This is a genomic window from Endozoicomonas sp. NE40 (assembly GCF_040549045.1).
GTDB lineage: Bacteria > Pseudomonadota > Gammaproteobacteria > Pseudomonadales > Endozoicomonadaceae > Endozoicomonas_A > Endozoicomonas_A lisbonensis.
Genome location: NZ_JBEWTB010000002.1, coordinates 3,100,172 through 3,157,842 on the forward strand (window position 1 = coordinate 3,100,172; position 57,671 = coordinate 3,157,842).

At 49.2% G+C, this 57,671-nt stretch carries 50 protein-coding genes and 1 pseudogene (2 of these 51 running past the window's edge); 17 read left to right on the top strand and 34 right to left on the bottom strand.

Going from position 1 to position 57,671, the window contains the following annotated elements:
• On the top strand, positions 1-601 hold the 3' end of the coding sequence (locus tag V5J35_RS14895) for an SLC13 family permease (protein WP_354007895.1). 875 nt of this gene lie to the left of the window's left edge; the window shows 601 of its 1,476 coding nt (coding positions 876-1,476); the start codon falls outside the window, past its left edge; the stop codon is at positions 599-601.
• Here V5J35_RS14895 and V5J35_RS14900 read toward each other — a convergent pair.
• From V5J35_RS14900 to V5J35_RS14925, 6 genes are all read right to left on the bottom strand, one after another.
• Positions 598-945: a DUF2956 domain-containing protein gene (locus V5J35_RS14900; RefSeq protein WP_354007896.1), complete on the bottom strand. Its 348-nt coding sequence runs from the start codon at positions 943-945 to the stop codon at positions 598-600. The two genes, V5J35_RS14895 and V5J35_RS14900, sit on opposite strands and share 4 nt — an antisense overlap.
• A gap of 13 nt (positions 946-958) precedes the next feature.
• Positions 959-1,462: a GNAT family N-acetyltransferase gene (locus V5J35_RS14905; RefSeq protein ID WP_354007897.1), complete on the bottom strand. Its 504-nt coding sequence runs from the start codon at positions 1,460-1,462 to the stop codon at positions 959-961.
• An 88-nt stretch (positions 1,463-1,550) separates the two neighbouring features.
• A complete protein-coding gene (locus V5J35_RS14910; RefSeq protein ID WP_354007898.1) occupies positions 1,551-1,997 on the bottom strand; it encodes a hypothetical protein in 447 nt (148 codons plus the stop codon).
• A 119-nt stretch (positions 1,998-2,116) separates the two neighbouring features.
• The gene (locus V5J35_RS14915) at positions 2,117-2,533 is read right to left on the bottom strand and encodes a cupin domain-containing protein (RefSeq protein ID WP_354007899.1); all 417 of its coding nucleotides are present in this window, start codon (positions 2,531-2,533) and stop codon (positions 2,117-2,119) included.
• A gap of 4 nt (positions 2,534-2,537) precedes the next feature.
• A complete protein-coding gene (locus V5J35_RS14920; RefSeq protein ID WP_354007900.1) occupies positions 2,538-3,377 on the bottom strand; it encodes a putative RNA methyltransferase in 840 nt (279 codons plus the stop codon).
• Between the two features lie 89 nt (positions 3,378-3,466).
• The gene (locus V5J35_RS14925) at positions 3,467-3,727 is read right to left on the bottom strand and encodes a DUF5062 family protein (RefSeq protein WP_354007901.1); all 261 of its coding nucleotides are present in this window, start codon (positions 3,725-3,727) and stop codon (positions 3,467-3,469) included.
• A gap of 557 nt (positions 3,728-4,284) precedes the next feature.
• On the opposite strand from V5J35_RS14925, the gene V5J35_RS14930 reads away from it, so the two are divergent.
• Positions 4,285-6,012 (top strand): sulfatase family protein, encoded by a 1,728-nt coding sequence (locus V5J35_RS14930; protein WP_354007902.1) that lies wholly within the window; start codon positions 4,285-4,287, stop codon positions 6,010-6,012.
• Positions 6,013-6,118: 106 nt separating this feature from the next.
• On the opposite strand, the gene trpB is transcribed toward V5J35_RS14930, so the two are convergent.
• Positions 6,119-7,324, bottom strand: coding sequence for a tryptophan synthase subunit beta (gene trpB, locus V5J35_RS14935; RefSeq protein ID WP_354007903.1), 1,206 nt, complete (start codon positions 7,322-7,324; stop codon positions 6,119-6,121).
• 106 nt (positions 7,325-7,430) lie between these two features.
• On the opposite strand from trpB, the gene V5J35_RS14940 reads away from it, so the two are divergent.
• The 4 genes from V5J35_RS14940 (at position 7,431) to V5J35_RS14955 (ending at position 8,871) form a co-directional block, all read left to right on the top strand.
• A complete protein-coding gene (locus V5J35_RS14940; protein ID WP_354016424.1) occupies positions 7,431-7,616 on the top strand; it encodes a hypothetical protein in 186 nt (61 codons plus the stop codon).
• A gap of 157 nt (positions 7,617-7,773) precedes the next feature.
• Positions 7,774-8,121, top strand: coding sequence for a hypothetical protein (locus V5J35_RS14945; protein WP_354007905.1), 348 nt, complete (start codon positions 7,774-7,776; stop codon positions 8,119-8,121).
• 69 nt (positions 8,122-8,190) lie between these two features.
• Positions 8,191-8,331 (top strand): hypothetical protein, encoded by a 141-nt coding sequence (locus tag V5J35_RS14950; protein WP_262564558.1) that lies wholly within the window; start codon positions 8,191-8,193, stop codon positions 8,329-8,331.
• A 330-nt stretch (positions 8,332-8,661) separates the two neighbouring features.
• Positions 8,662-8,871 (top strand): hypothetical protein, encoded by a 210-nt coding sequence (locus V5J35_RS14955; protein ID WP_354007906.1) that lies wholly within the window; start codon positions 8,662-8,664, stop codon positions 8,869-8,871.
• A 77-nt stretch (positions 8,872-8,948) separates the two neighbouring features.
• Here V5J35_RS14955 and pdxR read toward each other — a convergent pair whose 3' ends face one another.
• Complete coding sequence (gene pdxR / locus V5J35_RS14960; protein ID WP_354007907.1) at positions 8,949-10,427, bottom strand: MocR-like pyridoxine biosynthesis transcription factor PdxR; 1,479 nt, start codon at positions 10,425-10,427, stop codon at positions 8,949-8,951.
• A gap of 86 nt (positions 10,428-10,513) precedes the next feature.
• Here pdxR and V5J35_RS14965 point away from each other — a divergent pair, with 86 nt between their 5' ends.
• Entirely contained in the window at positions 10,514-11,182 is a 669-nt protein-coding gene (locus tag V5J35_RS14965) for a pyridoxamine 5'-phosphate oxidase family protein (RefSeq protein ID WP_354007908.1), read from the top strand.
• A gap of 412 nt (positions 11,183-11,594) precedes the next feature.
• Entirely contained in the window at positions 11,595-12,902 is a 1,308-nt protein-coding gene (locus V5J35_RS14970) for an NCS2 family permease (RefSeq protein WP_354007909.1), read from the top strand.
• A 78-nt stretch (positions 12,903-12,980) separates the two neighbouring features.
• On the opposite strand, the gene V5J35_RS14975 is transcribed toward V5J35_RS14970, so the two are convergent.
• From V5J35_RS14975 to V5J35_RS15020, 10 genes are all read right to left on the bottom strand, one after another.
• Positions 12,981-13,865, bottom strand: a complete 885-nt coding sequence (locus tag V5J35_RS14975; RefSeq protein WP_354007910.1) for a LysR family transcriptional regulator — start codon at positions 13,863-13,865, stop codon at positions 12,981-12,983.
• A 9-nt stretch (positions 13,866-13,874) separates the two neighbouring features.
• Positions 13,875-17,144 (bottom strand): hypothetical protein, encoded by a 3,270-nt coding sequence (locus tag V5J35_RS14980; protein ID WP_354007911.1) that lies wholly within the window; start codon positions 17,142-17,144, stop codon positions 13,875-13,877.
• Positions 17,145-17,236: 92 nt separating this feature from the next.
• Positions 17,237-17,953: a pseudouridine synthase gene (locus tag V5J35_RS14985; protein WP_354007912.1), complete on the bottom strand. Its 717-nt coding sequence runs from the start codon at positions 17,951-17,953 to the stop codon at positions 17,237-17,239.
• A 64-nt stretch (positions 17,954-18,017) separates the two neighbouring features.
• Positions 18,018-19,340 (bottom strand): MFS transporter, encoded by a 1,323-nt coding sequence (locus V5J35_RS14990; protein WP_354007913.1) that lies wholly within the window; start codon positions 19,338-19,340, stop codon positions 18,018-18,020.
• A gap of 477 nt (positions 19,341-19,817) precedes the next feature.
• Positions 19,818-20,522 carry a Crp/Fnr family transcriptional regulator gene (locus tag V5J35_RS14995; RefSeq protein WP_354007914.1) on the bottom strand — a complete coding sequence of 235 codons (705 nt, stop codon included), beginning with the start codon at positions 20,520-20,522 and terminating at the stop codon, positions 19,818-19,820.
• 129 nt (positions 20,523-20,651) lie between these two features.
• A complete protein-coding gene (gene pdxY / locus V5J35_RS15000; RefSeq protein WP_354007915.1) occupies positions 20,652-21,512 on the bottom strand; it encodes a pyridoxal kinase PdxY in 861 nt (286 codons plus the stop codon).
• 57 nt (positions 21,513-21,569) lie between these two features.
• Positions 21,570-22,757 (bottom strand): acyl-CoA dehydrogenase family protein, encoded by a 1,188-nt coding sequence (locus V5J35_RS15005; RefSeq protein WP_354007916.1) that lies wholly within the window; start codon positions 22,755-22,757, stop codon positions 21,570-21,572.
• Between the two features lie 20 nt (positions 22,758-22,777).
• Positions 22,778-24,385, bottom strand: coding sequence for an acyl-CoA carboxylase subunit beta (locus V5J35_RS15010; protein ID WP_354007917.1), 1,608 nt, complete (start codon positions 24,383-24,385; stop codon positions 22,778-22,780).
• Positions 24,382-24,885, bottom strand: a complete 504-nt coding sequence (locus V5J35_RS15015; protein WP_354007918.1) for an acyl-CoA carboxylase biotin carboxyl carrier protein subunit — start codon at positions 24,883-24,885, stop codon at positions 24,382-24,384. Before V5J35_RS15015 ends, V5J35_RS15010 begins: the two co-directional genes overlap by 4 nt.
• Positions 24,885-26,393 (bottom strand): acetyl-CoA carboxylase biotin carboxylase subunit, encoded by a 1,509-nt coding sequence (locus V5J35_RS15020; protein WP_354007919.1) that lies wholly within the window; start codon positions 26,391-26,393, stop codon positions 24,885-24,887. The genes V5J35_RS15015 and V5J35_RS15020 overlap by 1 nt, the downstream gene beginning before the upstream one ends.
• A 237-nt stretch (positions 26,394-26,630) precedes the next feature.
• Here V5J35_RS15020 and V5J35_RS15025 point away from each other — a divergent pair.
• Together V5J35_RS15025 and V5J35_RS15030 are read left to right on the top strand one after the other, a co-directional pair.
• Positions 26,631-27,116: pseudogene (locus V5J35_RS15025) on the top strand (MaoC family dehydratase); the annotation flags it as partial.
• Between the two features lies 1 nt (position 27,117).
• A complete protein-coding gene (locus V5J35_RS15030; RefSeq protein ID WP_354007920.1) occupies positions 27,118-27,996 on the top strand; it encodes an HpcH/HpaI aldolase/citrate lyase family protein in 879 nt (292 codons plus the stop codon).
• Here V5J35_RS15030 and V5J35_RS15035 read toward each other — a convergent pair.
• Positions 27,989-28,540, bottom strand: a complete 552-nt coding sequence (locus V5J35_RS15035) for a hydrolase (RefSeq protein ID WP_354007921.1) — start codon at positions 28,538-28,540, stop codon at positions 27,989-27,991. The genes V5J35_RS15030 and V5J35_RS15035 overlap by 8 nt on opposite strands.
• Positions 28,541-28,630: 90 nt before the next feature.
• Here V5J35_RS15035 and V5J35_RS15040 point away from each other — a divergent pair, with 90 nt between their 5' ends.
• Together V5J35_RS15040 and V5J35_RS15045 are read left to right on the top strand one after the other, a co-directional pair.
• Positions 28,631-29,281, top strand: a complete 651-nt coding sequence (locus tag V5J35_RS15040; RefSeq protein WP_354007922.1) for a hypothetical protein — start codon at positions 28,631-28,633, stop codon at positions 29,279-29,281.
• Between the two features lie 103 nt (positions 29,282-29,384).
• Positions 29,385-29,723, top strand: a complete 339-nt coding sequence (locus tag V5J35_RS15045; RefSeq protein ID WP_354007923.1) for a hypothetical protein — start codon at positions 29,385-29,387, stop codon at positions 29,721-29,723.
• Between the two features lie 87 nt (positions 29,724-29,810).
• On the opposite strand, the gene V5J35_RS15050 is transcribed toward V5J35_RS15045, so the two are convergent.
• Positions 29,811-30,083 carry a DUF406 family protein gene (locus V5J35_RS15050; RefSeq protein ID WP_354007924.1) on the bottom strand — a complete coding sequence of 91 codons (273 nt, stop codon included), beginning with the start codon at positions 30,081-30,083 and terminating at the stop codon, positions 29,811-29,813.
• A gap of 397 nt (positions 30,084-30,480) precedes the next feature.
• Between V5J35_RS15050 and V5J35_RS15055 the strand changes: the two genes are divergently transcribed.
• Positions 30,481-32,040, top strand: a complete 1,560-nt coding sequence (locus V5J35_RS15055) for a SulP family inorganic anion transporter (protein WP_354007925.1) — start codon at positions 30,481-30,483, stop codon at positions 32,038-32,040.
• Positions 32,041-32,172: 132 nt separating this feature from the next.
• Here the strand turns inward: V5J35_RS15055 and V5J35_RS15060 are convergent, their stop codons facing one another.
• From V5J35_RS15060 to V5J35_RS15095, 8 genes are all read right to left on the bottom strand, one after another.
• Positions 32,173-32,355: a hypothetical protein gene (locus V5J35_RS15060; protein ID WP_354007926.1), complete on the bottom strand. Its 183-nt coding sequence runs from the start codon at positions 32,353-32,355 to the stop codon at positions 32,173-32,175.
• Positions 32,355-32,936, bottom strand: a complete 582-nt coding sequence (locus V5J35_RS15065; RefSeq protein WP_354007927.1) for an electron transport complex protein RnfA — start codon at positions 32,934-32,936, stop codon at positions 32,355-32,357. Before V5J35_RS15065 ends, V5J35_RS15060 begins: the two co-directional genes overlap by 1 nt.
• Positions 32,926-33,624, bottom strand: a complete 699-nt coding sequence (locus tag V5J35_RS15070; RefSeq protein ID WP_354007928.1) for an electron transport complex subunit E — start codon at positions 33,622-33,624, stop codon at positions 32,926-32,928. Before V5J35_RS15070 ends, V5J35_RS15065 begins: the two co-directional genes overlap by 11 nt.
• Positions 33,621-34,388, bottom strand: a complete 768-nt coding sequence (locus tag V5J35_RS15075) for an RnfABCDGE type electron transport complex subunit G (RefSeq protein ID WP_354007929.1) — start codon at positions 34,386-34,388, stop codon at positions 33,621-33,623. The genes V5J35_RS15070 and V5J35_RS15075 overlap by 4 nt, the downstream gene beginning before the upstream one ends.
• Positions 34,385-35,443, bottom strand: a complete 1,059-nt coding sequence (locus tag V5J35_RS15080) for an RnfABCDGE type electron transport complex subunit D (RefSeq protein ID WP_354007930.1) — start codon at positions 35,441-35,443, stop codon at positions 34,385-34,387. Before V5J35_RS15080 ends, V5J35_RS15075 begins: the two co-directional genes overlap by 4 nt.
• Before the next feature lie 12 nt (positions 35,444-35,455).
• Positions 35,456-36,835 carry an electron transport complex subunit RsxC gene (gene rsxC / locus V5J35_RS15085; RefSeq protein ID WP_354007931.1) on the bottom strand — a complete coding sequence of 460 codons (1,380 nt, stop codon included), beginning with the start codon at positions 36,833-36,835 and terminating at the stop codon, positions 35,456-35,458.
• A 120-nt stretch (positions 36,836-36,955) separates the two neighbouring features.
• Positions 36,956-41,854 (bottom strand): 2-oxoacid:acceptor oxidoreductase family protein, encoded by a 4,899-nt coding sequence (locus V5J35_RS15090; protein ID WP_354007932.1) that lies wholly within the window; start codon positions 41,852-41,854, stop codon positions 36,956-36,958.
• Positions 41,855-41,985: 131 nt separating this feature from the next.
• Positions 41,986-42,804 carry an RnfABCDGE type electron transport complex subunit B gene (locus V5J35_RS15095; protein ID WP_354016425.1) on the bottom strand — a complete coding sequence of 273 codons (819 nt, stop codon included), beginning with the start codon at positions 42,802-42,804 and terminating at the stop codon, positions 41,986-41,988.
• Positions 42,805-43,309: 505 nt separating this feature from the next.
• Here V5J35_RS15095 and V5J35_RS15100 point away from each other — a divergent pair.
• Both V5J35_RS15100 and V5J35_RS15105 read left to right on the top strand, forming a co-directional pair.
• The gene (locus V5J35_RS15100; RefSeq protein ID WP_354007934.1) at positions 43,310-44,170 is read left to right on the top strand and encodes a DUF6279 family lipoprotein; all 861 of its coding nucleotides are present in this window, start codon (positions 43,310-43,312) and stop codon (positions 44,168-44,170) included.
• Positions 44,171-44,283: 113 nt separating this feature from the next.
• The gene (locus V5J35_RS15105) at positions 44,284-46,998 is read left to right on the top strand and encodes a ubiquitin carboxyl-terminal hydrolase (RefSeq protein WP_354007935.1); all 2,715 of its coding nucleotides are present in this window, start codon (positions 44,284-44,286) and stop codon (positions 46,996-46,998) included.
• A 48-nt stretch (positions 46,999-47,046) separates the two neighbouring features.
• Here the strand turns inward: V5J35_RS15105 and V5J35_RS15110 are convergent, their stop codons facing one another.
• The 5 genes from V5J35_RS15110 to V5J35_RS15130 form a co-directional block, all read right to left on the bottom strand.
• Entirely contained in the window at positions 47,047-47,544 is a 498-nt protein-coding gene (locus V5J35_RS15110) for an ecotin family protein (RefSeq protein WP_354007936.1), read from the bottom strand.
• Between the two features lie 275 nt (positions 47,545-47,819).
• The gene (locus tag V5J35_RS15115) at positions 47,820-49,505 is read right to left on the bottom strand and encodes a sulfatase family protein (RefSeq protein ID WP_354007937.1); all 1,686 of its coding nucleotides are present in this window, start codon (positions 49,503-49,505) and stop codon (positions 47,820-47,822) included.
• Between the two features lie 564 nt (positions 49,506-50,069).
• Positions 50,070-51,056 (bottom strand): LacI family DNA-binding transcriptional regulator, encoded by a 987-nt coding sequence (locus tag V5J35_RS15120; RefSeq protein WP_354007938.1) that lies wholly within the window; start codon positions 51,054-51,056, stop codon positions 50,070-50,072.
• Positions 51,057-51,769: 713 nt separating this feature from the next.
• The gene (locus V5J35_RS15125; RefSeq protein ID WP_354007939.1) at positions 51,770-52,048 is read right to left on the bottom strand and encodes an addiction module antidote protein; all 279 of its coding nucleotides are present in this window, start codon (positions 52,046-52,048) and stop codon (positions 51,770-51,772) included.
• Positions 52,049-52,399: 351 nt separating this feature from the next.
• Positions 52,400-53,740: a hypothetical protein gene (locus V5J35_RS15130; RefSeq protein ID WP_354007940.1), complete on the bottom strand. Its 1,341-nt coding sequence runs from the start codon at positions 53,738-53,740 to the stop codon at positions 52,400-52,402.
• Between the two features lie 744 nt (positions 53,741-54,484).
• On the opposite strand from V5J35_RS15130, the gene V5J35_RS15135 reads away from it, so the two are divergent.
• Positions 54,485-55,510, top strand: coding sequence for a hypothetical protein (locus V5J35_RS15135; RefSeq protein ID WP_354007941.1), 1,026 nt, complete (start codon positions 54,485-54,487; stop codon positions 55,508-55,510).
• Positions 55,511-55,565: 55 nt separating this feature from the next.
• Here V5J35_RS15135 and V5J35_RS15140 read toward each other — a convergent pair whose 3' ends face one another.
• Entirely contained in the window at positions 55,566-55,721 is a 156-nt protein-coding gene (locus V5J35_RS15140; protein ID WP_354007942.1) for a hypothetical protein, read from the bottom strand.
• A gap of 13 nt (positions 55,722-55,734) precedes the next feature.
• Between V5J35_RS15140 and bglX the strand changes: the two genes are divergently transcribed.
• Positions 55,735-57,671 carry the 5' portion of a beta-glucosidase BglX gene (gene bglX, locus V5J35_RS15145; protein WP_354007943.1) on the top strand. Its footprint extends 373 nt past the window's final position, so 1,937 of the gene's 2,310 nt are visible here — the first part of the coding sequence; its start codon is at positions 55,735-55,737; the stop codon falls past the right edge of the window.

Sequence of the window (57,671 nt, forward strand, 5' to 3'; positions counted from 1 at the left end):
AGCTGGCTGGATATTCCGACCATTAATTCTTCGGCATTTTCCCGGTATTCCTCTGACAGACACAACAATTGCCCTGTGCGGTGCCATTGCCCTGTTTGTTATACCGGTACGCTGGAAAAATTTGGCGTTTCTGATGGGATGGAAAGATATTCAGCGACTGCCCTGGGACGTTTTATTGCTCTTTGGTGGAGGCTTGAGTCTGGCAGCGATGATCCGCAAAACCGGCCTGGCTGAATGGATCGCCGGAAATATGAATATCCTGGAAGGTATGCCTTTATTAATGGCGATCGGGCTGGTGGTGACGGTGATTATTTTCCTGACTGAAATTACCAGCAATACTGCTACCACGGCTGCCTTTCTGCCCCCGCTGGGCGCCCTTGCTGTTTCGCTGGGGATGGACCCGCAGATGCTGGCCATACCGGCTGCCATTGCAGCCAGCTGTGCCTTTATGCTTCCTGTTGCGACACCACCAAACGCGATCGTGTTTGGTTCCGGTCTGTTGTCGATCCGGCAGATGGTACGCAGTGGCCTGATTCTCAATCTTGCCGGAATAGCGATCATTACTGGTTTATGTTCGCTTCTGGTCGGTAAGATTTTTTAAAGGGTGAGATAGTACAGGTAGCCTGCCATGCCTGCCCAGCTCAGGCCAAGCAATACCCAGGGTAATTTGCTTTGTCGGTAAACGACAGCGGTTGTTGTCTCGGTGATTTTTTCAACGACAGGTTCGCTTTCCTTGTGGCGTTTAATCGTCTTCAGACGTCGATCCAGTTCCCGTGCTTTAGCTTTCTGCTGTTTTTTGTACTGGTCAATGCCTTTCTGGATGCCCATGGCAATCAGGCGGGTCTGTTCCTTGGTCTGTCCGGGTTTCTGGGTAGCCCTGGCAATCTTTAACGCTTCTTCTCTGGTTTCAGCAGAAACTGCCGGTTTTTTTGTGGTTTTAGCCATAAGTCTGTTGGAGTTACCTGGTAATGGTTTTGTAGAGGCTGAATCCCCGGGCCTGATAGTTCGCCAGAGCGTCAGGGTGATCCTTTGAACAGGTGTTGACCTGCACCCGCTGAGCGCCCCATTGCCAGGCCGCCTCAATGGCAAAGCTCAGAAAGCCTCCACCATACCCACGGCCAACAAAACGGCTGGCCAGACCAAAGTAGTCAAGCTCGACGACATTGTCTTCATTTTTGCTCAGTTCAAAATAACCGGCGGGACTGTCATCGACGTAAGCGATCCAGGTTCGACGATCTGGAGCTTCTGCATAAGCCTGCCATTGCTCATCATCCCAGCTCAATTTGTCGGTCCAGTCCCAGTGGCATCCTACAAACTGGTAGAAAAAACGGTTGATTTCAAACTGTTTCTCAAGGCATTCACGAATCTTGAAGCGAGCACCGGACAGAGGTTTTTTTACATGCTCATGCTCATGCTCCATAGCCAGATACCAGATGGTGAAAGGAACTTGGGTCGATGTCATAGAAGATTTCAGGGGCTACAGCTAAAGGTGGGAGAGTATCCTTGAAATCAGGGCAGGTTCCAAGTGGCGGGACGCACCCGCCCCTTTATTATCTCTTTACCTTCAGCTTTGCCATTGGACAGCTCTGAAAACCGGCATTAACGACAAAATGTCCGCAAATCAGGTAAAACAGACTCATTACCGCCAGCATGACTGAAAAGGAGTTCACCATCACAGTCAGACTCCAGAAACCTTTAAACAGGAACAGATAAATGCCGAACAGGTAAGGCACATAGCTGCAGCGGTGCATAATCCGGGTCAGTAATTGCTTTTTTGGGTTGATTGTTTCCCCTCTGGCGAGCTGAATGTTCAACAGCAGAACCAGGGCAGAGAGAGCCGCCAGTGTGGCGATATTGAAGTCCATCAGAGCCCAGCCCCGGGTCAGAAAGGAGGTAGCAGAAATAACCGTCAGCAGACAAAGCAGTGCAACCGCTTTGGGAGCATACTTCATAAAGGTGTCATTGCTGCTGGTCGTGTTGTTTAGTGATGTGTTCATGGCGACCTCTCCTTTACAGATGACAACAAAAGCTAATGTCTATATTGACATTTATACCCTTGTGTCAGGTGTAAGGAATTGACGCTGAACAATAAAATAGTGGAAAGCCGAAATAAATGTCAGTTGTCGTAGAAGATCTGATCTAGCGCCTTTACATGCACCTGACCTTCCTCGGGATAAACGACGGTGTCATTCTGGTCGCGCTGACCGATAATCAGGTAACGACAGATGCCTTTAGAATGGTTAAGCAAGGCGTGCCCCCGGTCATCACCGGGCATAAAGCAGACATAGTCGCCAGCAATCATGTGAATGCACTCCTCGCCGTGCAGGAGGGTACATTCGCCTTCAACGATGAACAGATGCTCTTCTTCTGCGGTGTGAAAGTGCAGTGGCGTTGACTGTTTGCCCGGTTCAAGCTCCTGCATGCGGGTGGCAATGGCCAGTCCGCCTGCGCTGTCGCTCAGGCATTTGCTACGAACACCATACTGTTCACCATGAGTCCATTCGTCCCATTCGATCTCGTCAATATTGATCAAAATCTTAACTCTCTGCAGGTTGGTAGGCGATGGCGTAGAGTTTCATATCAATGCCACACTCAAGCGATGTCAGCTCAGACAGTTGTTGTTTTTGTGACGGCTTTACATGCCAGTAGTGCGGTGTCATGGCCAACAGGTCAAGAATTAACTCTGACGAATCCAGTTTCATTGTACCTGTCACAGAACCTTTTTCCAGCAGGCTGAAATGCTCTGGCAACTGGCTGACCAGCTTGTCTACCGGATAGGGGCGAACTTCCTCATAGATAACCTGGCGCAGTGCATACAGGTGTTGTTCCCCTGGTGCCAGAACCAGGACTTTGCCACCAGGCTTGAGAACCCGGCTGAACTCTTTCCAGTCACAGCGGGAAAATACACTGATAATGACATCAACCTGATTGTCCGTAACAGGAATGTCATTAACACTGGCAACCAGCCATTGAATGTCTTTGCTGCGACGGCAGCAGGCATGAATGGCAGGCTTGGATATATCAAAACCGCAGACCGATGCCTGTGGAAAAGCGTCGTGTAACAGGGCGGTGTAATAACCTTCGCCACAACCGGCGTCCAGAATTACGGGATGTTCAACGCCGTTCACTGCTGTCCGGGTGGCTTTTGACAGGGCGTCTACAACCGGCTGATAACAACCGCTGTCCAGAAAACGATGACGCGCCTGCACCATCTGCTTGTCATCTCCCGGGTGTTTACTGCGCATTTTATGGCTGGGCAGCAGGTTCAGATAACCCTGACGGGCGCGGTCGAAACGGTGATTGTTGGTACATGCAGCCCCGTTGTCTAACTGTTGTAAAAGCTGCGAGCAGACGGGGCATTTCAGGTTGGCAGGCATGTCGGTAGTCAAGTGCAGATTGTGAAAGGGCAGCCAGTGTACTGGTTTTTAAGGTCAGTTTCCTGCTTTTGCTTATTTCAACTATTCGCTTATTTCAACAAGGGATGCCCTTCGGGCAGCTGCCGTGAAATCCACAAAGCCAGTTTGTGTTTCATGTTCGGTTCGGATTCCTGTCCCTTGACCAGAGGTTGAATCAACTTGTCGTGTACCAGCAGGCGGTAAAGGTACTCGATTTTCTGGCGGGAAGAATCCGTTTCTTCAAACTTACCGGCTTTGCGCTTTTCAACATAGATGGCACCAATTCGCAGTGCTTCACGGACCAACTCGGTTTCGTTCTTAATTTTTTTCAACGCTCGTGCCTCGCAGTTATAAATGCTGATTTTTTTCAGAATAAGAGTACTCCTGCAGCGGGTCAAAGAAAAAAACGATATGAACATATCTGTCTATGCACATTACGCATTGCTGAATAGCCTGAAGATCGCCTCAGGAGATGATGTTAGCCGCTTGTGGCATCTCGGCAGCATCTGACAAAAGCTGAACTCGTTGTGCTGATAGGTTCAGGTATTAAAGTTGTTTTTGGCAGGGCTGTATAAAACATGGGTATTGCTATTTCGTAGAAATGTTTAAGCAGCTGCCTTGCTGTTTGAATATTATATACATCTCTTGATTTGATGAATAAGTTCAAAGAATTTGATGCTTTCTGCAGAGGTTTTTAGTGCTCTTCTCGCTGATTTTATTGAATTTTATAGGGTTGATTAGAAAATGTCTTAACGTTGACTTGAGTCACAAAAGTCATCATTTTGGAAGAAAAGCCCACATGGGTGTTGCAGGTTGACTTTGAAGTTGTACATAACTCGAAAAGTTTCAATGAATTGGCAAGTCATTTCTTCACACAGAAAGGAATACAATGGACTTCACTCGATCTGCGTTTTTAACAGGGGCAGGGGCCTTATTGACGGCAGCCGCCCTGTCTGTACAAGCTGCTACAGCGGTTCAGGCACAGCCAAATATTGTGTTTATCTTCTCAGATGATCACTCTACACGAGCAATCAGCTCCTACGGCTCTGACCTGGTACCGACTCCAAATATCGACCGGATCGCGAAAGACGGCGCCCTGTTCCAGAACTCCTTTGTTGCTAACTCTATCTGTCAGCCAAGCCGTGCTACCGTAATGACCGGTAAGCACTCTCATATGAATGGTGTGATAGACAACACTTCTCGCTGGAATACAAATCAGACTATTTTTCCCAAGCTGATGGAAGAGGCAGGCTATCAGACAGCTCTGATCGGTAAGTGGCACATGCAGCCAACGCCAGTGAATGAGTTTGGTTACTCTACCGTACTGAAGGGTGCGGGTGGTCAGGGAACGTTCTATCAGCCTGAGTTTATTAACAACAAAGGTGAAAGCTACACAGTAGAAGGTTATTCCGCAGACATTATCAGCGACAAGTCTATTGAGTGGCTGGAAAATACCCGAAACGACGACCAGCCTTTCCTGCTGAAAGTTCAGTACAAAGCTCCCCATACACCTCGCCGCCCATCACTTGAACATCTGGAAACCTTTAAGGATCATGTGTTTCCGGAGCCAGAAACATTGCATGACGATTACTCCACCCGTGGTGATCATGCAGAAGAAGCCTGGATGGAACTGTATGGTATGACCCATGAGGGTATTAACGCCTTCCCTCCAGTTGCTACGACCCCGGAACGTGCAAAAATCCGCGAAGACTGGTTTGCCAGCATGAACAAGCACCAGCGCTGGGCGCATGACGACTGGATGAACCGCATGACTGAAGAGCAGCGTCAGGCATGGCACGATGCTTATGACGATATGAATGCGGAATACTGGGAAAAGATTCAGACCGAGCCTTATAAGCGTTTATACAGAAAGCTGACCCCTGAAGAAAAAATGCCCCGTACGAGCATGATGTATCAGCGCTTTATGAAAGAGTATGCTGCAACGGTTGTCAGTATGGATGACAGCATTGGTCGTATTCTTGACTGGCTGGAAGAAAACGACGTGGTCGATAACACCATTGTTGTTTATAGCTCTGACCAGAGCTTCTTTATCGGTGAACACGGCTGGGCTGAAAAGCGTTATATGTATGAAGAAGGTCTGAAAATGCCATTCATCATTAGCTGGCCTGGTAATATCGAGCCGGGGTTAAGACCGGATGCAATGATCCAGAATATCGACTATGGTCCGACATTTATGGACGCTGCGGGACTGAAGGCTCCTGAGGAAATGCAGGGGCTTTCTTTCCTGGATGTTCTGAAAGGTGATATGACCGATGAGCAGTGGCAGGAAGGTCGCTCCCGTATTTACTACCACTACTATATGCAGGGCGCTCATAACGTTCCTCGTCATGATGGTGTTCGTACGGAAGATTACAAGCTGATTCACTTCTATTCAGAAAACGACGGCAAAGGCCTGTTCGAAATGTACGACCTGAATACTGATCCGTATGAGATGAATAATATCTTTGAAAACCCTGAGTACAAAGAAGTTCGCGAAGCTATGATGAAAGAGCTGGAAGCTGCTCGCGATGAGTACGAAGTACCTGAAGATGTTTACGTTGCTCCATACCCTTACATGAACGCGAAAGAACGTAAGCGTTTAGGTTACAACCGCTAAAACAGCTTTATCTGTTGCTTCCTGAACCGGGGGGGGGCTTCCTCCCGGTTTTTTGTTTTTATAAATGCAGAGGCAAGGTGCATGTTATGCACCTTGCCGTTGTTGGTTACAGGTTGAGTTGCTGTACAACATAGTCGATATCTTTATCGCCCCGTCCACTCAGGTTGACCAGAATACTCTTGTCTTTTGACAGTTCAGGTGCCAGCCTGATGGCTCCCGCAACGGCATGAGCACTTTCCAGCGCCGGGATAATGCCTTCTTTTCTGGATAGAGTCATAAAAGCATCCAGACACTCCTGGTCTGTGGCGCTTTGGTAGCTAATACGGCCAATGTCTTTTAAATAGCTATGCTGTGGTCCAACACCGGGGTAATCGAGACCAGAGGCGATGGAGTGTACGGGTAAAGGCTCGCCAGCATCATCTTGCAATACATAGCATTTGAAGCCGTGTACGGCACCGGGTTTGCCCAGTGTTAATGTGGCTGCATGATCCGGAGTGTCCAGCCCCCTGCCAGCAGGCTCTATACCAATAATATTAACGGACTCATCTTTCAGAAAGGCTGTAAACAGCCCGATAGCGTTACTGCCACCACCAACGCAGGCCATCAGGTAGTCTGGCAGGGTGCCGGTCATTTCCTGAAACTGATCACGAGCTTCCTCGCCAATAATCTGCTGAAAATCACGAACCATCATTGGGAATGGGTGTGGGCCGACAACAGAGCCAATAGCATACAACTGACTTTCAGGATCCCGGAGGTAAGCTTCGAAGGCGCTGTCTACAGCATCTTTCAATGTTCTGGTGCCTCGGGTAACGGCGACAACCTTGCAGCCCAGTATTTTCATGCGGGTAACATTCGGGGCTTCTTTTTCAATATCGATCTGCCCCATATGAATTTCACAGTTAATGCCAACCAGAGCGCAGGCTGTCGCCATAGCTACGCCGTGTTGGCCTGCACCGGTTTCGGCAACGACTTTCTTCTTGCCCATATATTTGGCAAGCAGCGCCTCGCCAATAGCGTGGTTTATTTTGTGAGCGCCAGTGTGGTTCAGGTCTTCACGCTTCAGGTAGATTTTTGCACCACCTAAATGATCTGACAGCCGCTTGGCATAAAAGACAGGACTTGGACGACCGACGTAGTGTTTGTAGAGATCAAGCAGCTCTTTGCGAAATTCAGGATCGTTACGAATTTCTCTGTATGCGCTTTCAACATCGGCAATGGCTTTTTCCAGGGCAGGAGGAACCATTGCACCGCCATAGTCGCCAAAATAACCATGGTCGTCTGGCATGGGGGCAAATTCTGTTATTTTGCTCACGTCGCTTACCTTGCTTGCTTGTTTATTATTGAACGAGTAGTGATTTTTATTCGAATAGTGCCAGTATTGCTGCGCTTTTGTAAGTATGCAGGACAGGCTGGTGCGTATGTTCTCTCCAGTGACTATTGCCCGGATGATCGCAATGGCTGAGCAGTTAATGAGCCGGGAAGGTTTTGCGTTTGCTGATTTCTGTAAGCTGATTTCCAGAAGGATAATGACTATAAGCCGCCCACGTTTGTACTGCACTATGGTTCCTATTACGCTATCCGGGCTGTTGTCTGGTTACCGATAAGGGAGCTGGCTGCTGATGAGCTGTTGTCGTATTACGACGGGCATGACCATAACTTCGATTTCCTGACCTGCAGTTATTTCGGATCAGGGTACCGAACGGTTATTTATGACTACGACCACGACAAGGTGGTGGGGTATCCCAGTATTCGCTGGATGATTTGTCCATTTCAGTGAACCTGATTCTGCCTCGCCCGAGAGAAACAAAACTTCAGTACTATTTTGATGTTGAGAAGCAGGCGGTTATCGGTCAGGTCAATGAGTTGAGTCTGCGTAACACTATTTTCAGAGCCTTACAGGCTCTGGGTGATGAGAGCAGTATTGAACTGTTGTTGCATATTGCCCGAAATCATCTTTGCTTCCGAACACGGGGGCTGGCCTGGGAGACTGTGCTGGCTATGGAGACAGGAGGAGCAGGCTTTTACTCTCAGGCTATGAACGACCGGCATCCTTATGTGCAGGAAGTCGTTCGGGAATCAATTCATCGCCAGCAGGCGGTGTCGATTTAAGGTGTAGCGATTTAAGGTGTAGCATCGTCTGAATACTGCATTACATGTAGGCAAACAGGAGTACATGTGATGAAAACTCAAGCAGTAAAGCAGCGTAAAGCGTTTGTTAAACTGGATGAACAAGTCAGCTTGGCCAGCTCTTATAAGAGAGTGGTTAAAACCGCTGTCCAGGGTCGTGAATTAGGCTTTGGTTGTCATCTTCGTCAGTGAAAAGCAGGGGTTTTTTAATTAACATTCCTCCATATGCACCCCGGTTTCCGGATCGGGACTTTTTTTATCGTGAAAATTTTTCATCACCAAGGGTGACGAAAAAAATTTCTTGCGCTCATGGCTGTTTATAAAGTATTGAATTAATTCCCCCTGGTATGAACAGGAACCCTGTTTAAAGCTAATTCTGATTGCCAGAATGGTTTTTTAGCTTAGTATTGTCTTAAGGATTGAACTTAGCGGGTAAGGAGTAGTCTAACGCCCAAGAATCACACTTTTTTCAGCGTTTTCTGGAATGGTGTGGGTTCCTTGAGCCAATTGGGAAGTTAAATAATGTCTAAAAGATCAATCTCTCTCATTGACGACCGTAATCAGAATAAAAACACTGAAGATTCTGCATCCATTGAAGAGCAAGTTGCTGAATTTCTGAAGTCCGGAGGCAAAATTGAGCAAATCGCTTCCGGGGTGAGTGGTATGGAAAGTATGGCTACCCGTCAGCCAAAATCCCTGCAGAAAAGCAGTCGTAAAAGCAAGAAAAGTTAAGATCAGGGTTTAAAATGGTTAAGAGAGCCAGCTTCAGGCTCTCTTGGTTTTTTACCGTGAAAAAATGTTTCTTGCGCTCATGGCTGTTTATATTCCTGAATGATTAAAGCGATCTGTTCCACTTTATGCTTTATTTCTGACTCACTGCTATTAGCGAACCCTAGTGCCAATCCATACTTTTCCGGTTTTCCAAGGTAGTACTGGCTTAGTCTGGAGCAGTAGATTCGCTTTTTTAGTAGTTGGCTGACGATTGATTCTTCACAAATATCAGCTATGAACTCAAGTACCAGATGCATACCTGCACCCTGTGCATGGACTTTGCACCAGGGTTTTAACAATTCACAGGCGTTCAGCATGGTGTCCAGTTTTCTGGCGTAAAGTACTCGCATGCGTTTCAGATGGTTGCTGAAATAACCCTGCTGGATAAAGGCGGCTGTCGTTGCCTGAATATGTACAGGCGTTTCACCGCTATGTTCCATTTTGGCCTTGGTAAACACATCGGTCAGGCTGGGGGGCAGGATCGTATACCCCAGGCGCAGGGCCGGGAACAGTACCTTGCTGAACGAGCCGATATAAATCACCCTGCTGTTTTCGCAGAGCCCCTGCAATGAGGCAAGTGGCCGGTTCTGATAGTGGTATTCGCTGTCGTAGTCATCTTCCAGTATCCAGCTGTTATGAGTGGTAGCCCAGTTGAGTAGCTGGGTTCGCCGCTGTAACGACATGACATTACCCAGAGGATAATGGTGGGCGGGGGTTACATAAACGAGCTTTGGAGGAGGATGCAGCTGTTCAAGTGCGCTGACAACAACGCCCTGTTCATCGACTGGTAAAGGTATTATGTGGGCGCCTGTTGCATTGATGGCCCGCTGGGCGCCAATGTAGCCGGGATTTTCCATGGCGACGGGATCGCCGGGGTTTAAAAACAGACGGGCGCATAAATCCAGAGCCTGCTGTGCGCCCTGGGTAATAACGACATGGTCAGGTTCGCAACGAACTGCCCTGGAGCTTCGGACATAATCGGTTATTGCCTCTTGCAGTTCGGGTAGCCCCTGAGGGTATTGAAACCCCATGAGTTCTGTCAGTCCTGCCTGGGGAATAGAGTTTGAAACTTTATTCCATAATTTTGCAGGAAACGCTTTCAGATCAGGGATGCCTACAGTGAAGCCCTGGTTCGAACCCATTTCGCGTATGTTCTCGCCTTTTATAACGTCTGCGTAATTCGACAATTCAATGGTCTGTAATGGCTGTCGTGCAGAAGAGGGCTGTGTATCTGCCTGAAACCAGGCTTCCGGTAATTCTTCGGTGACAAAGGTGCCTGAGCCGGATTTTGATTCCAGATAACCTTCTGCGATCAACTGCTCATAGGCTGCAATCACGGTATTTCTGGCAATACCCAGTTGTCTGGCCAGATTGCGACTGGATGGCAGGCGAGTTCCGGGGCTGAGAAGCCGGTTAAGAACCCGTTGCCTGATGGTCTGGTAAAGCTGGTCGAACAGCGGTGTCCCGCAATCACTGTCCAGCTTCAGCTCGGGCATTTCTACCAAAGGCATTCTCATTAAGTGGTTCTGTCTGTTTTTTGAAAATGGTTCTACGGGAGGAGCCATTATGCGCTTAGTCTGTAAGGGATTCCAGAGGAGGCGTTATGAAGGCACTGGCAGAAACAGATAAAACAAAATTAAAAAGGGGGTCGAAAAGGGCATGCTTCGACCGGGAACAGCTGTACGCGATTTTTGATGAGGCGCATGTTGTCCACGTAGGCTTTGTCGTGGATGAGCAGCCTTATGTGATACCCACGCTGGGCTGGCGGATGGGCAATCAGCTTTATATTCACGGCAGCAATGGTAGCCGGATGATCAGGGCCTTGTGCAGTGGCGTTGAGTGTTGTGTGTCAGCAACGCTTCTGGACGGGATGGTGTTGTCTAAATCCGCTTTTCATCACAGTGCTAACTATCGATCCGCTGTCGTATTTGGGCGATTTCGTGAGGTGAAAGAGGTTGATTACATTGAGAGCAGCCTTTACTGCCTTCTTGAGCATATTGCTCCGGGGCGATGGGAAGAGGTTCGTCCTCCATCTGAACAGGAACTGAAGGCAACGACAATATTGGCGATTGAGCTGGAAGAGGCATCGGTGAAGATAAGAACCGGACCTGCTGAAGAAGCTCCGGGCGACGAAGCGCTGCCTGTCTGGTCTGGTGAAATGAGAATCAGGCAGCAGGTCAGTGAGATGGTGGCAGACAGGAACGCTGAAGCATTCCGGACGCCGGATTACAGTGATGCGTGGGGAACGCGCTGGGAGGTGAAGAGCAGTTAGTTTGATCGGATGATATTGGAGTGGGAAGGGCGATTGGGAAGTCGCCCTTCCGTGGGGAGTTTTGTGAAATATGGTTGAGTACTTACAGCCTGCTGGAAAAGTAATTGACCAGAAGGTGTACAACCACCGTTTGAGCAGGTTTCCAAAAAACTGTACTGGTGCCTCCGGAAACAGGTTGTAAGTAAAGCTGGCGATACCGGAAACGACAGAAGGGGCAGGCGGGGAAAGAAAACCCTTCAGTATTTCATTTGTTTTTTTGTACGTCAGTACGCATATGTTCGTCTGTTCCTTTGTATCAGGGGCTTTAGAATACCGGTGCTTCATGGACGAGTGTATGCCTTCCGATTGAGAGAGAAAAAAATTCAATCCGCATTCGTCTTGTTTGATAGCGATTCCCACCTGAGTGAGTCACATGCTGGACAGCATTCAACGTTATTTTGAATTTGACCGATTCGAAACCAACTTCCGAACAGAAATCATGGCAGGCCTGACGGCCTTTCTGGCCATGTCCTACATTCTGAGCGTAAACCCTGCCATTCTGGGCAATACTGGTATGGACAAGGGTGCAGTGTTTACGGCAACCGCTCTGTCAGCGGCATTCGCCTCTTTGATTATGGGTGTCTTTGCTAAATACCCCATTGTTCTTGCTCCGGCCATGGGCATGAATGCCCTGTTTACTTACGGTACGGTTATCGCTCTGGATATTCCGTGGGAAACGGCTCTGGCGGGTATTTTTGTTGCAGGTAATATCTTCTTCCTGCTGTCGGTTACAGGTGTCCGTGAAAAAGTGATTCAGTCGGTGCCAGCCGATATGAAATATGCGGTGACGGCTGCGCTGGGCTTCTTTATCTGTTTCATCGGTTTAAGAAATGCAGGCATTATTGCGGCAAACCCGGCCACTCTGGTTCAGCTGGGGGATGTCACCTCGCCTTCTGTTCTGCTTGCGCTGTTTGGCCTGGCTCTGACCATTTTCCTGATCGCCAGAGGGGTCAAGCTGGCGGTATTCTTCGGGGTTATGGTAACAACCCTGGCCGGTGTTGCTGTTGGCCTGAACCCGATGCCGGAAGCGATTATCTCTGCACCACCCAGCCTGGCACCAACCTTTGGTGCAGCCATCACCAATCTGCCCAATATCCTCACTCTGGAAATGATCGTTGTGGTCATCACTTTTCTGTTCATCGACTTTTTTGATGCGGTGGGTACCATCATTGCGGTTTGTAATGGTATTGGCGTGACCGACAAAGAAGGTAACATTCCCAATGTAAAACCTGCTCTGTTTGCTGATGCGGCGGGTACGGTTGTTGGCTCTGTCCTGGGTACCAGCAGTGTCACCTGTTACTCTGAGTCTGCTGTTGCCGTTGGTACGGGCGGTCGCACCGGCTTTACTTCTGTTACCACTGCAGCCTGTATGCTGCTGGCTCTGTTCTTCTTTCCGCTGATTGCCATGTTTACTACCGTCAGCACCTCTCCGGCACTGATTGCTGTGGGCGTGTTTATGGCCAGTAGTCTGCATCATATTGACTGGTCGAAGATGGAAATCAAGATTCCTGCATTCTTCACCATTATTATGACTATTTTGTCGTATAGCCTGGTAGACGGTATCGCCTTTGGTTTTACTCTGTACCCCATTTCCATGATTGCCCAGGGGCGTGGTCGAGAAGTGACTCCTACTATGTATGTTCTGTCGGCTATCTTCGTTACTTACTACTTCTTCCTCTGACTGTTTTCCCCTCTGGCCGGTTCCTCCTCAGGCTATGAACAGGCTGGTGCATACAGTACCAGCCTCTCCTTTCCGGCCTCACTCTGTCTGCAATAGTTCTTTGATTTTCTGACGGATAAAGCCGTATCGGGCAGGCAGTGGCCTGTATTCTTTTTCAACCAGATAGATGGTTTCAAATACCGGGTTCGGGAGCGTCAGAGTCTGTATTTTGTCTCTGTCAGGGAAAGCCTGAACCACAGACTCTGGTAAAACGGTGAAGCCCAGCCCGGCTGCTACAGGGTAAAGAATCATATTAATCTGATTGATATAGCCATTCACCTTAATATCAGACAGTTGTTGAATATATCCGGGAAAATTATCCTGCATAACCAATGTCGTGTGATGACTGGCGTCTGGATGACTGATCATACCCAGATCTGCCAGGTCAGAGAATGTTTTAACAGGCGTTGCACAGGCCGGTATGACAAGGCACAGGAGTTCACGACTTACCGGGGCCACCGACAGCAGGCTGGACTGTGGCTTGCAGGTCATTAACCCAAGGTCAATGTGGTGATTAAGCAACTCAGCCTCAATGCGGTGGTTTGGGGCTATTTCATAGTGTATTTTCAGGTTCTGGTATTGCTGTTGCAATGAAACCAGTTCCGAATAACAACGGATACCAAGAGCCCCCGGGCTTGATAAACGACATGTGCCTTCATAGGGGTTATCACTGCGCAACTGTTCTTTAAGGTCCTGCTCGTTACGCAGTAAGTTCAGTGCAAACTGGTAGACCTGTTCGCCTGCTGGTGTCAATTCAAACTGTTTACCATAACGGTTAAGCAGCGCCGTCTGGTAATACTGCTCAAGTTTCTGAATGTGCTGACTGACTCCAGGCTGAGTCATTGCCAGTACATGAGCCGTTTTCGTGAAGTGTCCCTGCTGAACCAGGGTTATGAACGTTCTTAGCCAGATTGGATTGATCATTATGACAATTTATTCAGACATACCAGACTTGTTGACCAGTTCTTCATATTTTTCCTTCAGATAGTTCAACATTGCGAATACGAGAGTTTCATTGCTGGCATTGTTATTCTTATCTTCTGAAGATAATTCTATTTTCAGGTTGTCAGTTGAATTTTCCGCAATAACAGGTTTTATTTCAGACAGCTTATTGTTCTGTTTTTGGGAATCTGGTACATCGGGTCTGTTAATGATCCACCAGTCAGGTTTAGAGCCGTATGCTGACAGAAAATGGCCTGTTGAAGAAGTCATAACGTTGGTAAAGAAAATCAGTCGTCCGGGTTTATTGGTCTTAATGGATTCCAGTTTCACATTATGCCTCAGCTCTCGGGTAATGACCCTGGGTTTATGTTTAGTAAACTTGAACGTCCACATCGAAAACAGAGGGGTTCCTATCCTATAGCCTAACCCTGGCTGAATAAGAAGAACCGTGTCGGGTAGTTCATCATCAGCAAAACTCTCCAAAGCATCCAGCCAATGCAACAATGCCATAAACAGATGCCCTACCCGGACACCCAGCTCCATCCGTGCCTGTTTGTTTTCAGATGGCAGATGGTATTCCAATTGTTTAGACAGACGTGACAGAAGGGATGGGAATAATGTTTTCTGATAGGCACTGATAAGCGCAGTCAGCTTCAGATAGTACGATGAACTATTTTGTAAGTCACTTTCATCCTTTAAGGCTTCAGACGTTTCAAATTTGTTCATTGATTTGAAACGCCATGATGCAACAAGCTCGAAAGGGTAACGCTGGATAATATCAGCTTTTTCAGCTGACATTTCTGAAACCAGTGACCAGCGGCTTTTCGCAGAACCCGCAGGTGCATCACTCGTCTGGTGCAGCAGTAACGATATGACATGGCTCTGTCCGGTCAGCTGCCTGATTCGTCGAAGATCGTGAATGTCTTCGGTGATGACTTTGCGCTGGTTGTGATCAAACCAGTAACTGGTTGAGCGGGGTTTAAACTGCTCGTCAGGTTGTATGACCTGAACCTCAAAGTAATAGCCAATATCATCCAGGGCTTCCAGAAGGGCAGGAATATTGTCAACTGCCTCCAGATCGATTTTTCTGCCATCAAGGTGTTTTGACAGGGTAATCTGCACCATCCGGCGCAACTCAGATGCAGACAGACTGCCTTTATACAAATGGTTGGCAGGTCGCTTCCGGTCCAGCCAGTTGCTGAAGCATAACCATAGACTGCTGGATGTAAGGTTGGTTCTATGGTATTTCAGTCCCAGGATAAAATTTGTATAACTTTCAGCTTCGATGTCGTCCATAAAGTATGGAGTGACATGAATGCTGTGCCTTTCGTGCTGTTCGTCGTAAAACGGCTGTGCGGTCTTATGCCATTTTTGTCGCCGCTGCTGACGCCAGTGGTCGACTTTAGAAGCCATCATCGAAGCCTCCAGCCTCAATATCTTCATAAATAGCAAAGTGGAGTCCATTCTGGCTCTGTTTGGAGGATGACGTGACCGGTTAAGAGCTGCTGCATCTGAATGATAAGCCGCTGAAACTTCCTGACCTTCTGCGAACAGGTCGCTGGAGTGTCTTTTATTGTGTTGAACTTCTGAAGCCGGGGGAAGGCCCGTCGACAGACGTCGCTCCTCGACCCGGCGTAACATTTCATTGTATAAAGGAGGCAGGGAGGCGACCTTTTCCAGTGCATGGTCAAACAGGAGTTTCCAGACTTCATCTTTTTGCTTCTCCGCCTGGCAAATCATGCCGCTGATAAGGCATCTCTGATAGGCTTTCGTTCTTGCCTGGCTGGTTCTGAATAACATGCCCAGAAAGAAAAGATACCGATGCAGAGGGTTCAGGGACAGGCTGTGGAAGTGTCTGTCTATGCCATCCAGATCCATATCAATGAACTGACTGTTAATCTCCGGAAGCATGCCTTCAAAAGCCATGAAAAAGGGTGTCAGGTCGACAACTTTTGCATGATCGCCGTCAACAAAATAGTTGGTGTAATTGGGATCAACTGCTATGGAAAAACCGTTTGCCATGGAAGCCAGCGTCTGGAACTGGCGGGCATTGGCAATATCACAGTCAACGAGAAGGCCAACAATATCATCCAGATGCTTTTTCAGGGCAGACAGAGGCTGGTGCGGGTCTTCAAAAAGGTGATCAAGAAACTGAATGGCGTTGTGTTTTTTTTGTACGCCATAGATGGCACGCATGCCTTTCTTTCGGGCTGGTACAGAAAAATACATTAATGGCAGATACTCAATTTCCGCCATGGTCAACAGGCGCATATTGATTTGCGCGGTCAAAATGAAATCGTCAGCCGATTGTTTGTCTGGCAATTCATGAATAATCCGTTTAACAGCTGCTGAGCGTAAGAAGCTGACCGGTTTCATAACCTGCGCTGATATACCGCTACCGAGCAGGCTTTCAATATGGCGGTTTGCCAGAGGGTTCTGTGGGTTGTATAGCTTTTCCACCTGGCTGAGAAACAGCCTGACCTTTTTTTCTGTGTATTCAGGAACGGGCCTGAATTCATCATTTGTGTCGATAAGGTCGCTGACAGCAAACTGCCTGGCAGGCCCCATGGGGAAACACAGCTCGTAGTGATTGTTTGAGGCGTCGCTGACGCAAACTGAAATAAGCAGAAACTGGTCACGCACCCCCCCTCTTCTGATGGTGGGATGGTTCTCACAGTTGGCATCTGGTTTGAAATAGGCGTGCTCGTAGTTTCTGTCCAGGGCTTGCAAAACTCTGACATACTGGTTGTTGGAAAACAGTGAGGCTTTGCTGTTATCTGGCTCATCGCGGCTGCATTGAAGCTTCAGTGGAAAATTTTTGCTGAAGGTGAACCCTGAAACAGTTTCTGAGTAAGGAATGTCGTGTGTGTGATAGCTATATTTGATGCTTTGATGGTTAGGCGAATTCTTGTCCAGAAAAGGATCTGGAAACGGAATAAATATGGACTCAGTGGATTTGTTAGCACTACCGCCTTCAGAAGGAATAAAAAACAGGTCAAAGTACTCCTGGTAAGGGCTGACAGGATTTTTTTTCAAAAACTGACCAAAGACGGAGAGTGATCTTCTGAACCATTCAGTGTTGTCTGCAATGAAGTGCTCAAGGGTACTTTTGTACAACCATGTAAACTGTTCAAGTTCGGTGTCAGCGACAGCTGATGGACTACTGAACTGAAGGCAGAACAATAATGAGATTAACCCCGGTCCTTTAAGTCGTTTTATTAACCGGATTTTCTTTTTACAGGTGACCTTATGCAGAATCAAACTGACAACCTGAGCTTGTCTTGCTTATTGGTTGTCAGTGATTTTAGTTCAGATTTTGGAATTAGAAGTGGGCGACACGATACTGCTTCCCTTTAAAATGGGGCAGGTACCTCAAATGTCATCAATTCCTTCAAAGCCGGGTGTGTAAATGTCAGCCGGGTAGCGTGGAGATTCAGTCTTGCGCTGGCTTCATACGCCTCGGGATGGGCATAGAACTCACAGCCAAGAATCGGATGGCCCAGTTCTGCCATGTGTACCCTTAACTGGTGTGAGCGTCCTGTAACAGGCTCAAGCCATACACGACTGTTTTGTGATGAAGCTTCCTGATGCTGATTGGAGCAGGTATTGATACAGGTATTGATGCAGGTGTAGTGAGTCAGGGCTGGTTTGCCTTGTTCGTGATCAACCATCTGCTTTGGGCGGTTCGGCCAGTCGCAACGCATGGGCAGGTTCACGGAACCGGACTGTTCCGCAGGGGTTCCCCACACTTCTGCGGTGTATCCCTTACTGACCAGACGATCCTGAAACTGGCGACTTAACGCCCTGTGACTGTCTGCCTGAAGGGCAAACACCATCACTCCGGAAGTGGACATGTCCAGTCGGTGTACAACCCGGCTTTCAGGGTTTATTGCCTGCAGGCGAGACAGAGCGCTGTCAAAGTTGGCGGGATGACGTCCGGGTACGCTAAGCAGGCCAGCGGGTTTGTCGACCACTACCAGATGGTCGTCCCGGTAGAGTTCCCGGAGTTCCTCATGGCAGGGAGGTACTATATGTACAGGGCGTTCAGAAGTTTGGGCAGATTCAGTCATGGTGGAGAATTATGGCGGTAAAAGCCACCGATGTCAGTGGTGGCTTTTGCGAAGATGACAGGTATCAGGATACCTGTCGTGAAAAGCGAACCCTGAAACGTTGCCAGAATTCTGGCGATGTTCTGAAAATCAGCAGGCTGACAATCACATGCAGAACCGCCAGGGTCAGGAAAAACTCTTCAATGGTTCGATTGGCTACCCCCAGGAACAGCATTCCGAACACAGCGCTGCCAACCATGTAGGAGGAGTTCATAACATTCAGTGCAGCAATCATTCGCGCGCGGCGGCTTTCATCGGTTCTTTTCTGAACCATGGCGTACAGTGGCACAATAAACAGTCCGCCAAAAAAGCCAATCATGGCAAGGTCAAACAATACCCGGACATTGGCTGGAATCCTTATAAACTCACTGACACTGAGCAACGTTCCCTGAGTATTGGGTGAAATTGCAAAGAACAGATCCAGGGCAAAAAGGCTCAGGCCAAAAGCCCCCAGAGGCACGATGCCCGGTTCAACCTTTCCGTGGGAAATCCTTCCGCAGAACAGCGAGCCTGCTGCAACTCCAATGGTAAACATGGCGAGCATGATACTGACCACCTGAGGACTGCCCGCCAAAATCTGACTGGCAAGGTTTGGCAGTTGTGTCAGGTAGGCCGCACCGATAGCCCAGAACCAGGAGATGGCCACCAGGCTCATGTAAACCGTTTTATCGCCATGGGCATCCCTCATGATTTTCCGGGTCTGGCTGAACAGGTTGTAGCTGACTTCCAGCTCCGGCGCTGAAGCTTTGGCTTCCGGTACCTGTCTGGCGCAGAGCCAGCCAATAATAGCGAGCACAACAACCGATACAGCTATCCATTCATGGGCCTGAGGCAACTCAACCAATAGCCCTGCCCCAAGGGTTCCGAGGAGGATAGCGACAAAGGTACCCATTTCAACCAGAGCATTACCACCTACCAGTTCATCGTCGTGCAGATGCTGGGGAATGATGGCGTATTTCACCGGACCGAAGAAGGCACTCTGGGTTCCCATAAGGAACAGGAGAATCAGCAGTACCAGAAAGTTCTGGCTGATAATAAACCCGGCAGCCACAGCCATAATCGCAATTTCCAGCAGTTTCACCCTGCGGATAATCAGCGATTTTTCGTACTTGTCTGCCATTTGACCGGCAATACCGGAAAAGATGAAAAAAGGCAGGATAAATAAACCCGCTCCCAGATTGATAAACAGGTCAGAATCGAACGGCAACTGCTCTGCGGCAGCAAACGCAGCCATCAGGAGCAGTGTGTTTTTGTATATATTGTCGTTAAAAGCTCCCAGAAACTGGGTCGTAAAAAAAGGTAAAAACCGTCGTTTACCCAGCAGGGAAAGTTGGTGACTGTGACTCATTAGGTCTCCGCGTCCTGAAGTCTGAAACGGGTAGTTACTAAGAACATTCGCAGGTAATGAAGACTAATGCAACAATCGTTAATAACTTTTCACGGCTGACAGATAAAAGTCTGTGGTTTTATCAGGTAAGTGAATAGTCAGTCAAAGAATCTAATTGTTTTTCCTGACCAGAAATGATGATGAGCGGGGCGGAATAATTGTATTAAGAACCCCACTGTTAGATTAAGCGGGGAACAATAAATAGCATCAATTACATATTAGTTTTGTTTTGATTGGTTGTTTTTTTAAACACTTAATATGAATGTAGTTTATCTTTTCGTTGCTGCTTGTAAGTAAGCAGCCTTTATTTTTAGTGGTTAAGAACAAATGTTGCATATTATGTACACAAATAAAAAAGTAGGGTTCCTCCTTACCGGACGATAAGCTATAACTTATTTTTAATGCGATAGTTGTCCTGTATAGACACTATTTCGGCAATTATTTAACTAACTTTTCATGGCTCATTAAATGATCTTGATCAATAATTTCAAACCACCCATAGCCACTTTTGATTTTGCCATTCTTAACCAGCTGTTTGATTTCTGCATGTACCTTCTGACGGCTGACACCCAGCATTTCAGCCAGCTCGTTCTGTGTCGCATAAACTCTCCGGCTGACGGGCTCTGCGACGGTTGTCAGTTTGTGCATGACCCGTTCAGGCAGTGGCCTGATCAACAGTGACTCAATAATATCTTCCAGATCGCAGGCATTACCTGATAATGATTTTAATAACTCATTCATTAATGCAGGGTAATTATTCAGTTCTTCCGGCTTGACCTTAATTAAAAGTGATAAACAGTCTGTTTGCGCCTGAACTGACGTTGTATGTTTTTTGATACCATAGAAAAAACCAAAGTTAATCAGATGTTTGGAATGCTTGAAATGTATCGCAATCGAATGACTCTCCTGATTTGATTTAGAGGTTTTGGTAGAGCCGGAAAGAAGAATTAAAATGCCTTCTATTAATTCACCTTGTCTGCATATATATCCATCTGTTTGTGTTTTGATCAATCGACATTTTGGAGTCAGCTTTCTAAGTTCTTGTTCAGATATCTGGTCACCTAATAAATCTAACAGGTATGGTTCAACGGAAGGTGTTTTGTAAATTGATGATAGAAGTTTTATGGGTGGAGAATAATACACGAGAGTCATCGCGCCCTTAATAATATATTGTCGCTTATAATTAGTACCACATTAAAAAAATTAATAAAGACTGTTTTATTAAATTTTTACTATTGCTCCGAATATTCTTCGGAGCATGTAAGGAAATAGTCAAACATTAACAGGTATGGCCTGAAAAGTAACAGATGGTTTCACCAGTTCATCCTGAGAACCAATCAGTTGTAACTCCTTGCTACCGGCCAGACTGGTGTTTTTGAACAACCCATGCATAGCCCCGGCAATATGCTCAAGTGAATGTTTAAGGTCACAGTTTTCCAGAAGTTTCGCCATAAATAACGCCGCTGTTGCGTCGCCAGAGCCACTGACAACCCCGTTGATCGGGTACGCCGGTGTTTTAACCAGCCAGGCTTCTGAATCATTGACTGCCATCATCGCAATATGCTTTCCCTTGCAGTCGTCCGTTATAAGGCTTGTGACCAGCACCATGTCGGGACCTTCTGCCAGCAGGCTTCTGGCACCCTTTAATGCCTGCTCTGTAGAGGCTATTTTTCTGCCGGTAAGCAGCTCCAGTTCAAAATGGTTAGGCGTAATAATATTGGCCTGCTGGATCACCTTGTTCCGAAAAAAGTCTGGAATGTCTTTCTGCACATAAATGCCGGTGTCAGTGTCACCAATCACCGGGTCGCAGCAGTACAGCACCTCAGGGTTTGCAGAACGAACGCGTTCAACCGCATCCAGTATCACTTCCGCCATGCCCGGGTCACCCATATATCCGGACAGGATGGCGTCGCATTCGGCAAAAGCACCATGTTCCTCCATCCCCAGCAGTACATCCCGCACGGTTTCGGGGGTAAACACAGGGCCTCGCCAGCCAGTATGACCGGTGTGATTGGAAAACATGACAGTATTGATGGGCCAGACATTAAAGCCCAGCCGCTGCAGCGGGAAAACAGCTGATGAATTGCCCGCGTGACCTACAGCAACATGGGACTGGATTGAAAGAATATTCATGCATCAGACTGTACTCACTAATGATTTCAGCCTCAAGCGTTTGCGTTGGGAGAGCCGCTATTCTCTTAACAACTCACCGGCAATGATCATTTTGCGAACCTCGGTGGTGCCTGCGCCGATTTCCAGCAATTTGGTAGAACGGAACAGGCGGTTTATTTCCGATTCCCAGATATAGCCCGTCCCGCCATGTATCTGTACACCGTTGTCTAAAACCCGGTTGCACATATCGGCACAATACATAATGGAAGCCGCAGTGCGGGCATGGATTTCACCACGGCCTGCGGTGGTTTCATCAATATTGGAGACTTCTGCCAGTACCTGCCAGCAGAAGGTTTTCATGGTTTCGACCCAGACGTACATATCGGCCAGCCGTGACTGAATCATCTGAAAGCTGGCAATGGTTTTGCCAAACTGCTCACGGGTCTGAGCATAATCCACCGACAGTTCCAGCGTGCGCTCAGCAATACCCACATTAATCGGGGCAATCATGGCACGCTCAATGTCCAGGCCGCTCATCACGACCTTGTGACCCTCATGTTCTTTTCCGACAATGTTTTCCACCGGAACCCGCAGGTCTTCAAAGACCAGTTCACCGGTCTGGCTGCCCCGGAATCCCATCTTTTGCAGCTTTTGAGCTACTTTAAATCCGGGTGAACCGGTTTCAACGACAAATGCCGTAATACCTTTGGAACCCCGGTCAGGTTGAGTTCTGGCGTACACCAGACAGACGTCGGCAACAGGGCCATTGGTAATATAAATCTTGGAGCCGTTAAGAATGTATTCATCCCCCTCCCGAACGGCTTTTGTCCGCATGGAGCCCAGCGCGTCGGAACCGGCACCGGGTTCGGTTAAGCCCAGACAGCCTGTCCATTCACCAGAGCAAAGTTTTGGCAGATACTTCTGCCGGATCATTTCGCTGCCGTTGTTATACAGGCTGTTCACACAAAGGTTGTCGTGGGCAACCCAGCTCAGTGCAAAGGCATGGTTCCAGCGGGATATTGCCTGCAGAATCAAACCGGCTTCCAGTATCGACAAGCCTGCGCCGCCATACTGTTCCGGCACGGTTACACCCAGCAGACCCAGTTTGCCCATTTCCTTAAAGGTATCCTGCGGCCACCACTCTTCATTATCCATCTTTTCACACAGGGGATAGAGTTGTTCCCGGGCAAAACGATCGGCATGATCCATCAGGCTTTGCTGGTCAGGGGTAAGGGCAAAAGCATGGCTGTTAGCTGAGCTGTTCATAATTATTCATCCTCGGACTGTTAAAACCGCATCACACCATAGCGGGGATCACCAAAAGGTACGTTCAGTGAAGCACTGATCGACAGCGCCAGGGCGTTTCGGGTATCCACCGGATCGATAATGCCGTCGTCCCAAAGCTCGGACGACGTGTAGTAGGCACTGGTCTGGTTTTCGTAACTGGCCAGTACCGAGGCCCGAATGGCTTCCAGCTCTTCCGGGTCAGGCTCTATACTTTCCCGCTGCAACTGTTTCAGTTTGATGGTGACCAGGGTATTGGCCGCCTGATCAGCCCCCATCACCGAAGTTTCGCTATTTGGCCAGCTGAACAGGGTGCGGGCATCAAACGCCCTGCCGCACATGCCATAATTGCCTGCGCCAAAGGAACCATTGGTCATTATGGTGAACTTGGGAACATCGGAGCATGCCTGCGCCATAATCATTTTCGCACCGTCCTTGGCAATGCCCCGGCGTTCGTAATCCTTACCCACCATATAGCCGGTAATATTTTGCAGGAACACCAGTGGCACATGGTTCTGGTTACACAGCTGTATAAAGTGCGCCGCTTTCAGTGAACTGTCGTTAAACAGTACACCGTTATTGCCCAGAATCCCGACCTTGTAACCCCAGACGTTGGCATAGCCACACACCAGTGTATTGCCATAATCCGGCTGATATTCAGAAAAACGGCTGCCGTCCACTATTCGGGCGATGACTTCACGCATATCAAACTGTTTCTTAATGTCATCAGGAATGATGCCGTACAGTTCGGACGGGTCGTAATAGGGCTCTTCAGGGGATTCCTGCTGCAAATTGAATTTGGGCTTCTGTTCCCACTGGGCAACGATTTCCCGTCCGATGGCAATCGCTTCTTTCTCATTGCTGGCGAAATAATCACAGGTGCCGGACACCGAGGTGTGCATACGGGCGCCGCCCAGTTCATCCACTGTCACGTCTTCACCGGTTGCCGCTTTCACCAGGGGCGGGCCACCCAGAAAAACAGCGCCGGTACCGTCAACAATCACGGAGTAGTCCGACAGGCTGGGAATATAAGCGCCGCCTGCCGTGCAATGACCAAAGACCAGCGCCAGCTGTTTACAACCCAGTCTGGACAGTTGTGTCTGGTTGCGGAAAATCCTTCCCGCCATATATTTATCGGCAAAAAATTCCGACTGCATGGGCAGGTAGCCACCGGCGCTGTCGCACAGATGAATGACGGGCAACTGATTTTCAATGGCAATATCCAGCGCCCGTACCGTTTTTTTAACGGTTAGCGGAAACCAGGCACCGCCTTTGACGGAGCTGTCACTGGCATTGATTAAGACTTCCCGTCCACCCACAACCCCGATACCGGTAATGCACCCGGCTGACGGGGCAATGCCGTCATAAGCCATGTTGGCAGCCAGTGAAGACAGTTCCAGAAACGGAGTACCCGGATCGAGCAGAAGTTCTAACCGCTCTCTGGGCAGCATTTTGTTCTGGTTTTTCAGCCGCTGGATATCTTTTTCCGGACGGACAAAGCGGGCGGCTTCCTGTTTCTGGTGAAACTCTGCGAGTATTTTTTTATTGTGAGCCCGGTACTGTCTGAACTCGGATGACTGGGTGTTTATACGGGTTTGCAGTCTTCTCATGGTGATGCCTCCCCGACGATATCCACCAGAACCGAGCCTTTTTCAAAGCTGTCACCAGCACCACTGATATGAATGCTTTCAACCGTACCAGATGTTGTGGCGCGAATAGCCATTTGCAGCTTCATACTTTCAATGAGTAAAAGACAATCGCCTTCTTTTACATGCTGCCCCACCGCAGTATTCAGCTCAATAACGACTCCGGGCATGGGGGCGATGACCCTGCCGCTGGCAGAGCCCCCCTCTGAAGCGGCTTCACTGAACTCATCAATGCATTCGAGATACCAGGTTTTACCACCAATATGAATGAAGAGCTGTTGCTCATCCTGAGCGATGTAAACCTGCTGACAGTCTTCATCCAGGGTTAACAGCGCGTCATTGGGACTGAACCATTGCAGTCCGGCGGTGACCTGATGGTTGTCTATTTCCAGCAGGGCTGAATGGTGTTTTCGGACTGGAGTCACTGAATAGACCGAGCCATTAAATAAAAATTTTGGTTGCATCAGTTTCTCCAGCGTCCAATGGCTGCATGCAGGTCAGGCGTTGATTCTGCTAACAGCCGGTTGCTACGTTCGCCCAGAAGGGCAGTGGCAAGAATGGCATGAAGTTCCTGTAAGTTTTCCGGCTGAGTAGCGGAAAGATCACTGGCATATTGTTTGATAAAACCTGTGTCAAAATGGCCATCTGAAAACTGTTGATGACGCAATATAGCGTCCAGATAATCAATATTATGTTTCACTCCAAGGATCACCAACTCTTCCAAGGCGCGTCGCATCTTTTCAATGGCTTCCTGACGAGTAGGGGCATGGACAATCAGCTTTGCCAGCATAGGGTCAAAGGCGCTGGTAATCGCCTGGTTGAGATACAGGCCACTGTCGAACCGAACGCCCTGTCCGCAGGGTTCTTTCAGAAACAGCACCTTGCCGGTGGCGGGCATAAAATCGTTAAAGGCATCTTCGGCACAGATTCGGCATTCGATGGCATGGCCTGAGGAGGCAAGTGCTTCCTGTTTCAGTGACAGAGACTGGCCTGCTGCGATATGAATCTGTTCCGCCACCAGATCCACGTTAAACGTCATTTCTGTGACCGGGTGTTCAACCTGAATGCGGGTATTCATCTCGAGAAAGAAATAATCGCCTTCTGACGTATACAGAAATTCAACCGTACCCGCACTGTTGTAACCTGCGCTTTGGGCAATACCTTTTGCGGTGTCGCAGATTTCCTGACGTTTATCAGTGGTCAGCGCCGGGGAGGGAGCTTCTTCAATGACTTTCTGGAAACGTCGCTGAATAGAGCACTCTCTTTCGCCCAGATGAACAACATTTTGACCGTCGCCCAGAACCTGCACTTCGATATGCCGGGCGCTGGTAAAATATTTCTCAACGTAAACCCGCTTGTCGCCAAAGTATTTTTCCGCTTCTGAAGCCGCGATGCGCAGTGCGTCTTCCAGCTCATTCTGACTGTGAACAATGCTCATGCCCTTGCCGCCACCACCGGCAGAAGCCTTGACCACTACTGGAAAGCCCATGGTAACAATATTCCTGATGAAGTCGGGATGGTCCGGTTCAAGGTTCACGGAAGGAGGGACGGGAAAACCGTGTCTGGCAACAAAATCCCTTGAAGTGATTTTGTCACCCATCAGCTCAATAATGTTGGCTTCAGGGCCAATAAAGGTAATGCCTGCCTGCTCCAGTGTTCGGGCAAACTCTGCGTTTTCAGATAAGAAACCGTAACAGGGGTGTACGGCCTCTACATCCAGTTGCTGGCAGATTTCAATAATCTGTTGTCCGTCAAGGTGTGCAGCTGAGGGAGAGTCGCCAACGATTTCTATTGCTTCGTCAGCTTGTTGTACGACAGGGGAGTGCTGGTCACTGTGGTGATAAATGGCGACCGAGGCAATATTGAGCTGCTGCAGAGCCCTGAGCACTCTCAGGGCGATCTCCCCACGGTTGGCGATCAGCACTTTTTTAAAAGGCTGTTGGCCTGACTGAACAGGCGGGACGTTGTTCATCGCTAAACCCGTTGCTTGTTTTTTTTCTTGTCAGTTATTTAATTTAAAGGCTCTGACTGCATATTGGAATGCCCGGAACCTGCATTGGCTGGGTGAATAACACAGGAGTATAGTAGCAGATGTGTCCAGAACGCTCTGCGCACTTATGCGCTAAAGTACTCCCAGCTTGTGTTCCCTTCAGTGATACCTTGCGGGTAATCTTATGTAAGGGGTTACGTTGACAATGATAAGAAGGAAACGGTTATGCCAGGGCTTTATTACGAGCAGTGTGACATAGGGCGGGTTATTAAACATCGCTTGTCCCGTACGGTGACCGAGTCGGACAATGTACTGTTCTGTGCCATTACCCACAACCCTCAGCCTCTGCATCTGGATGCCGAATACGCCAGCAAAACAGAGTTTGGACAGCGGGTGTTTAACAGTATGTACACCGTGTCTTTTGCCTGTGGTGTCTCGGTAGAAGATACGACGCTGGGAACGCTGGTCGTTAATCTTGGCTTTGGTGAAATGAAGTTCCCCAAACCGGTGTTTATCAACGATACCCTGAGTGTTGAAACTGAAATCATGGAAAAACGTCCCAGCAAGTCCCGCCCCAATGCCGGTATTGTGACGTTCGAACACCGGGTCTATAACCAGCACAGTGAAGTCGTGTGTACGATGCTTCGTACTGCGCTGTTGCAGCGACTGCCTTCCGGTCTGGATGAAAAGGATTCAGGAGAATAACATGCTGGCTAAATCCTACCTGTTTACGCCTGGTGATAACGACAAGAAAATGTTGAAGGCAAAAAATTCCGGTGCCGATGCCGTTATTCTCTGCCTTGAGGATGCCGTCGCAGAGAGCAATAAGAAAACTGCAAGAGAAAAAGTGCGACAGTTTCTGCAGGCTCATCAGCAGAGGTGCGGAGTGCAACTCTGGGTCAGGGTTAACAGTCTGTCTTCACCCCATACACTGAACGATCTGGTTGCTGTAATGCCCGGCAGGCCGTTTGGTGTTTTTCTGCCGAAACCTTCTGATGCGGATGATTTTAAAACGGTTGACCATTATCTGACAGCGCTGGAAGTTCAAAATAATCTGGCGGTTGGCTCGACTCAGATTATGAGTGTGGCTGAATCATCGGTTGGCACCATTAACCAGAACACTTTTACCAGTGCCAGTTCAAGGCTGTCAGGGTTTACCTGGGGAGCTGAGGATCTGCCTGCCGATATTGGCGCGACCACCAACCGTGATCAGGATGACGTACACTTTCTGATTCACCGGATGAACCGGGCAAACTGTCTGCTGGTGGCTTCGGCGGGCAATATGCAGGCCATCGATGGCATTTGCTCTGACTACAAAAGCCAGAAAAAACTGCGGGCAGAGTGCGAGCGTGCGCGTATGGAAGGGTTTACTGGCAAGCTGGCGATTCATCCTGATCAGGTCGAAATTATCAACCAATGCTTCACGCCATCGACCGATGAAGTGACTTATGCACGGCGGGTGGTTGATGCTTTTGCCAATGCTAATGGCGCAGGTACGGTGGGCTTGGATGGACGAATGCTGGACCTGCCTCATCTGAAGCAGGCGCAGCGTGTACTCAGGCAGTCCGGGTCTGCGACTACTTAATCAGTTTGGCAATCGTTCGAAACTGCGGGGCATCCGCCGTTTTCATCAGCTCAAACAGTGCCATTTCAGTACTGGTGATACCGATACCCGCTTTGCCCAGTTTATCCAGGGCTATCATTTTGTTCTGCTTGGTACGGGATGATACGGCATCTGCCACGACTTCCACCTCAAAACCGGCCTGATGTAAGTCCATTGCCGTCTGATAAACGCAGATATGGGCTTCAATGCCAACCACCAGAACCTGTTTGCGCTCCGTCTGTTCCAGAGCCTTTATAAATTTTGGCTCACCACAGCCACTGAAAGCACTTTTACTGATGGGAGTGCTGATGGAGGGTTGTCCGGATAGCTGTTCAGACACTTCGGTAATGGTTGGACCCAGCTTATGAGGAATCTGTTCCAGCCAGAGTACAGGCAGATCCAGCTCTTTTGCTCCTGCTGTGATGGCTGCAAGGTTTTTATACAGAGTGTCTTTTTTGTGCATCAGGGTTGCCAGTTTGCCCTGTACATCCACAATTACCAGAACCGTATTATCAAGACTGAGCATCAATTAACTCCTGACAGTGGTAACAGACCACTATCATACCATTTTGGTACTCATATCCAACGCAGGCAGTGCAATACATGAGGGTAGTGTATGCAGGAAATGATCAACTCAAAGCACCTGTTAATATATTCACGAAATTTTTTTAAAGGGTCTTTAAAGGCAGGTAACAAAACCTTTTCCACCTCTTATGGAGATGCCTGTCAGGAAAGAAAAAAAAAGCGCAACGAAAATGCGATCAGAGCCAATACAAGGATATTGTTTCTTAGAGAGCACAGTAACGAGAAAATACTGGAAATGCTTTATCGTCTTATCCGGGAGGACAGAGTGGGCAATTGCCAGGAATATGCTTTTATCGCCATAGATTACGGTGTTCGGATATCTATGCCTGATGTATGGTTGGTAGTCCATGATAGTCATGTGTTTGTCCTGTTGGCTGATACAGAAATTTTCTACCAGCAACCTATGCCATTGAGTGACTTTTCCAAGTATAAAAATGACCGCTATTGGATTTGTGATCCCTGGTTCAACATACATTGTAAAATGTGTGAATACGAACCTATGGTTAGTTTAAAAGCTGCAAAGTGGGAACAGGAAGGAAAAAGAATAGGAACCTATGAGTCGACTAGCATAGCTGCAAAAGAGTGGTCTTTAAAACTGTCTTCTGGCGAAATACAGTTCTTCAAAATGACCACTCACAACGGAACAAGGACACGCATCGGGGGGGTACTTTATTCGAGATGACAACTTCCTTTCGCCGTGAAAGCGAGAAGTGTCAGCTATACTGTCAGGCCGCAACTCCCAAACAGCCCTCTTAAACAACACTCTTGACAACAAAAGGCACTGTATGTCTCTTGAAGCCCGGGTCGAACAGCTCGAATCTGAACTGTTTCAGGTTCGTAAGATCCTGCATCACAAGGATGAAAACCAGCACGAAGTCTGGAACGATATACAGGACAAAATCAGGGAAAAGCTCGACAAAACCTATCTTCTGGTCGAAGAACTGTCCGTCAGCAATGCTGAGATCAAAGCGAAGCTGGAAAAGCAGCGATCATACCTGGTCGCACTGGAAACCCGAATACTGATGCTCGAAAATGATGTATCCACTATAAAGACAGAGATGTCCACCATGAAGACTGATATATCCGACCTTAAAGGCATGGTTCAACAACTGCTGGATCGTTAGTAGCGAATCTCTGTCATGCGCTCTTATTCCCTTCAGGGAACATTCTTCAGGAAATAAGAGAGCCTTCAAAAGCAGGTGGCTATTCGCTCAGGCATCATCAGCCAGCTGTTTATATTTACTGTTAAATTCGGTGTTTAACTGGAAAATCAGTTTTTCAGCGGCACAGCAGAAATCGAAATGGGCGTGGATAATCGTGTCTTTTTCAAAAATTTCGGTTTCGTACTCAATCAGGCAGGGATCGGTTTCGATCTTATGGATAAGAGCAGTAAGCTGGTACAGTCGTTCCCTCGCCTCCGGCAGGTCACCGGCGTGGATGTCCATATCAAGGTGTGTATCTTTTGGATCAGTAAGGCTGGTCATATAGCCCCCTCCTGTATTTATTATGAAACAGCATGTTTTCGCCACGGCTGTTTGTAATGAGTAACGTTTGATCAGGGTTACTGCGCAGTTCCTTCTTCTGGTTACAATCCCTGTAACTTCGGGTGGATGATGATTCGACTATAACGCCAGTGAACTGTTGTTTTATGGATATGTGTCAAGTTTTGACAGAAAAGGACATATCTTTACGGCGACTTCTGGTTGAAAGTTGTTCTAGATGAGGCGATCTCACTGCGCAGTGAACGGATTTGTTATTAATTAACCTTTCGTCTAGAATCCGTGCGCAAAACAATAACCGTAAGATTCTCTGTTCCTTTCTTGCACGACACTTCTTCCCGCCGATAGCAGAGAATGACTTGATTTTTCTGGTGAATATACAGTGATTGAATTAACTGCCAATAAAGCAGCGAGTCTGAAAAGTGACCTGCTTTCCGGCTTAACCGTTGCTCTGGCCCTGGTTCCCGAAGCCGTTGCTTTTGCCTTTGTTGCAGGTGTTGAACCTCTGGTGGGTTTATACGCCGCTTTCATGGTGGGACTGATTACTGCCGCTATCGGGGGGCGACCCGGCATGATTTCCGGAGCCACCGGGGCTCTGGCTGTCGTTATGGTCTCGCTGGTGGCGGACCATGGAGTGCAGTACCTGTTTGTCGCTGTCGTATTGATGGGCATTATTCAGGTGCTGGCAGGGGCTTTAAAGCTGGGTAAATTTATACGAATGGTGCCACACCCGGTTATGCTGGGCTTTGTGAATGGTTTGGCCATCGTTATCTTCCTTGCCCAGCTGGGGCAGTTCGGGGTAGCCGGTGAAGCCGGATGGCTTAATGGCACTTTCCTTGAAGGCAGCGTTCTGGATGTCGCATGGATTGAGGGAGCCGGGCTTTATATGCTGGTCGGTCTGGTTGTTCTTACCATGGCTATTATTCATTTCCTGCCAAAACTGACCACTGCGGTTCCTTCCTCGCTGGCAGCCATTGTTGTTGTGAGCCTTCTGGTGTTTGCTTTGGGGCTCGACACCAGAACGGTAGGCGATGTCGCTGATATTGCGGGTGGACTGCCAACGTTCAGCATTCCGGTAGTGCCTTTCAACCTTGAGACATTGTGGATTATTCTGCCGTATTCTCTGGTGCTGGCTGCTATCGGCCTGATTGAATCATTGCTCACCCTGAGAATGGTGGATGAAATTACCGAAACCCACGGTAGCTCCAACCGTGAATGTATTGGTCAGGGTGTGGCTAATATTGCAACGGGCTTCTTTGGTGGTATGGGTGGCTGCGCCATGATCGGACAGAGCATGATCAATGTGAACTCTGGTGGTCGTGGTCGTTTTTCCGGCATTTCTGCAGCGCTGTTTCTGCTGGTGTTTATTCTTTTTGCTTCCTCACTGATTGAGCAGATTCCTATCGCTGCCCTGATTGGTGTGATGTTTATTGTTGTGATTGGCACCTTTGAATGGAGTAGTCTGCGTATCATGAACAAAATTCCGAAAGGTGACGCTTTTGTTCTGGTACTGGTGTCGGTTGTGACGGTACTGACGGATCTGGCAGTAGCGGTTATCACCGGCGTCATTGTTTCAGCACTGGTCTTTGCCTGGGAACATGCAAAACATATTCGGGTTGAAAAGAAGGAAGACCACAAGGGGTCAACCGTCTACAAAGTTCATGGTCCACTGTTCTTTGGTTCGACGACCACATTCCTTGAACAGTTTAAGCCACAGCAGGCTAACAAAGACGTCATCATTGATTTTGCTGACTCCAGAGTGTGTGATCACTCCGGCCTGGAGGCTATTGATACACTGGCAGAGCGTTACCTTAACTCGGGTAAAACTCTGCACCTGTTACACCTGAGTCCAGACTGCCGCCAGTTGCTCAGGCGTGCAGGTAATCTGGTAGAAGTGAATGTTATAGAAGATCCAAAGTACTTTGTAGCAACCAATGCCTGATTCGGTGTAAACCATCAGGTTTGCAGGTCTTATACCAATCGCAATAATTAGCTATTATTCTGCCAGCGTTTATGTGAGACGGAACAATGAACCAGCCCGGTTCATTGTTCATCCTTAATTGTTCAATAGGTCTTATTGCGCCTGGCATATATGGCGAGAGGCACAGCATTTACACGCTGAGTTCCCGCCATCTTCCCGGAATGGGCCACATTCCGGGTTGTTTTTTTCAAAATTACGATACAGCTGTTGTACACCCAGCCAGCCTGCCATGGTCAGCATCAGTACAACCACTGCCGTTAACATCTGTAACAGCATCAGGCCCCCAGTCCGGCAAAACCCATAAACGCCAGTGACAGAATGCCACCAATCATCAGGGTCATGGCAGCGCCCTGGGCGACAGAAGGCGTCTTTGCCAGTTCCAGCTTTTCACGAATACCCGCCATCAGCAGCAGTGCGATGCTGAAGCCTGCACCTGCCCCAAGGGCAAACGCAACACTCTGCGGGAAGTTATAGCCACGGTTGGTCTGGAACAGTGCCAGACCCAGAATCGCACAGTTGGTGGTAATCAATGGCAGGAAGATACCCAGCGCCCGGAACAGTGCCGGACTGAACTTCTTCACAAACATTTCTACCAGTTGCACCGACGAGGCAATGACCGCGATATAACAGATCAGTCGGAGGAACTCGATGTTAAGTGCAATCAGCAGCAGGTTGATGACATAGGCACTGGCAGAACTCACCAACATAACAAACGTGGTAGCAAGACCCATATTCAGAGCCGTATCACGTTTGTTGGACACACCCAGAAACGGACAGATGCCCAGAAACATTGCCAGCACAAAGTTACTGACAATGGCAGCATTCAGAAAAATACTGAACAGGCTTTCACTTTCCATGGGCTAAAGCCTCCCCTTGAAATTGCTCTTTATCCAGCGAGTTATCCAGCGAGTCCTGTTGCTCTTTACGCATGCGGACAAAGGCAAACAGCAGCAGCCACGCCCCCAGCACAAAGAATCCTCCGGCAGGCAGCAGCATGACCACCCAGGGCTCAAAACCGGCGGGCATGATATTGATACCAAACAGCGCGCCAGCCCCCAGAATTTCCCGCACAGACCCAAGGCTGAACAGTGCCAGCGTAAAGCCTGCACCGGTACCCAGACTGTTCACCATGGAAGCCACTGGTTTCTGCTTGGACGCATAGGATTCGGCACGACCGAGAATTACACAGTTCGCCACAATCAACTGAATGAAGGCACCCAGTGCGTTATACAAATCCAGACTGATCGCCTGAATGATGTAATCAACGATGGTCACAAACGACGCAATAATCACGATATAGGTGACAATGCGCACCTGTTTGGGAATCAGGTTACGAACCAGTGAGATCAGTCCTGTGGACATCAGCAGTACAAAACTGGTCGCAAGACCCATACTGATGGCATTGATCGCCGAGTTAGTGACCGCCAGTACCGGACACATGCCCAGCAACATGACAAAAACAGGGTTTTCCCGCCACAGTCCGCGCAGGAACGTATCCGGCGTGACCGCTTCATACTCTTGTTTCTTTTTGGGCATGCTACTCATTCGCTTGCCTCACTGTTCATTAGTGAATCCAGAGTTAATGAATCCAGATGCTGGTGAATAACCGGCAGCCACTGTTGTGCGCTCAGGTTGATTGCCTGACCAATGGCATTGGAGGTAATAGTGGCACCGCTGATAGCGTCGATCTCCCAGGCGTTCTGTTTGGTACCGCTTTTTACCGTAACAATGTCGTTAGCGAGGGCGGAACCACTGGTGGCAAGGCGAGCGTCCAGCCGGTCAAAGTTGGCAAGGAAGTCCTCGTCGGTCAGCACCTTGTCACCCAGTCCCGGAGTTTCCGTCATGGTCAGCACCTGATAAGCGGTAATCGCTTCCAGCTCAGGCTGATAGCCAAACATGATATGCACCGGACCGGCATAACCGGAGGCAACGCCGGGAACGGCAAGCCCTTTCAGGTCACCACTGGCGTCATAGCCGCCGTAGATGACAAAACCGTCGTCATCGGTCTGTTCAACCGGAATGATTCCGGATTCAGAGATCACGAAAGAACGGCTGGTCGTGGCACCATGCACAACATTAAATACGGCCGCTTCAGTCGCTGCTTTCTGGTTGGCTTCGATATACGGCATGGCCCATTGAACGACCATGACCACCAGAAAACCTGACAGCAGGGCGGTTAATGTCAGGGTGCGGAACATCGCCAGAACGGGTGTCTGTGGCACGGCCTGTTCTTCCGCCGGTGTGTTGGCGGCGACCTCTGTCAGAGGAATATCGCTACTGCTATCGCTGCTACTATAGCTACTACTCATGCTTCCTCCCCGGGTTGTTGTTTCAGACGAGTACCAAAGGCACGGGGCTGAGTCACACTGTCAATTAACGGTGCCAGGGCGTTCGCCACCAGAACCGCATACATGGCACCTTCCGGAAGACCACCGAACAGTCGGATGATCACGGTCAGGAAACCAATGAACAGTCCGTAAATCCAGATGCCCGTTGGAGTCAGTGGCGTACCCACCATATCCGTTGCCATAAACATCGCCGCCAGCATCAGACCGCCGGAGAAGATAACGAACAGAGGCGTTGGATAGACGTCGGCGTTCATCAGCCAGAATGGAGTGGCAGTCAGCAGTGCGCCAAGAATGACCGCACAGGGAATCTTCCAGCTCATAATGCCACGAGCAATCAGGAAACCACCGCAAAGGAGAACCAGCAGCGCCGATGTTTCACCGGATGAACCACTGACCATACCCAGCAACAGATCCGAAGTACTCGTACTGACTTGTTCAAACTTAAACAGCGACAGCGGTGTAGCACTGGAGTAGGCATCTACCTGCCCGGCAATCCAAGCACTACTGTCTGCCGGGGACATAAACGGCAACGCCAGACTGGATGGAATAAACGACGTAAATCGTTCAGGTAGAAAGCCGGGTGTCCATGTAGTGATGGAAACCGGGAAGGCTGCCTGTACAAAGGCTCGTCCGACCAGTGCAGGGTTAAACGGGTTCTGTCCCAGGCCGCCAAACAGCATTTTGCCGAGGGCAACTGCGATAAAACCGGCGACAGCAGCCATCCACAGAGGAAAGCCCGGAGGCAGAGTCAGTGCCAGAAGAATGCCGGTAATGACCACGCTGTAATCCGACAGCGTGCTTTTTTTCCCGGAAATGGCTGTGAACAGCTGTTCCGTCGCCATGCACGACAGAGTTGTGACAATAATCAGCGCCAGCGCACTGATACCGAACTGCCAGACTGCCCATGCGCAGACAGGTAGCAGGGCGTAGACCACGTTTCGCATGATCTGCGGTACCGTCAGCACCTTCTTCAGGTGCGGTGAGGTACGAATGGTTAAGGGAGTTTGTTTTATCATCCTGTGCCACCCTTATCCTGCACTGCGTGCTTTTTGACGAATGGACTGCTTGGCGACCCGAATCTTCTGGGTCAGGGGAATGTTGGCAGGGCAGGAGTTACTGCAGCAACCGCATTCAAAACAGTTCATCAGGTGAAATTCGTCCATCATTTCCTGGTGACGACTAGCGTCAGCCAGCTTACCCAGCATGGATGGGTTCAGATACATCGGGCAGGCTTCTACACAGGCACGACAACCTATACACGGCATTTCCGGTTCGTGGCTGCTGGGCAGCTGCTCAGGAGGAAACACCAGAATACCGGTGATACCTTTGGTGGTAGCAATATCACGGGTAGCGATACTGGTTCCCATCATCGGGCCACCCAGAATGATCATGCCGGGATTGTCGATAGCGCCCACCTGTTCCAGAACAAACGGCAGTGGTGTACCCAGTGGAATGATGTAGTTGCCGGGCTTACTGACACCGGGACCACTGACTGTAACAATCCGTTCAATCAGGCCACGGCCTTCCGGTACCAGTTCACCGATCTGTGCCAGAGTGCCGACGTTAAACACGGCGCAGCCAATATCTGCAGGAATGCCGCCAGCGGGAACTTCCAGCCCAAGCAGGCTTTTCAGCAGCATTTTTTCCGCGCCCTGTGGGTAGCACGTAGGCACCGCTTCACAGGTTATATTCGTCAACTGATGTGCGACGATGGCTTTACGGATTTTTTCAACCGCATCCATCTTGTTGTCTTCAATACCGATAATGGCTTTTTCAGCGCCCGAAGTGACCATTGCCAGCTGCAAACCTTTCAACAGGTTATCGGTGTATTCCAGCATGGTTCGGTGGTCACAGGTCAGGTACGGTTCGCATTCGCACCCATTCGCTACCAGAGTTTTGATGGTTTTGCCTTTGGGGGCTTTCATTTTTACATGGGTAGGAAACGCTGCCCCACCCAGACCCACAACACCGGCATCCTGCACCGCTTTAACCAGATCGTCTGCGGACATGACTTTGGTATCACGAGGCTGGAGATAACGAATGGTCTGGTCGGAAGAAGGCCAGGTATCAATTAAAATTGCGGGGGTTTTACTGCCATTGGGCATGGACACCAGCTCATCAACGGCTGCAACCGTACCCGTAACGGGCGCATGAATCGGGGCTGAGACAAAACCACCGGCTTCAGCAATGGGTTCGCCCCGAACAACGTCCTGTCCTTTGCTCACGACCGGTTTGGCAGGAGCGCCAATACTCTGCGACAACGGCACAATAATTTTGTTAGAAAACGGCATTCGCCGTATGGGCTTGTGTTCGGTCAGTTCTTTATGGTCTTCCGGGTGTATGCCGTTGGCAAAGCTGTTGCCCTGCCAGGGCAGCCTCAGAAAGCCCTGTTGGTTAAAAAGAGACATTAATGGAAATCCTTTTGGCTGAAAGCATCTCGACTGAAAACATCAGTCAGAAATAACAGGGGTGGGCAGTGCCCACCCCTTTGCTTTTTATGAGAAAGCTATTTCACATCGAAGTTCGTTTTACTGGAACTTCTCAGCCCGCTTGATCAGCTTATCCAGATCCTTTTCATTCTGATCCCATGGGATACCGGGGTGGATGCTGCCCGCAGTGCACTTCTCAGCCGCTTTCACAATATCCTTAAAAGCAGCCCCCTGTGGGTTGGTGATCTGTATCTTGCCGTCGCTGTCGTAGGCAAAGACACCGGGCGCTATGTTGATACACTCGTCACAGGCTGTACATTCAGCGCTTTCCACCCAGACCCCTTCGCCAACCTGTACCGCAGGAATCAGGTTGTCACCCTGTGCGGCTGGTGCGGCGATGGCTGGAGACACGGTGATGGTTCCCACCAGCTCTTCAATCTTGCCGGTCAGCTGGCTGGCCAGTTCTGCTTTCGCTTCCGTGGCTGCGGCCTTGACTTTCGCCTGATTCTCAACGCCGGTCAGGCTGCGCAGTTGACGCCAGAAGTGACGACGCTCGTCGCAGGAGTTGACCATCTCCTGAGCCACCAGAACCCGAACCAGATGGTTCTTGTTGTCGGTGGCCATCACGTAAGGGAACAGACCTTCACGATCACTGTTGTCCATTTCCAGGAACTCGTGCAGCGGCACCATTTCATCGTTCCAGGCATCCTGAGGCACTTTGCGGAAGTGCTTGCTGAAGCGACCTTCAGTCATGGCAAAGTCTGCAAAGGTAAAGGGCAGTTCCATGGTCTTCTGTTCGCCTTCCTCATCCAGATACTTGATTGGATAAGTCAGCCAGTCTTCGGTCAGCTTGGCATTGCCTTCCAGAGAAGCGCAGTCCTCATAGCTGGTGCCAGCGTCCGGATCGTAGCGGAACAGTGGGTACGCACGGGAATCTACCGCCAGTTTGGACTGATGACGTGCCATGTCGTCGGCAATGCCATGCTCTACCGGACAGGCGGCGTAGATATTAAACAGCGCCGGGTGACGGCTGTTGAAGCCATCAATAAAGCCTTCCAGCAGATGCGTGGTGTGTGCGGCAGAGCTTTGCAGGATAAAGCTGGTACGATGCGCCATACCGATCAGGCTGATCTCCTTACGCATCTCGGTCTTACCGTGTTTCGCCTTGCCATAAGGGCTCATATCCGCCACCTGACTGACAAAGCTGGACGTACAGGCCTGACCACCGGTGTTGGAGTAAACCTGGGTATCCAGCACCATCACCTTGATCGGTACACCGGATGCCATGGTGCGGGACAGGTTCTGGAAACCAATGTCGTACATCGCGCCGTCACCGCCAATGGCGACAACCGGCGGACACAGGCGGTATTCTTCATCGCTGAACTGGTTCCACTTGAAGTGAGTGAAAAAACTGTCGTGTACTTCCGGATCGTACTGGCCTTCCAGTTCCAGCTTCGCCTGACGTATGGCCTTGAAGCCTTCCGCCATTTTCACCATATGGCCTTCGAAGAGTCCCATCGCCAGCGAGGTGCTGTCCTGGAACAGGTGGTTAGCCCATGGGAACGGGTATGGGTTGTAGGGATAGGTTGCACCCCAGACAGAAGTACAACCAGTGGAGTTGGTGATACCCATGGCGGCACGGCCACGGCCGGTGGTGCCTTCGCTGTAGCGATATTTCAGATGCTTCAGCTTCTCAACCAGCTGAGTCACCCAGCGCAGCCACTTCGGATCAATCGGAGTGCTGGCACCTTCAGCGTTCAGGCTGTCGGTCAGGTTTGCCAGAGTCAGGTCGTGGTCGCTGTGCTTTTCAATGGCATTCTCAATAGCGTCCACATTGCTGATATCAACACCACCCGCCAGTTTCATGCGGATATGGGTTTCCAGCCTGGCCACCAGGTCATCGATCTCTTTCAGGTGTGCTTTCACCCGTGGTTGCATCATGGCGGTGACGGTAGACGTCATCAGATGGATGATGCTCTTTTCTCCACAACCCAGACATGCACCGTCACCGCAGACGGTGGACATGTAGTTGGCCTTGTCCATCAGCAGAGTTTCGAGCGCGCCGACTTTTTCATCAAGATCGTCAATGCGGCTGAACTGTTCGCTGGTGGTGGGCAGATCCATCCAGAAATCCCAGTTCTTGCGCATTCTGTCCACAGAGTCATCGGTCTGTGGCTTCACCACCAGGGCGTTGTCAGTACATACCTGAACACACTCCATACAGCCTTTACAGGTGTTAGGATTCAGGGTGATAGACAGCAGACCACCGGAGCCTTTTGCCTTCTTCTCACGACTGGTGTAGTACGGCTTGGTAATGGAGAAGTCAAACTTACTGACCTGATCCAGCAACAGGCTGAATTCCTGTTCCTGAGCTTCTTTCTGGGAACCTTCCAGAGTAGAGTTGCTCAGGTGTTCCAGAACCGCCTGATCAATCAGCTGGTTTGGATTGGAACCTTCGCCACCGGTTTCAATCAGCTCCCGTACACGCTTTTCAATGGCACGGGTATCGCGACGCAGATAGCGGGTTGGCATGCCTTTGGTTTCGATACGGTTAATAGCGGTTTCAAACACTTCACCAAAGGTGTTCACCAGAGCAGGCAGGGCGCTGTCCGGGCAGATGGTGAAACAGTCGCCACAGGCTGTACAGTTTTCCGGTACCCACTCCGGGTATTCGAAGCGTATGCCGGTCATATCACGGTAAGCGCCGGTTCCCGCTGGCATCAGGCTCATGGCCAGGCTTGGGTCGGCAGGGTTGCCTTCGCCGTCGCCTTTGGCGTAGAAGGAAGCGGTATCGTCCCAGAACTTGTGCAGGTCGGAAACACCGTTTTTGCTGACCGGCACCTGCTTCAGCATTACGGGCAGTTTTTCTTCTTTGCGAACTTCCGGCAGGGAAGCACCCACCACCTTGCCGGTGATCTCAACCATTTCGTCAAAGCCACGGCGTACTACACGAATGTTGTCGTCGACAACGTGAGCGCCCTTGTGACCAAACTTGCTTTGCAGCTGACTGCGAATCGCTTCAAACAGACTTTCCTCAGTGAGGGTGCCGCGCTTGAGCAATGGAGACGCCCGGAAGAAGGCCCCCTGGAAGGCGTTACCCTGCATACGATACTGGAGCTCAGGGTTGGAGGCCTCTTCACGAGCGATCTTGAAACCATCCAGATAATAAATGTTGATATCGTTATCAACGATATACTGCTGATACTTACGGGGGATGGTTGCCCAGACTTCCTCTGCGGATTCGAGAGAACTCTGGATAATGAACACACCGCCGGGCTTCAAACCAAACAGCGGGTTGGAATGACCGAACACATTAGCATCCGGGGACATCACCACGTCAACATAATGGTATTCGCAGTTGATGCGGATTGGCTCAGGCGCAGCGGACAGGTAGTAAGTCGTTGGCTGACCTTTTTTCTCGGAGCCGTATTTAGGATTCGCGCGAATGTCGTAACCCAGCAGGTCAAACAGGGTCACCGCCAGGTTCTTACCGGTGGTGATCATGCCCCAGCCGCCGATGGAGTGCAGGCGGGCGGTAATGGCGCCTTCCGGCAGCAAGTCCGGGTTTTCAGAACCTTTCAGGCTCATCTTGTGAATTTCAGGGTAGGCGTCCAGCAGTTCCTGACGACGAATGTCTTCTTTTGGACTCAGTCCTTCTTCCCGGGTGAAGTCGATGCCCAGATAGAAGAACTTCTGGTGTCTGCCTTCCGGCAACATGTTTTCAATGGCTGCAATAATACCTTCTGGCTGCAGGTCTCGGGAACCCAGCCCGAAGCAACCGGAGTACAGACGAGGCGTGTCGAATTTAGCAAAAGTCGCATAGTTCTCGTAAGGCTTGTCGCCCTGAGCCATGCCGTTTTCCTGACACTTTGTGATCGCCGCGCGAATCTCACGAATCATTGGCAGGTCTTCTGCCAGAGGTTGGTCGGTACGCTCCAGAACCACAACGCCTTTACGACCCTTCAAGGCTTTGCCGATCAGGTCGCCGGGGAATGGGCGGTACATGGTCAGGTTCACAACGCCCATCTTCACGCCACGCTTTTCACGCATGTAGTCAGCGACAGCGCACGCCTGTTCGGCCATCGAACCCTGTCCGACCACCACGTATTCGGCGTCGTCCATCTTGTAGTTCATGACACGTTCATAGCGACGGCCGGTGAGCTGGTAGTACTCTTCCATGCACTCGTCAGTGATCTTTGAAATGTGTTCAAAGAAGTAAGGGCGCTGAGCTGCCACGGACTGCATGTAAGCGTCCTGATTCTGAACCGTACCGGCAACAACTGGATTATCAACGTCCCACAGTTCAGGTACACGACGACGCTTTTCACCGTAGATCAGCTTCTGGGCGGGTGTCGGGCATTCAATAATATCGTCCGGACGACCACAGAACTCTTCCACCAGTTCTCTTTCAGGCACCATAACCGGTTCGATCAGGTGTGTGGTCAGGAAACCGTCCTGTGCTACGGCGGCAGGTGTCAGGGACAGTTCCGCAATTTTGCGGCCAATCAGGTTCAGGTCGGCAGCCTGCTGAGCGTTGGTGGCGAACACCTGGAAGAAACCGGTGTCGTCGATACAGTGATAGTCATCGTGGCCACAGTGTACGTTCAGAGACGCTTTGGTCATTGCACGAGCGCCGACGTTCAGAACATAGGGCAAACGTTTGCCCACAGCCGCGTACAGGGATTCGTGCATAAAGGCGATACCCTGGGCAGAGCTGAAGTTGGTGGCACGCAGGCCACTCATGGACATACCGGCTGTTACGGCCGCTGCTGCATGCTCTGACTCAGGCTCAACAAAGATCAATGGCTTGCCGGATACGTTGACATGACCGGCGGATGCCTGTTCTGCCCAGTACTCACCCATCTGGGTGGATGGGGTGATAGGGTAGGCACCGGCAGCATCAGAGGCTTCACGTTCACACATGATCACCGCGGTGTTACCGTCGATGGCCATACGCTTGCCGGGATACTTAAACTGCTTTTCGACTGACTTGACCAAGAGGGATCTCCTTCCAAACGACCACTTCTATTGTTTTAACCGCAGAGAGGCCCATAAAGCTCCAGCTATGGAACTGCTCATGAATGGTTAAAACGTTCGGGGCTCAATTCTTTAATTACGCGATCTTTAAATTACGCAACGGGTAAGGCATCTTTGCGGATGACTTTCTTTGCTTTTTTGCCTTTGCGGATAATGTCGTCTTTCTCGAGCCAGACGATGGCACCCGTTGGGCAGCGTTCTATGGCAGCTTTTTCTGCCTTGTTATTCAGGGTGTAATTCACAGTAGCAAGGTTGTTACTGATCGCGATCAGACCTTCTGCCGCATCCATTTCACAACGACCGCACGCGGTACAGGCAACGCCACAGTCGGACTCTGCCTTGTCACCAAATTCTTTGTTATTGCAGGCGACCCAGAGTTTATGGCTGATAGGCTGCATGGATAACAATGCCCTTGGGCAGGCATCGATGCAGTCACCGCAGGCGGTGCATTTCTCTGCGTCGACATGGGGCAAACCGTTGCGATCAAGGTAGATGGCATCGAACTGGCAACTGACGACACAGTCTCCCTGTCCCAGGCAGCTCCAGTTACAGCCTTTGCCACCACCGGCCACGAGGTCGGCTGCACGACAGCCTTCCATGCCTTCATAATGGGCGCGCTGCCAGGCTACATGTGAACCACCGGCACAGGCGACACGGGGCAGCTGTTTCTCGGCAACGCTCATGGCAACGCCGAGCATGCTGGCGATGTCTTTGTTCTTGTCGCTGGTATTGGCGGTACACTGACCGGGCTGGAAAGTCCCTGCTACCAGCCCTTCAGCAAAGGCGCGGCAACCGGGAGAACCACAGGCACCGCAATTGGCCCGTGGCAAAAGGTCTTCAACTTCATCGATGCGGGGATCTTCGAAAACATAAAAGCGTTTATTGGCAACGATAAGCAATACAGCCAGCAATCCACCCAGTACAGGAGTACGGCCATAAAGCCTGTGGCGCTGGTGATGATCAGACTGGTATCCAATAGCACTCCCCCATCTGTTGTTCAGGTCAGGTATTCCGTCGTTTTATATTTCAGGCTGTTGGCAGAAGCTTTTTGCAAAAAAAAGCGATCAGGCTTCGAAACAGGGCAAAACTATTCAGAGAAATACGCTGTGCCGGAATTTTATTCAGAACCCGGCTGTGTTCTTGTTTAATAATGTGGTGAGAATTGTTAATGAGTTTGTTAATTAATGATTTGATGTGGGTCAGTTTTTGTTTCTATTTGCAGATATTGATAAATCTGCAATTTAAAAGCATGTTTAATAGATCGATTAAATGCGAATGATTCTTTTTTGTGAGTGTGAACAGTGTTTAGATCACCTTGCCTGATAAATAATTCAGGTTGGGTACAGGCGAAATGGAAATTGTTAAACAGCTGCTTTATGGTAGAGACAGGCTCAAATAAAAAATATCGATTGACGCATGAATAACTTAAAAAAAAGAGTCTACAGTCTGCTTCTTCTTATTTTGCTGCCTTTCCTGCACAGCTGCTCGACTTCCTATGTTTATGACAACCTTGGCTGGCTGGTTCACTGGTATGTGGACGATTATGTAGAGCTGACATCCCAACAGAAAAAGGAATTTGACCGACGTTTCAGCCAGTTACAGCAGTGGCATAAAGAGAGCGAGCTACAGGAATATCAGCAGTGGCTGGAGGGTATCAGAGAACAGTTATTGCAGCGGCAGCTATCCTCGGAAGAAATTCTGGTTTATGTACGCTCACACCGGCAGAAAACACTGGTGTTCTGGGATCGTTTGATGACACAAGCGGAACCGCATTTACTGCAACTGCTGGAGCAGTTGTCTGAAAAACAAAGACAGAACCTTATAGAAAACATCAGACAGCAGATGTTGAAGCGCTATGAAACCCGTCTGACAGCCAGCAGAACCCTGTGGGAAAAAGACAAGGTAGCCCGCATGGAAAAGGGCTTAAAGCCCTGGATTGGTTCCCTGAGCAAGGACCAGAAGAACAGGCTGAACCGCTGGGCCAGTTCATTGCACAACGTTGATAAGCTGAATCGTGAATTTCGCCTTGACTGGCTGGCCCGGTTAATCGATTTACAGCCATTGCCGCTGTCTGAAAGGCGGGGGAAGCTGGCGGAACTGGTGGCAAACCCCGACCACTTCAGAACCCCTGAACATTTGCAGTTGCTGAAGGAAAATCGTGAACTGACAGATGTAGCCATTGCAGAGGTCATCGCCCTGCGTAGTAACAGGCAGAATAAGACAGCACTGGCCGAGATTGACCAGTGGCTACGGCGTATAAAAAGCAGTAGGGGCTGAACTTGTAGCTGCCTTGATACTCCCTGCCTGTCATACGGCATTCCTTCCATAAGTTAAGAGCCTGTCAACCGATAACCTGATTAATGATTAACCGTCAGGCAGGCTCGAGAGAGATGATACAGCCCTTTAATCCCGATGCTTTCACCCGTTCCGGTATTGCCAAGAGTCAGTTAGCCGGCAATATTCTGCGCTTTTCAGAAAATAATCAGATTGGTACTGAGGACAGGGGGGTATTCTGGCAGAGCAAAGGGGCAAAAAAGTTTGGCCGGGCTGTCAAACTCTTTATTGATCGTCGACAGCAATTAAATGCCAAGTTAAAACTTCAGACAAATCAGGGACAGCAGGTGGTGGTTGATACCGGCCTGAAGCAACGCTCAATAAAAGTCATTAGCCCTGAAGAGTGCAAAAATCTGGTTAATCTCAATAAGAGTGATCCGGTCAGTGCGATTCATCAGGCAGAAATTGGCCTGTTGGAAATGGTTGTCAGAAATAACCATGCTGGTGTCAATGAGGCAATGGATAATCTGAAAAGCGTTTTTCAACAGCAATACCCGAATGACTGGCAGGAAAAGTATCCGGCTTTTCTGAAAAATGAAGCAAAAGAAATACTGCAATTAAGCCAGAAACATTCAGGCCGGTCTTTTTTGGCCAGAATTTTTCTGGGTAAGCTCAAATACAAAAAAGTCATGGAAGTTCTGAATAAGAAAATAGACAAACAGCAGGGAGAGCTGAAGAAGCTGGAAACGGATCGCATTATCCAGGGAGTTCAGGCAAAAGCACGTACCCCGCGACGACCGGAGGCCCGGTCTCAGAACTGGCGGGCGACAAAGCCTTTGCGTAACCGGGGAGCTGCACCTGTTGCAGACAACAATACCAGCCAGATACCTCGACAGAATACACCAGAACCTGTGGTTCGCACTCAACAGGCGGTTTCGCCTTCTCTTGCCAATACACCAGAAGCCCGAACACCAGAAGGACGGGTACCTGTTGCTGAAGAGTCGCCTGAGATCAAACGGCAGCTGGCTTTTGAGATCATTCGGGATCGCTCCGAAGAGATAAAAGCTGAAGACTATCAGCTGGCAGAAGAGTATGACCTGTTAAATAGCGACATGGTAGAAGCCCTGCTGAAAGAAGGTGATGTCAGTCACGCTGTACAGACATTTACGGAACTGGCCCGGGCGTTAAGACCGGAGAAGCAGGTTAGCGATAAGCCTTCCTTTGCAGAGCCTGCTCAGCCAACCGATACCCCTGACAGCCAGAATAGAGCTGGGCAGCAGAGGCAGGCATTATCCGCAGGGGATCAGCGCCTGATGGCCAGACTGATGCGTGAAAAGGACTTTTCCGGAAAGCCCCTGGTTCAATCGGAAGGTGAATTCAGGCAGTTATTTGCCGGGTTGCCTGACGGCTCGGTCAGTGATGATCAGGCCATCAGCGCACTCAGGCACTTTCGCAAGCTGCAACAGTATCAGGACATGATCAGTGTTCGCTTTACGCCCGACATGTACCCGATTCTTCTGCGCTCGAATGCTCTTGAAGACGACGCAATGGAGTTGAACCCTGCAGGGCTGGACGCGGATATCTATGCTCAGTTAAATACGCCCGAAAATCGAACCCAGATGCGTAAAGAGGCACTGTTAAATGCCTTTAAAACGGTGGGTAAATATAAAGATGTTGTACCGGAGAGAACCGCCATCGATCAAATTCACGAAGCAGGTATGAAGCCCCTCGCATCGGGGCTGTATAACTGGGGAAATAACTGCTTTATGAATGCCTCCCTGCAGATGATTGCGATTCATATGGCTGCCCCTGAATTGTCGGATGTGGTGCTTGACTATCAACCCGCTGGTCTCACTGAAGAGCAGACAATGCTCTACCTTCAGCTTCAGCAAAGCTTTCTGAATGTGTGTGATGCGATTAACGATCGCGACAGTCAACCTGTTGCGCTGGTCAGCCTGCAACGTCAGTTTATGCAGGACTACCTGAAATACAGTCAGGCAACAGGTAGGCAAGCAGCGTCTTTTATTCTTGCTGACCAGCAGCCTGATAGTCTTCGCCCTGCCCTGATCCCCCAGCAGGACCCTCACGAGTTTTTAAATGACCTTGCAGATATTTTTGGCTTGAGCCACCACCCTAAATGCAGTGTGCATTTGTATGATCATAAAAAAATGATGTACCAGGGCAAAGAAAGACTGAGAAAAACGATGGATGAAGGCGGGCATGCCTTTCTGCCCATTAGCGTAAACCGGCAAAGCCCCAAAACCATTAGCCGTTGCGTTTCGGCTCATCTATCGCCGGAAAAACTGGATGAATTTAATCGGTTCAAATGGGACAGGGCTGATAAAGCGAGGGTTGGGCTGGCAGACGGGGATCAGGTAGATACGTTAAAACAGCAGGCATTTGTCAGTTCCGGTCAGCGGCCACCGGACCGGCTTATGCTACAAATGAAAATTTTCGGGTTTGAAAATGGCGCAGCCAGCAAGCTCAACGACGAAGCAGCGACTTTAATGGCTCACTCTGACAGACGGGTTCGTATACCCATTGCATCTAACCCTGACGGTGAGCCGAACAATAAGGAATACGACATAACAGGCATTGTGTGTCATCGCGGCAGCTCATCGACTTCCGGTCATTATGTCAGCCTGAGGTTTGAAGGTGACAAGGTGATTGTCTGTGATGATGATGTGGTGCTGGAGTTGAATGAATATGCCCGTTTCCGGGGCAGGCCGCTTTATAAAAACTGGCAGGATTTTTGTGCAAAGGAAAAATTAACGGGCTATCTGTTTTCCCTTCAGAAGGTGAAAAGCAGAGCCATGGCTATGGGGGGGTGACTGACGGGGAGTTTATGAAAACTCCCCGTTTTCCTTTAACCTGCAAAGTTACTCTACAGGTGCTTCAAGCCCGGCTTCTTCAGGGTTCACACGCCAGATTTTGTAATCCAGTGTCATACCGTCTTCTACAAAAACGACCAGCGGCATACGGTCGTTGTAGCGCATATTCTGTAGCTCATTGTTGCTGGCAAGTACTTTGATATCCTGCTCTCCGGATGGGCATGCCATCAGGGTAGAAGGCCCTGCGTTGAAATCGCTGATTTTGTAGTAGGAGTAACCCCAGCCCTGAATACTTTCTCTTTCGACATTCACGCTGGCCAGGCGCTTATTACAGGTATCTCCACGTACAACCATACCTGGCAACAGTTCCAGTCGCGCTTCATCTTCCAGCTTGGGCAAGCGAATGACATGGCGCGTGTAGCCTTTCATCTCTTCTGGAAACATTTCTATGGATTTGGACTGAGCTTCTGAAGGCTCACCGGCAAAAGCAACGGTGCTGGTGGCGGCGAGAAGGGCAATGTAGCTGGCTTCGAGAAATTTTTTCATGGCTGGGTACTAAGTGGGTGCTAAGTCTTTTCGTTCAAAAAAACGAAAAGCAAAAATTTTTAAATACGCGCTGAGTATGCATGAAAGAGCAGCTATAAACATCTTTATTAACAGGTATTTACTTGATATTCAAAAGATTCACATTTTCTTTACAGTGGTGAGGCTTAGTCAGGATTCTCGGGGGTTATCAGCCTTCCGGAAATGCAAAAACGGGGTACTGTCAATGACAATATCCCGTTTTCCAAAAGCTCGCTTAAGGTTTTGTCGGCGGTTAATTACTTAACCGGACGAGTAACCTTAACCTTGCCATTTTCGTCGTAGCTGTCCGGGTACAGTTCGCTCAGACGAGGCTTACGCTGACGACGCAGAGGAGCACGTACCCACTCTTCCATTGGCGGCATGTCGTACTGATTCTGCAGCTTCAGAATTTCTGCCTTCAGACGCTTAATTTCCTTGGCGTACTTTGGATCGTTGTAAGCGTTGTTCATTTCCTGTGGGTCTTTTTCCAGGTCGTAGAATTCCCACTCGTCCATACGGAAGTAGAAGTGCATCAGCTTGTAACGCTCGTCACGAACACCATAGTGACGCTGTACACGGTGGATGGCCGGGAACTCGTAGAAGTGGTAGTACAGGGATGTACGCCAGTCTTCATTAGTGCCGGCCAGCAGGTCAACCATGGATACACCGTCTACGTCTGCTGGAATTTCAACGCCAGCATATTCCAGGAAAGTAGGAGCGTAGTCGATGTTCTGGACCATTTCCTCAACAACAGTGCCAGCCTTGATCCTGGCTGGGTACTGCATTACCAGAGGAGTACGGAAAGACTCTTCGTACATGAAACGCTTGTCGAACCAGCCGTGCTCACCCAGGTAGAAGCCCTGGTCAGAGGTGTATACGACGATGGTATTTTCATGCAGGTCGTTGGCTTTCAGGTAATCCAGAACTTCACCAACAGAGTCGTCTACAGAACGGATAGTTGCCAGGTAGTCCTGCATGTAGCGCTGGTACTTCCAGATCGCCATCTCTTCTTCAGACCAGTTGGCTTCGTTCTTGTTCATGTAGTCGTTACGTTCCTGATACGCAGCATCCCACTCGGCGCGCTGTTCAGGGGTCAGACGTTCCAGCAGGTGAGGCCAGATGTCTTTACGCCATTCGGTTTCACCAACACCAGTGGTCATCTTCAGGTCGTGACCTTCCTGAGCATCACGGTAGATGTTCATTTCCTGACCCTGGGCAGCGACACGACCTTCATAGTCGTCAAAGTACGTTTCAGGCACAGGGAATTCTACGTCAGCAAACAGCTGGGTGTATTCCGGCGCAGGCATCCAGTTACGGTGTGGTGCCTTGTGGTGCATGATCAGGGCGAAAGGCTTGTCCTTGTCACGCTGGGAGTCCAGCCAGGTGATGGTCTTTTGGGTGATCATGTCGGTGGTGTAACCGATTTCGGTTTCAACGCCGTCTTTGGTGATCCAGTCCGGGTTGTAGTACTCACCCTGGTCGTTCAGGATTTCCCAGTGGTCAAACTTGAAACCGTCCGGAGTCAGGTTGATGTGCCACTTACCAATAGCCGCAGTCGTGTAACCTTCGTCGTGCAGCAGGTTGGTCCAGGTGTCCTGGGTACCGTCGAACACCTGACCGTTGTACATGAAGCCGTTTTTGTGACCGAACTTACCGGTGAACATCGCTGCACGGGATGGACCACACAGAGAGTTGGTGACGAAAGAGTTGTCGAAACGTACACCGTTTTCAGCAATACGGTCGATGTTTGGCGTAGGAGCCATTTCGCCGATGATATCGCCGTAGGCGCTGACCGCGCGTACTGCGTGGTCGTCGGACATGATGTAAATAATGTTCGGGCGCTGAGCTTCAGCGGCTTCTGCCGGTGCTGCTTCAATGGGTGCTGCACTCACTGCCTGGGACAGGGTGCCAGCTACCATCAGTGACAGTAACTTTTTGTTCACTTAGACACTTCCTAGCGTTTTTTAAAATCTGGTTGCAAACCCGGCTTCAGCCAGGCCACAACAAAAAACGGTGGACAGTACATTGCAATCGTTTCAGTGAAACGATCTCTCCTGCTTCCGGAAATGGAAGGTCTGCAGCCTTCAGGGACATTGAAATCAGCCAATAATGAGCAGATGTCGATGTTAAACTCTGGAAACGAGGGGAGTCGAGACTGTCCAATTCGGTGATAGTAACGACACAGAAGTGACAACCTGTAAGACACAGGTCAATGAATGCTGAAATTTTTAGTTGATTTCAGTTAATCTGTATTTAAATCTTTATAAAAGCCTTTAATTATAAGGGTTTTAGGCTGGTTAAACGATTTATACAAAGTGTAAGGAAGGCTGGTTTTATCTTGGCTTTTTGCAAGCTTTTTGTTGGTAGCCGTAGGTTGGGACGAACTAAGTGACTCCCAACACGATGACAACACACAATGTCCAGAGCAAAAGCTTCAGGGAGAACTATGCTGGTCACTGTGTTTGTGTTGGGTGTCGCTATCGCTCGACCCAACCTACAGGTTTTATTTACAGGCTATTTCGCTCGATCAGCTTGGTGGGCTGGATTCGAATAGGTTCGATGTCATTGTTGCCTTTTAATGCCTGAAACAAAGTTTCGGCAGCACTGATGCCCATTTCAAACTGCTGATGAGAAATTGTGGTTAAGGGCGGCGTAGTGACTGCTGCTTCCCGAATATTGTCAAAACCAACGACTTTAATGTCTTTTGGAATGCTCAGGTTATGCTCGCGGGCTGCCCGGTAGATACCCAGTGCCATCTCATCGTTGGCGGAGAAAATGGCTTTCGGGATAACGCCTTTGTCAAACAGGGCGTTCATTTTGCGGTAGGCACCTTCTTCCGTAAAATCGCATTCCAGAATAAAGTCGTGATTGACGGGAACACCACAGAAACCGAGCGCCGCAATATAGCCATCCAGTCGTTTCTGACTGTCGTATGAGTCTTCCGGGCCACCCAGAAAATACACTTCCCTGGCGCCACTTTTAACCATCGTTTTGGTGGCTGTGAAAGCACCGCCGAAGTTATCGATAAGAATGCTGTAAATATGGGGTGACTGAATTTCACGGTCAAGCACCACCAGTGGCAGATCTTTTGAGGCCATGGAAGTCAGGAACTCATTGTCAAACGAGTTGGTCAGGATGATGGCACCATCCACCATGCGGTCGCGCAGGTATTTATAGGCGGTGGAGCTTTCCTCACCATACAGGCTGCAGGCCACCAGGTCGTAACCGGCCTGGTGAACTGCTTTCTCAATACCCCGGGCGATCTCGCTGTATATGGGGCCAAACCAGGAGTTGAAGAAAATGCCGATGGCGCGGGTGTTTTTCTGTTTCAGCAGTTTTGCGTTGCCATTGGCCACATAGTTTAGCTTTTTGGCAACCTTCAGAACGTGCTGGCGTGTCTTTTCACTGATCCGGTCTTTTCCGTTGATGGCATAGGACACAGTCGAGATTGAAACCCTGGCTTCTCTGGCTACGTCCTTGATGGTGGCTTTCACTGCTTTACATCTCCGCTGGGTCTGACACGGTCTGGTGACTTAGGGTGCCAGAGGGCTCTTCAGGTGTCTGCTGTTCAGTTTTGCCTGAAGATCGTTTAATTGTTTGTCAGTACTAACATGGTACTGAAGTGTTGTTTCTTCTGCTGCTTCACTACGAAAGTGGGACAGAGGCTGATTTATTACAACCCTGCCCTCTGAGTCTTGAAACGTTTGTTTGGCACGACGGGTATTATATGTATCAAACTCTACACTTTGGTAGGGTTTTGTTACATGGGTCGGTAAGAGCTTGTCAGCGGTCTGTAAGTCAGCCGAAATTATCCACCGGGTTTCGAGTGTGTTCAGCTGACTAAATGGAAGCTACTCCGGGTACGCTGATACATACGACTGTTTACGGTTATCACAAAAACAGAGTATAAACGTTTCGACAGAATAGTATGACTGAAAGTGAAATCTGTCAATTGGTTTCTATGGGGGATGTATAGGATTTGGTGCGGTTGGCGCACCGGAGAACTGCACAAGATGGATTTCAAGTCAGACTAATATGGATTCAGTGCCAGACTTTTATGGATTTCTGACCGGACTATTATGGATTTTAAAATGTAAAGATTACCTATTCCCAGTGCTTTCCCGAGATTCCGCACACACTGCGTGCGGAATTGAACTGCCCTGTATCAAGCTGTTGACTGTTGCTTGAACCCGTGAAACGAGAGCTCTTATGCTACGGCAAGCCTTACCTTGAGTGCGCGTAAGAGACGATGAACAGTATCCCATTTTGGCTGAACTTTTCCATTGAAGGTTTTATAGAGGCTTTCTCTGTTTAAGCCCGTTTCTTTTGCAAGGTTACTGATGCCTTTATGCTTAGCGACATGACCCAGGGCAATGATGAAAACATTGGGGTCATCATCAAGGTAAGCTTCTGACAGAAATTCAGCGATTTCATCTTCTCCCTGGAGAAAATCAACTGGGTTGAATGGTGTAAGTTTTTCGCCCATAACCTATTCCTTCAAGTTTTTTAATATAGCTTTGGCCTGCTCTATGTCTCTTGCCTGGCGATCCTTTACCTTAGCAAGCCACCTCTTGAACGTATCTGTCGTTACAATTTCGTAGCTCATAGAAGGATTGTAGCCTGTAGGCTACGTGCCTGCAAAGACAAGTTTAGGGAAATTCTATGAGTACCGTCGGCCAAAAGGAGCGGGTAATCCAGGCAAGCAGGCTGTCAGTGAGTAACGATGTTTCTTTTGTCTGAAAAGGGAAGGCGAGTGGTTTTAGGCCTGGAAGTATGATCTGGAGAGAGGCGTTCCCACGCCGGGCGTGGGAACTATTCTGGAACTATGAGTCCATTCTTATTCAGAGTCAGTTGGATTTGCAACAAACTTAATGTCGGAGATATGCATGGTCATACCAGCATACACACCACCGGCGCCACCATTGGACTGAATCAAAATGCGGTTGATGTTACGAGGCAGGTTAGCTTTCATCTCCCCATTTGGAGCTTCAAAGAATGCAGCAACAGGGAGTTCGACTACCTTAACTTGACCTTCTACATAATCGCTCAAATCAATGTTAATGGTCGGGGTGTTAGTGGTTTTGTAGTCATCGCCAGTAAAATCACCATCCTCATCAAACTGATGATCGATTTCATCACCAGTCATTCTTACTCTGAAGTTAGGCAGCTTTTGTTCAGCAGGAACGTTGTCAACAATCAGGTTGAACTGCAGCTTGGAGTTTGCAACATGATAGCTCAGATTTTTGAAGGTTTTTTCTTCGTCTTCCGAAGGAGAGGCAAACTCCAGACCAGTATTACCGTTACCGCCAACAGTTAGCTCAACACCATTGTTTTTCGCAGCGAAACTGGCGCCGTTACCATGCTGGAAGTGTATAATTTCTGAAGCCCAGCCGGTTGCTTCTTCAAGGTCACTGCCTTCTGCTAGAGAGAAAATTTCATCACTGGCTTTTTCATTGTTCAGGCTACAGTCGTAAGCGTACCCACCACTTGCGTAAGAGTTAGAGCGAATGGTGATTTCTTCGATAGCAAATTCCAGGTCAGATTCTGAAATAAACTTGAATGGCGTAGTGGTGCTTGTCAGGTTTGAACCAGTAAAGCAGGAGTGAGCAATCTGAATGCGCTGACCTACATTCTGAGTGCTGCCACTAAGAGAGTTATACAGGTCTGTAATATCCAGTTTTGATCCAGGAACTTCTATGAATACACGGCTGTCAGCTTCAGGAGTGGTGATAGGGTGGATGGTTGTACGAACTACGCCTTTGCCCCACTTGGCACCTGTTGTGGTTGGAGTAAAGTCCCATCGGGTGTCACTTTTGGCGATGATGCTACCGCCAGCGCCATCTGTGATGGTTACATGAACAGCGTCGTCTGGAAGCCAGCCTTCGCCTTCAGGATCGTATTCACCGGTTTTAATGTTGCCTTGATCGGTATTAACGTCTTCTCTTTCGATCAGAGTCATTTTGCCTGTGCTGTCAACAGTGAAGAGTTCAAATGCTTCATCGTTACCAAGGTTGCCAGTGTTTGCCCAGCCGTAAAAGTTCACAGTGTTGTTGGTTCTTTCAGCAGGGGCGCCACCGGAGCCACCAGAACCATCTTCATACTTATCATCCAGAATACACCCAGACAACAAGGCTACCGATATAGCACTGAGAGCAAAAGTTTTAACAGCTTTTTTCATACTTAAATCCATGCTTCTTTGTAGGCTGATGGCTGCGGTGGCTGACTGGAAAATGCTGGCTTGATCCGTTGATATCACCAGACATTTCTCTTTGTTAAATAAGCGGAAAGCTTACCTGCTGTTCAGCAACAACCAGAAATAATCGAAATGTTTACAAAGCGAGGCGACGATACGAAATTTCGCTAAATGGGTCAAGGAATAACGATTTCGGAAAAATAAAAACAAAACCTAATACAAATCCAGATCAATTTTTCTCAATTAGAGTCACATTTAATTAGTAAAAAGGTAGCTTATTTCAGGCTTTGTTACAGTAAAGGTATGTTTTAAAACATTGCTGTAGCCCTTACGTGGTGGGGGTTTATACGCGAAACTGACAGTTCGAATGATATAGATCAATTAAATGATATTTTTTGTTAACGGCCTGTTTTCTTTGCAGACCGCTTAAACAAAGGGTTTCACTGAAATCTGTGTTGATTTTTGAAATCTTCAGCGTATTGATGCGTTTCGACGAACCCATTATATTCGCTTTGCTTTTTGGATTTGGCGAAACTGACTCGCCATTTATGCAAGCCAGACAAAGCTGCAGATAATTAAACTTACGCAGTTGGTGTCTATCGCATTCACTATTTAAGAACGTTTTTGCCTGCAAATAGAATTCTGCCAGCGCAATAGCGTGAACAAGCCACCACAAAAGCAACACATTTAGCAACGGATAACGGATTAGGTTTCGGCAGTATTACCATTATGAAAAAGTTATTACTTCCTTTTATGCTTGGCTCCTTTGCCTTGCCTGCAGTCGCAATGGATTATCAGACAACTGATGGTTTTGATCTGCCGGAATTCAGCGCTGACGTGTTTGATGCTTACAATATGGAAGCCAATGCAAACCGTACTCGCCGCCCGCAGCAGCGTCAGGCTCCTCTGCGTACCCGTATTTTTATTGGTACGGAACATACTGAAAACCGGTTTGAAAATCAGGGGAAGACCCAGAACACCAATTTCCTGATTGATGGTAGTACTACTATTAATGACCGTTTTCGTGTGGGCTACGTTATTAACGAACGTAACCTGACTTATCGTGATGGTGATATGGATGACAATCTTGGTAAGCGCCTGACTGCCACCATTAACCCACGATTTGACACCTATGTAAGCCCGAACTTCAGCTGGTTCATGGCCTTCCCGATCAGAAGAACGATTGATGCCAACCGGGGCCGTCTCCCTGACGGTTCTCCGGGTAATGGTGGCCCGGTTGAAGAGCAGGCTTACACTATCAAGCCGGGCTTTAACTACCGCATGGGTGATCACACCTTCAACATTACCGGCCACTTCCGTTATGTTGAAACTGAAAACTACGGTAACAACAATCCTCGCCTTTATAACAAGGCCTACAACTTCAACCCGACTTACATTTACCGTCTGAACCGTACGACGAACATTGGTCTGGAAATGGGTTTCACTGAAAACGATAACCCGAACAACACCTGGAACCGCAATATCAAGCCATCTGTTGCCCATCGCTGGAGCAACGGTATGCGTTCCCAGTTCAGCGTAAACGTTGGTAAGAATGGTCAGGATAATGGTCGTGGTGTTCGCTACACCAACTGGCAAGTCAATAACAACCTGCCTCTGAACCGTAACTTCGACTTGATCGCCAACCTCGGCTGGAGAACCGGTGAACAGTATGAAGACGACGATGGTTATGTAAATGAAGGTACCGGCGACCGCGAAACCCTGTACTTCAAGTTTGGTTTCAACGTTAAGTTCTAATTCAACTGAATCAATGCACCGGGCAACAACCCTCTTGTGATCATTTGATAATGAATCAATTTGTTGCCTGAATGCCGGTGGGTGAAAGGCCCGCCATATTTTCAAGACTGGCAAACAAAACTAGAGTGATTATGAAACTGAGACTTCTCCCGGTTGCTATCTCTTGTGCAATTGCAGCTTCTACTGCTTTCGCATCAACGAGTGCATCCAATTTCGGCTCCGTAATGAACCCTGTCCGCATGGAACAGCCTGCTTCTGTCGTTCACTGGAACGATGAAAAAGAAGAAATGGATGCTTTCATCTCTGACCTGATTTCCAAAATGACCCTGGAAGAAAAGATCGGCCAGCTGGACCTTCAGTCCGGTATCATGGCTGTGACCGGTTCCCAGGTTAACCACCAGTACGAAGACTGGGTCGCTGAAGGTAAAGTGGGTTCCGTATTCAACAACTTCACCTATGAGCGCGCTTACAACCTGCAGAAGCGAGCGGTTGAAGAATCCCGCCTGGGTATTCCTATCATTATCGGTCACGACATCATCCACGGTCACAAAACCATCTTCCCACAGTCTATCGGTGAAGTAGCTTCCTGGGACCTGGAGCTGGCTGAAATGGGTGCGCGTATAGCGGCTAAAGAAGCGACCGCTGACGGCATCATGTGGACCTTTGCTCCTATGGCTGACCTGGTTCGTGACCCACGTTGGGGTCGTGTATCCGAAGCTCCGGGTGAAGATCCATTCCTGGCGACCAAAATGTCTGTTGCCCGTGTACAGGGTTTCCAGGGCGACAACCTGTCTGACACCGACACCATGCTGGCGACTGCCAAGCACATGGTAGGCTACGGCCTGTCTCAGGCTGGCCGTGACTACGGCACCACTGACGTATCTGACTATGAACTGTGGTCCAGCCAGATGCCAATGTTTAAGGCAATGGTTGATGCCGGTATCGCTACCGTTATGACTTCCTTTAACGACCTGAACGGTATTCCGGCGACGGGTTCTCACTACCTGCTGACCGAAGTACTGCGTGACAAGTGGGGCTTCGAAGGCTTCGTAGTCACTGACTACACCGCTGTGAACGAACTGGTTCCTCACGGCTACGCTCGTGACGACAAGCACGCTGCTGAAATCGCATTCAACGCTGGCGCCGACATGGACATGGTAGGTAAATCCTACATGGACTACATGGCTGAGCTGGTTGCTGAAGGCCGTGTTGACGAAGAGAAGATCGACCACTCCGTACGTCTGATTCTGGAAATGAAATGGCGTCTGGGTCTGTTCGAAGATCCTTACCGTTACTTCGACAAGGATCGTGCTGAAACCGATATCCTGACTGAAGAGCACCTGGAACTGGCACGCGACGCTGCTCGTAAGTCTTCCGTACTGCTGTCTAACAACGGTGCATTGCCTCTGAACCTGGAAGAGATCAACTCTATCGCTCTGCTGGGCCCACTGGCTGACAGCAAGCGTGACATGATCGGTAACTGGGCGGCTGCCGGTGACCGTCGTACTCAGCCTGTTTCCATTAAGGAAGGTCTGGAAGCGCGTCTGGGTAAAGATGTGAAGATCCACACAGCTGGCCGTCACGGTGGTGCGACTTATGCTCACCTGCACGATGCAGACGAGACTTCTTCTCACATCGGTATCCGTTCTGTAGCGCGTGACGAGATTGGCAAACCAGCTCACAAGCGCAACATGGAACAGGCGATTAAAGCGGCCAAGAAAGCTGACGTCATCGTTCTGGCGATTGGTGAAGAGCAGCGCATGTCCGGTGAAGCGGCTTCCCGTGTTGAAATCACCCTGCCTGGTAATCAGCGCGAGCTGATGGAAGAGCTGAAAAAGCTTGGCAAGCCAATGGTCGGTGTTGTTATGTCCGGTCGTCCTAACGACCTGAGCTGGGAATACGAGAACCTGGACGCTATCCTGCATGCTTGGTACCCAGGTACTTCTGGTGGTCACGCGATTGCTGACCTGCTGGTGGGTGACTACAACCCATCCGGTAAGCTGCCGATGACCTTCCCGCGTTCTGTTGGTCAGATTCCAATCTACTACAACATGAAGAACACGGGTCGTCCATACGATGCCGACAACGAGAATCAGCGTCAGGAGCACTACAAGTCTCGCTATGATGATTCCCCGAACACGCCTCTGTTCGCGTTTGGTCA

Excerpts from the sequence above, each read along its gene's own strand:
- V5J35_RS14900 (WP_354007896.1), bottom strand. The coding sequence starts at position 945 with ATGGCTAAAACCACAAAAAAACCGGCAGTTTCTGCTGAAACCAGAGAA.
- V5J35_RS14930 (WP_354007902.1), top strand. The coding sequence starts at position 4,285 with ATGGACTTCACTCGATCTGCGTTTTTAACAGGGGCAGGGGCCTTATTG.
- V5J35_RS15075 (WP_354007929.1), bottom strand. The coding sequence starts at position 34,388 with ATGAGTAGTAGCTATAGTAGCAGCGATAGCAGTAGCGATATTCCTCTG.
- V5J35_RS15020 (WP_354007919.1), bottom strand. The coding sequence starts at position 26,393 with ATGAACAACGTCCCGCCTGTTCAGTCAGGCCAACAGCCTTTTAAAAAA.
- pdxR (WP_354007907.1), bottom strand. The coding sequence starts at position 10,427 with ATGAGAATGCCTTTGGTAGAAATGCCCGAGCTGAAGCTGGACAGTGAT.
- V5J35_RS15045 (WP_354007923.1), top strand. The coding sequence starts at position 29,385 with ATGTCTCTTGAAGCCCGGGTCGAACAGCTCGAATCTGAACTGTTTCAG.
- V5J35_RS15125 (WP_354007939.1), bottom strand. The coding sequence starts at position 52,048 with ATGGGCGAAAAACTTACACCATTCAACCCAGTTGATTTTCTCCAGGGA.
- V5J35_RS14985 (WP_354007912.1), bottom strand. The coding sequence starts at position 17,953 with ATGACTGAATCTGCCCAAACTTCTGAACGCCCTGTACATATAGTACCT.
- V5J35_RS15015 (WP_354007918.1), bottom strand. The coding sequence starts at position 24,885 with ATGCAACCAAAATTTTTATTTAATGGCTCGGTCTATTCAGTGACTCCA.
- V5J35_RS15030 (WP_354007920.1), top strand. The coding sequence starts at position 27,118 with ATGCTGGCTAAATCCTACCTGTTTACGCCTGGTGATAACGACAAGAAA.
- V5J35_RS14920 (WP_354007900.1), bottom strand. The coding sequence starts at position 3,377 with ATGCCTGCCAACCTGAAATGCCCCGTCTGCTCGCAGCTTTTACAACAG.
- V5J35_RS15035 (WP_354007921.1), bottom strand. The coding sequence starts at position 28,540 with ATGCTCAGTCTTGATAATACGGTTCTGGTAATTGTGGATGTACAGGGC.
- pdxY (WP_354007915.1), bottom strand. The coding sequence starts at position 21,512 with ATGAATATTCTTTCAATCCAGTCCCATGTTGCTGTAGGTCACGCGGGC.
- V5J35_RS15110 (WP_354007936.1), bottom strand. The coding sequence starts at position 47,544 with ATGAAAAAATTTCTCGAAGCCAGCTACATTGCCCTTCTCGCCGCCACC.
- rsxC (WP_354007931.1), bottom strand. The coding sequence starts at position 36,835 with ATGTCTCTTTTTAACCAACAGGGCTTTCTGAGGCTGCCCTGGCAGGGC.
- V5J35_RS15130 (WP_354007940.1), bottom strand. The coding sequence starts at position 53,740 with ATGAAAAAAGCTGTTAAAACTTTTGCTCTCAGTGCTATATCGGTAGCC.
- V5J35_RS14990 (WP_354007913.1), bottom strand. The coding sequence starts at position 19,340 with ATGAGTCACAGTCACCAACTTTCCCTGCTGGGTAAACGACGGTTTTTA.
- V5J35_RS14955 (WP_354007906.1), top strand. The coding sequence starts at position 8,662 with ATGTCTAAAAGATCAATCTCTCTCATTGACGACCGTAATCAGAATAAA.
- V5J35_RS14975 (WP_354007910.1), bottom strand. The coding sequence starts at position 13,865 with ATGATCAATCCAATCTGGCTAAGAACGTTCATAACCCTGGTTCAGCAG.
- V5J35_RS15070 (WP_354007928.1), bottom strand. The coding sequence starts at position 33,624 with ATGAGTAGCATGCCCAAAAAGAAACAAGAGTATGAAGCGGTCACGCCG.
- V5J35_RS15010 (WP_354007917.1), bottom strand. The coding sequence starts at position 24,385 with ATGAGAAGACTGCAAACCCGTATAAACACCCAGTCATCCGAGTTCAGA.
- V5J35_RS15065 (WP_354007927.1), bottom strand. The coding sequence starts at position 32,936 with ATGGAAAGTGAAAGCCTGTTCAGTATTTTTCTGAATGCTGCCATTGTC.
- V5J35_RS15135 (WP_354007941.1), top strand. The coding sequence starts at position 54,485 with ATGAAAAAGTTATTACTTCCTTTTATGCTTGGCTCCTTTGCCTTGCCT.
- V5J35_RS15005 (WP_354007916.1), bottom strand. The coding sequence starts at position 22,757 with ATGAACAGCTCAGCTAACAGCCATGCTTTTGCCCTTACCCCTGACCAG.
- V5J35_RS14910 (WP_354007898.1), bottom strand. The coding sequence starts at position 1,997 with ATGAACACATCACTAAACAACACGACCAGCAGCAATGACACCTTTATG.
- V5J35_RS14940 (WP_354016424.1), top strand. The coding sequence starts at position 7,431 with ATGTTCTCTCCAGTGACTATTGCCCGGATGATCGCAATGGCTGAGCAG.
- V5J35_RS14965 (WP_354007908.1), top strand. The coding sequence starts at position 10,514 with ATGAAGGCACTGGCAGAAACAGATAAAACAAAATTAAAAAGGGGGTCG.
- V5J35_RS15040 (WP_354007922.1), top strand. The coding sequence starts at position 28,631 with ATGCAGGAAATGATCAACTCAAAGCACCTGTTAATATATTCACGAAAT.
- V5J35_RS15050 (WP_354007924.1), bottom strand. The coding sequence starts at position 30,083 with ATGACCAGCCTTACTGATCCAAAAGATACACACCTTGATATGGACATC.
- V5J35_RS15105 (WP_354007935.1), top strand. The coding sequence starts at position 44,284 with ATGATACAGCCCTTTAATCCCGATGCTTTCACCCGTTCCGGTATTGCC.
- V5J35_RS15100 (WP_354007934.1), top strand. The coding sequence starts at position 43,310 with ATGAATAACTTAAAAAAAAGAGTCTACAGTCTGCTTCTTCTTATTTTG.
- V5J35_RS15080 (WP_354007930.1), bottom strand. The coding sequence starts at position 35,443 with ATGATAAAACAAACTCCCTTAACCATTCGTACCTCACCGCACCTGAAG.
- V5J35_RS14950 (WP_262564558.1), top strand. The coding sequence starts at position 8,191 with ATGAAAACTCAAGCAGTAAAGCAGCGTAAAGCGTTTGTTAAACTGGAT.
- V5J35_RS15060 (WP_354007926.1), bottom strand. The coding sequence starts at position 32,355 with ATGCTGTTACAGATGTTAACGGCAGTGGTTGTACTGATGCTGACCATG.
- V5J35_RS14970 (WP_354007909.1), top strand. The coding sequence starts at position 11,595 with ATGCTGGACAGCATTCAACGTTATTTTGAATTTGACCGATTCGAAACC.
- V5J35_RS14905 (WP_354007897.1), bottom strand. The coding sequence starts at position 1,462 with ATGACATCGACCCAAGTTCCTTTCACCATCTGGTATCTGGCTATGGAG.